At 37.4% G+C, this 57671-nt stretch carries 43 protein-coding genes, 2 tRNA genes and 1 pseudogene (1 of these 46 running past the window's edge); 22 read left to right on the forward strand and 24 right to left on the reverse strand.

Translation table 11 applies throughout. The features are described 5' to 3' along the window. Positions 1 to 321: 321 nt before the first annotated feature. A tRNA-Arg gene (locus tag IE080_RS07660) sits at positions 322 to 398 on the reverse strand. A 310-nt stretch (positions 399 to 708) separates the two neighbouring features. Here IE080_RS07660 and IE080_RS07665 point away from each other — a divergent pair. Continuing rightward, positions 709 to 1461 carry a porin family protein gene (locus tag IE080_RS07665; RefSeq protein WP_189580222.1) on the forward strand — a complete coding sequence of 251 codons (753 nt, stop codon included), beginning with the start codon at positions 709 to 711 and terminating at the stop codon, positions 1459 to 1461. 94 nt (positions 1462 to 1555) lie between these two features. Here the strand turns inward: IE080_RS07665 and IE080_RS07670 are convergent, their stop codons facing one another. Both IE080_RS07670 and rpoN read right to left on the reverse strand, forming a co-directional pair. Next, a complete protein-coding gene (locus tag IE080_RS07670; RefSeq protein WP_189580225.1) occupies positions 1556 to 2173 on the reverse strand; it encodes a PA-phosphatase in 618 nt (205 codons plus the stop codon). Between the two features lies 1 nt (position 2174). Further along, positions 2175 to 3632, reverse strand: coding sequence for an RNA polymerase factor sigma-54 (gene rpoN / locus IE080_RS07675; protein ID WP_189580228.1), 1458 nt, complete (start codon positions 3630 to 3632; stop codon positions 2175 to 2177). 177 nt (positions 3633 to 3809) lie between these two features. Between rpoN and asnS the strand changes: the two genes are divergently transcribed. Further along, complete coding sequence (gene asnS / locus IE080_RS07680; RefSeq protein WP_189580231.1) at positions 3810 to 5261, forward strand: asparagine--tRNA ligase; 1452 nt, start codon at positions 3810 to 3812, stop codon at positions 5259 to 5261. 706 nt (positions 5262 to 5967) lie between these two features. On the opposite strand, the gene IE080_RS19435 is transcribed toward asnS, so the two are convergent. The 12 genes from IE080_RS19435 to IE080_RS07735 form a co-directional block, all read right to left on the reverse strand. Next, positions 5968 to 6663, reverse strand: coding sequence for a hypothetical protein (locus IE080_RS19435; RefSeq protein WP_229800551.1), 696 nt, complete (start codon positions 6661 to 6663; stop codon positions 5968 to 5970). A gap of 204 nt (positions 6664 to 6867) precedes the next feature. After that, positions 6868 to 7329, reverse strand: a complete 462-nt coding sequence (locus IE080_RS19440; protein WP_229800552.1) for a transposase — start codon at positions 7327 to 7329, stop codon at positions 6868 to 6870. A gap of 157 nt (positions 7330 to 7486) precedes the next feature. Continuing rightward, positions 7487 to 8161 carry a hypothetical protein gene (locus tag IE080_RS07690; protein ID WP_189580234.1) on the reverse strand — a complete coding sequence of 225 codons (675 nt, stop codon included), beginning with the start codon at positions 8159 to 8161 and terminating at the stop codon, positions 7487 to 7489. A gap of 9 nt (positions 8162 to 8170) precedes the next feature. After that, a complete protein-coding gene (locus IE080_RS07695) occupies positions 8171 to 9499 on the reverse strand; it encodes a hypothetical protein (protein ID WP_189580237.1) in 1329 nt (442 codons plus the stop codon). A 547-nt stretch (positions 9500 to 10046) separates the two neighbouring features. Next, the gene (locus tag IE080_RS07700) at positions 10047 to 11240 is read right to left on the reverse strand and encodes an MFS transporter (RefSeq protein WP_189580240.1); all 1194 of its coding nucleotides are present in this window, start codon (positions 11238 to 11240) and stop codon (positions 10047 to 10049) included. A 48-nt stretch (positions 11241 to 11288) separates the two neighbouring features. After that, positions 11289 to 12752 carry an NAD(P)H-hydrate dehydratase gene (locus tag IE080_RS07705; protein ID WP_189580243.1) on the reverse strand — a complete coding sequence of 488 codons (1464 nt, stop codon included), beginning with the start codon at positions 12750 to 12752 and terminating at the stop codon, positions 11289 to 11291. Then, positions 12745 to 14073, reverse strand: a complete 1329-nt coding sequence (locus IE080_RS07710) for an MFS transporter (protein WP_189580245.1) — start codon at positions 14071 to 14073, stop codon at positions 12745 to 12747. The genes IE080_RS07705 and IE080_RS07710 overlap by 8 nt, the downstream gene beginning before the upstream one ends. A gap of 60 nt (positions 14074 to 14133) precedes the next feature. Continuing rightward, complete coding sequence (locus tag IE080_RS07715; protein WP_189580248.1) at positions 14134 to 14595, reverse strand: ExbD/TolR family protein; 462 nt, start codon at positions 14593 to 14595, stop codon at positions 14134 to 14136. Position 14596: 1 nt separating this feature from the next. Continuing rightward, positions 14597 to 15238 carry an ExbD/TolR family protein gene (locus IE080_RS07720; RefSeq protein WP_189580251.1) on the reverse strand — a complete coding sequence of 214 codons (642 nt, stop codon included), beginning with the start codon at positions 15236 to 15238 and terminating at the stop codon, positions 14597 to 14599. Next, on the reverse strand, positions 15238 to 15567 hold the full coding sequence (locus IE080_RS07725; protein WP_189580254.1) for a hypothetical protein: 330 nt from the start codon (positions 15565 to 15567) through the stop codon (positions 15238 to 15240). Before IE080_RS07725 ends, IE080_RS07720 begins: the two co-directional genes overlap by 1 nt. A 59-nt stretch (positions 15568 to 15626) precedes the next feature. Next, the gene (locus IE080_RS07730; RefSeq protein WP_189580257.1) at positions 15627 to 16436 is read right to left on the reverse strand and encodes a MotA/TolQ/ExbB proton channel family protein; all 810 of its coding nucleotides are present in this window, start codon (positions 16434 to 16436) and stop codon (positions 15627 to 15629) included. A 264-nt stretch (positions 16437 to 16700) separates the two neighbouring features. Further along, positions 16701 to 16949: a hypothetical protein gene (locus tag IE080_RS07735; protein WP_189580259.1), complete on the reverse strand. Its 249-nt coding sequence runs from the start codon at positions 16947 to 16949 to the stop codon at positions 16701 to 16703. 766 nt (positions 16950 to 17715) lie between these two features. On the opposite strand from IE080_RS07735, the gene IE080_RS07740 reads away from it, so the two are divergent. From IE080_RS07740 to IE080_RS07750, 3 genes are all read left to right on the forward strand, one after another. Continuing rightward, positions 17716 to 20709 (forward strand): SusC/RagA family TonB-linked outer membrane protein, encoded by a 2994-nt coding sequence (locus tag IE080_RS07740; protein ID WP_229800553.1) that lies wholly within the window; start codon positions 17716 to 17718, stop codon positions 20707 to 20709. Between the two features lie 22 nt (positions 20710 to 20731). Then, on the forward strand, positions 20732 to 22255 hold the full coding sequence (locus IE080_RS07745; protein ID WP_189580264.1) for a RagB/SusD family nutrient uptake outer membrane protein: 1524 nt from the start codon (positions 20732 to 20734) through the stop codon (positions 22253 to 22255). Between the two features lie 200 nt (positions 22256 to 22455). After that, on the forward strand, positions 22456 to 26037 hold the full coding sequence (locus tag IE080_RS07750) for a VCBS repeat-containing protein (RefSeq protein WP_189580267.1): 3582 nt from the start codon (positions 22456 to 22458) through the stop codon (positions 26035 to 26037). A 196-nt stretch (positions 26038 to 26233) separates the two neighbouring features. On the opposite strand, the gene IE080_RS07755 is transcribed toward IE080_RS07750, so the two are convergent. Continuing rightward, the gene (locus IE080_RS07755; RefSeq protein WP_189580269.1) at positions 26234 to 27427 is read right to left on the reverse strand and encodes a TlpA family protein disulfide reductase; all 1194 of its coding nucleotides are present in this window, start codon (positions 27425 to 27427) and stop codon (positions 26234 to 26236) included. 128 nt (positions 27428 to 27555) lie between these two features. Between IE080_RS07755 and IE080_RS07760 the strand changes: the two genes are divergently transcribed. Then, on the forward strand, positions 27556 to 28950 hold the full coding sequence (locus tag IE080_RS07760; RefSeq protein WP_189580272.1) for a sensor histidine kinase: 1395 nt from the start codon (positions 27556 to 27558) through the stop codon (positions 28948 to 28950). Continuing rightward, on the forward strand, positions 28947 to 29630 hold the full coding sequence (locus IE080_RS07765) for a response regulator transcription factor (RefSeq protein ID WP_189580275.1): 684 nt from the start codon (positions 28947 to 28949) through the stop codon (positions 29628 to 29630). Before IE080_RS07760 ends, IE080_RS07765 begins: the two co-directional genes overlap by 4 nt. A 278-nt stretch (positions 29631 to 29908) precedes the next feature. On the opposite strand, the gene IE080_RS07770 is transcribed toward IE080_RS07765, so the two are convergent. The 3 genes from IE080_RS07770 to IE080_RS07780 form a co-directional block, all read right to left on the reverse strand. Beyond that, on the reverse strand, positions 29909 to 30136 hold the full coding sequence (locus IE080_RS07770; protein WP_189580278.1) for a hypothetical protein: 228 nt from the start codon (positions 30134 to 30136) through the stop codon (positions 29909 to 29911). 698 nt (positions 30137 to 30834) lie between these two features. Beyond that, positions 30835 to 32208, reverse strand: coding sequence for a hypothetical protein (locus tag IE080_RS07775; RefSeq protein WP_189580281.1), 1374 nt, complete (start codon positions 32206 to 32208; stop codon positions 30835 to 30837). Then, the gene (locus IE080_RS07780) at positions 32195 to 32773 is read right to left on the reverse strand and encodes an RNA polymerase sigma factor (RefSeq protein ID WP_189580284.1); all 579 of its coding nucleotides are present in this window, start codon (positions 32771 to 32773) and stop codon (positions 32195 to 32197) included. The genes IE080_RS07775 and IE080_RS07780 overlap by 14 nt, the downstream gene beginning before the upstream one ends. Before the next feature lie 162 nt (positions 32774 to 32935). Between IE080_RS07780 and IE080_RS07785 the strand changes: the two genes are divergently transcribed. From IE080_RS07785 to IE080_RS07810, 6 genes and pseudogenes are all read left to right on the forward strand, one after another. Further along, the gene (locus IE080_RS07785; RefSeq protein WP_189580286.1) at positions 32936 to 33568 is read left to right on the forward strand and encodes a hypothetical protein; all 633 of its coding nucleotides are present in this window, start codon (positions 32936 to 32938) and stop codon (positions 33566 to 33568) included. A 65-nt stretch (positions 33569 to 33633) separates the two neighbouring features. Further along, positions 33634 to 34116 carry a hypothetical protein gene (locus IE080_RS07790; protein ID WP_189580288.1) on the forward strand — a complete coding sequence of 161 codons (483 nt, stop codon included), beginning with the start codon at positions 33634 to 33636 and terminating at the stop codon, positions 34114 to 34116. Between the two features lie 233 nt (positions 34117 to 34349). Beyond that, positions 34350 to 35209 (forward strand): annotated as a pseudogene (locus IE080_RS07795) (IS1595 family transposase). Positions 35210 to 35480: 271 nt separating this feature from the next. Beyond that, positions 35481 to 35939: a hypothetical protein gene (locus IE080_RS07800; protein WP_189580291.1), complete on the forward strand. Its 459-nt coding sequence runs from the start codon at positions 35481 to 35483 to the stop codon at positions 35937 to 35939. 2 nt (positions 35940 to 35941) lie between these two features. Continuing rightward, on the forward strand, positions 35942 to 36583 hold the full coding sequence (locus IE080_RS07805; protein WP_189580293.1) for a porin family protein: 642 nt from the start codon (positions 35942 to 35944) through the stop codon (positions 36581 to 36583). 187 nt (positions 36584 to 36770) lie between these two features. Next, complete coding sequence (locus IE080_RS07810) at positions 36771 to 45464, forward strand: GH36-type glycosyl hydrolase domain-containing protein (RefSeq protein ID WP_189580296.1); 8694 nt, start codon at positions 36771 to 36773, stop codon at positions 45462 to 45464. Between the two features lie 200 nt (positions 45465 to 45664). On the opposite strand, the gene IE080_RS07815 is transcribed toward IE080_RS07810, so the two are convergent. Beyond that, positions 45665 to 46738: a fatty acid desaturase family protein gene (locus IE080_RS07815; protein WP_189580299.1), complete on the reverse strand. Its 1074-nt coding sequence runs from the start codon at positions 46736 to 46738 to the stop codon at positions 45665 to 45667. Positions 46739 to 46871: 133 nt separating this feature from the next. After that, the gene (locus IE080_RS07820; protein ID WP_189580302.1) at positions 46872 to 47057 is read right to left on the reverse strand and encodes a hypothetical protein; all 186 of its coding nucleotides are present in this window, start codon (positions 47055 to 47057) and stop codon (positions 46872 to 46874) included. 689 nt (positions 47058 to 47746) lie between these two features. On the opposite strand from IE080_RS07820, the gene IE080_RS07825 reads away from it, so the two are divergent. The 9 genes from IE080_RS07825 to IE080_RS07865 all read left to right on the forward strand — a co-directional run bounded on the left by IE080_RS07825 (position 47747) and on the right by IE080_RS07865 (position 56367). Continuing rightward, entirely contained in the window at positions 47747 to 51223 is a 3477-nt protein-coding gene (locus IE080_RS07825; protein WP_189580304.1) for a CheR family methyltransferase, read from the forward strand. Next, entirely contained in the window at positions 51220 to 51672 is a 453-nt protein-coding gene (locus IE080_RS07830) for a response regulator (RefSeq protein WP_189580307.1), read from the forward strand. The genes IE080_RS07825 and IE080_RS07830 overlap by 4 nt, the downstream gene beginning before the upstream one ends. 12 nt (positions 51673 to 51684) lie before the next feature. After that, a complete protein-coding gene (locus IE080_RS07835; RefSeq protein WP_229800554.1) occupies positions 51685 to 52254 on the forward strand; it encodes a helix-turn-helix domain-containing protein in 570 nt (189 codons plus the stop codon). A gap of 553 nt (positions 52255 to 52807) precedes the next feature. Continuing rightward, positions 52808 to 53227: a hypothetical protein gene (locus IE080_RS07840; protein WP_189580310.1), complete on the forward strand. Its 420-nt coding sequence runs from the start codon at positions 52808 to 52810 to the stop codon at positions 53225 to 53227. Between the two features lie 30 nt (positions 53228 to 53257). Beyond that, entirely contained in the window at positions 53258 to 53545 is a 288-nt protein-coding gene (locus IE080_RS07845) for a hypothetical protein (RefSeq protein ID WP_189580313.1), read from the forward strand. A 719-nt stretch (positions 53546 to 54264) separates the two neighbouring features. After that, a complete protein-coding gene (locus tag IE080_RS07850; RefSeq protein ID WP_189580316.1) occupies positions 54265 to 54423 on the forward strand; it encodes a hypothetical protein in 159 nt (52 codons plus the stop codon). 52 nt (positions 54424 to 54475) lie between these two features. Next, positions 54476 to 54922: a manganese catalase family protein gene (locus IE080_RS07855; RefSeq protein WP_189580319.1), complete on the forward strand. Its 447-nt coding sequence runs from the start codon at positions 54476 to 54478 to the stop codon at positions 54920 to 54922. 162 nt (positions 54923 to 55084) lie between these two features. Further along, positions 55085 to 55654: a hypothetical protein gene (locus IE080_RS07860; RefSeq protein ID WP_189580322.1), complete on the forward strand. Its 570-nt coding sequence runs from the start codon at positions 55085 to 55087 to the stop codon at positions 55652 to 55654. Positions 55655 to 55722: 68 nt separating this feature from the next. Beyond that, positions 55723 to 56367 (forward strand): DUF4142 domain-containing protein, encoded by a 645-nt coding sequence (locus IE080_RS07865; protein ID WP_189580325.1) that lies wholly within the window; start codon positions 55723 to 55725, stop codon positions 56365 to 56367. A 186-nt stretch (positions 56368 to 56553) separates the two neighbouring features. Here IE080_RS07865 and IE080_RS07870 read toward each other — a convergent pair whose 3' ends face one another. From IE080_RS07870 to IE080_RS07880, 3 genes are all read right to left on the reverse strand, one after another. Further along, a complete protein-coding gene (locus IE080_RS07870; RefSeq protein ID WP_229800555.1) occupies positions 56554 to 56937 on the reverse strand; it encodes an Arm DNA-binding domain-containing protein in 384 nt (127 codons plus the stop codon). 533 nt (positions 56938 to 57470) lie between these two features. Beyond that, positions 57471 to 57558, reverse strand: a tRNA-Ser gene (locus IE080_RS07875). A 74-nt stretch (positions 57559 to 57632) separates the two neighbouring features. Next, positions 57633 to 57671 carry the 3' end of an asparaginase gene (locus IE080_RS07880; RefSeq protein WP_189580328.1) on the reverse strand. Its footprint extends 1041 nt past the window's final position, so the window shows 39 of its 1080 coding nt (coding positions 1042-1080); its start codon lies beyond the right edge, outside the window — the gene reads right to left on this strand; its stop codon occupies positions 57633 to 57635.

A 57671-nucleotide genomic window follows, 5' to 3' on the forward strand; every position in this document is an offset into this window, starting at 1 on the left:
TATCCCATCAATAACGATGGTTCGAAAGCAGTCTTTACCGCCTTATCTCTTTCTTAAATTTTCACTGTTTTCCCGAACAGGATTGCAAAGGTAAGAAGAATATTTGATTAATCAAGAGTAGTGAATGAATTTTTGTCAACTTTTATTCAAACCCCTGAAAACCTGTGATTTTATTTTCGAACTTCGTTTGTTATCAAAACGACCTTCATATACAGTCTCAATCAGATAAACATTTAGCGTATATCGAGAGGGCTGCCATTTATATTCAACTTTGCAGTCAATATTCAGTAAGAAGAAAAAACCCTGACATTTCAGGGCTTTTGGTGACCTCGTCAGGATTCAAACCTGAAACCTCCTGAGCCGTAATCAGGTGCTCTATTCAGTTGAGCTACGAGGCCAATTGGGACTGCAAAAGTAATGATGGTTTTTATATTTCCAAAAATAATTTCACATGATTTTTCTCAACAGGAAAAAGAATGAATGGCACACTTAAGAATAATTAAGATAAAAGAAACCGAAGTAACGAGATGTTTTTCTAATTTAGGCCCCGAATTAGAATATAACTTTCATTTTATCAGAATTGTCAGGATTATTCATTTCACCAAACAACATTGATTTTCGCATAAACAACGTTTACTCAAGGAGTCCCTAACCTGGTCTTCCAACATCAGCAAGACACTTGAGGATATTAAAAACCAATTAAAACCAATGAAAAAATTACTCTTATTAGTACTTACAATAGGAACCATTTTTACTGCTTACGCACAAGAAGAAGAAATCAAAGAAAGAGCTAGAACCCCCATTGGAGGAAGACCTGATATCAAAGGCGATCTATTCGTAGAGGTAGGATTAAATGTGCTCAACAACCGTCCGTCTGATTTGAATACCCGCATCATGCGTTCACGCACATTCAATGCATATTATCAATTACCTTTCAATGTCTTTGGAGAAGGTTCTGGCTTTACCTTTAACCCAGGTTTTGGTGTAGGTGTAGATAAATTAAATTTCACCAATGGGAGAAATTTATTTAATAACCCGGAAATAGGTCCGAATTCTAGCAGATTAATAGCAGTCAGTTCCATTTACGGAGAGGATATCACTTTACAGAGCAATAATTTAACAGTATCTTATTTTGATGTCCCTCTAGAATTACGTTATCATTTCAATAAGCGTAATTATAATAAGAGTTTTAAAATAGCTATTGGTGCTAAGGTAGGTTATGCATTGAAAGCGCAGACCAAAATTCGTTTCACAGATGCCGATGATCTTACACGCCAAGTGAAGGACAGACAGCCTTTCGGGATTAATCCATTCAGGTATGGAATTTATACACGCATAGGTTCTGGTGGCTTTAATGCTTGGGCACACTATGCTTTGAGTCCTTTGTTTGAAACAGACCGGGGACCTTTCCGTACAGAGGCTACACAATTTAATTTTGGTATTTCGGTAGCTTTATTCTAAGCGGCGTTTATTAAATAAAATCTTATCCTTTAAGTTCAGTCCAATGAAAGACCTTTATCGACAGGTTGATCATTGGACTGATTTTTTTGCCCTATCAAATCAAATAGTAAAGCGGAAAGAAATTGATTACAAAACCCAAGGCAAAACCTGCCATAATTTGGGCAGGAGTATGGGCATTGAGATACAATCTGCTTGTAGCAACAAGCCCATTTAAAATTATTGCTCCAATCAGGTAATAAACCAAGCCTAATTGGGGTGCCTTCATAGCAAAAGCTGCAATCACTCCCATCAGACCCGAAATGGCCACCATATGGGCACTGATTTTCCAGAAGTAGGTGATTGTCGTCAGCAACACCAAGGCTATCGTGATAATCGAAAGCAAAAACACTAAAGGAGGTGCAGCCTGTAGCTTTAAATGAAAAAAATACGTTGCCATCATATACAAAACGGATACAGATACGAAAGGAAAGAATCGATCTTCCTTTTCCGGTAACTGAAAGGAGGGAATTAGTTTGGACCAGCGCATGGCCAATAAAATCAATAAAGGAATGACAAAAGTAGTAGCAGCCACCGCCAGTATCATTTGATTAAAATCATACACTGGTAGCTTTAGCCAATAAGAAGCCTTCGTAGCAACAAACAGAACAATCAAGGTCGGAATGACCAACGGTTGCAGTACGTAGGAAATAAAAATCGCCCCTTTTTTTGCCAACTTATAACTCCTTCCTTAATCTTGCTACAGGTATTTGCAATTGCTCTCGATACTTAGCAACTGTCCTGCGGGCAATATTATAGCCTTTATCGTTCAATAGTTTTACAAGTTTATCATCCGATAGCGGCTTACGCTTATCTTCTTGATCCACCATTTCTTGCAACACGCTTTTCACCTCTTTGTTTGAAACATCCTCACCTGAGTCTGTAGCAATTCCCTCTGAGAAGAAATACTTGAGCGGATAAATCCCAAATTCTGTTTGGATAGATTTGCTGTTGGCTACCCTTGATACTGTAGAAATATCCATTTCGATCTTCTCCGCAATATCTTTAAGGATCATCGGCTTCAATTTGGTCTCATCGCCCTCTAAGAAAAATTCGGCCTGATAATCTAAAATCGCCTGCATGGTACGCAACAGAGTTTGCTGCCGTTGTTTGATGGCATCAATAAACCACTTGGCAGAATCCAATTTTTGCTTAACAAAACTTACGGTCTCCTTCAGCTTTTTATCTTTCTTGTCGCTCTTTTCATAAGCATCAAACATCTCAGAATACGATCGGCTCACGCGCAACTCAGGGGCATTGCGGGAATTCAGGGAAATCTCCAATTTACCGTCAATATTGGTCAGGATAAAATCTGGGATAATGTATTGAGTTTTGACAAGTCCATCGGAGACACCTCCTGGCTTTGGATTCAATCTAGTAATCATACCAACAGCGTCTTTCAGCAGCTCATCATCTAAATCCAGCCTTTTTTGTATTTTATCGTAATGCTTTTTGGTAAACTCCTCAAAGTTATCCGCCACAATTTTAATAGCTGTCTGCACAACAATATCTTCGGGGTGTTCTTTCCTTTCCAATTGAATAAGCAAACACTCCTGTAAGTTACGTGCCGCAATTCCCGCAGGATCGAAGGATTGTATTTTCCTTAAAATCTCTTCAACTTCATCTATATCCGACTCAATATTTTGCCCAAAAGCCAAATCATTGATAATGGCTTCTAAGTCTCTACGGATATATCCATCATTTTCTATACTCCCTATCAACTGAAGCCCAATGAGTTTCTCACGCTCATTCAACTTGAGAAAACCCAATTGAGTCACTAGCTGCTCTTGCAAGGACACGCCACTGGAAAGTGGAATATCCCGATCTTCTTCATCAGGGGAGTAATTGCCATCACCTTGCATTTTGTACCCCCCATAATCATCTCCTAAGTAATCATCCAAATTGATGTCCTTATCCTGTTGCCCTTCGTATGAGTCATCATAATCATCCGAAAAATCTTCCTCTTCTGACTTAGACTCTTCTTCCCTACCCTCTTCCAAAGCCGGATTGATTTCCAATTCTTCCTCTACCCTTGCTTCCAATTCGGCAGTTGGCACCTGCAACAATTTGATAAATTGAATCTGCTGCGGAGAGAGCTTTTGGGAAAGTATCTGACTTAAATGTAATTTCTGCATAGTTGTTACTCGAAGAATTTGGCGCAAGTCCTGATAGGTTTATCCACCTGCGAGAATCCAAATTTAGGAAATAAGAAGTATTTTTTGATAAAAAGCGTATTATATCGTTTTTTTGCATTCCTTACAAAGGCATGGCCTTTGCTAAGCAATCAATTTAAGCTTTTAAAAACCAAGAATATGGCGTTCAACAAACGAGTGAAAATACAGGAACTCTTTACGCAAGATTATGTGGGTAAGGAGATTGTACTGATGGGTTGGGTACGGACCAAAAGAAGCAATAAGAATGTTTCCTTCATTGCGCTCAACGATGGTTCTACAATCAAAAACTACCAAATCGTAGCAGATCCTAACCAAATCGATGAAGAACTCCTTAAAAAAGCGACTACCGGAGCTTGTCTTAAAATCAAAGGAACAGTTGTAGCTTCCCAAGGCGCAGGGCAGTCCACCGAATTGGTAGCATCTCATATAGAGGTATTAGGTGAGGCAGATGCTGAAAAATATCCGCTGCAACCTAAGAAGCATTCCTTGGAGTTTTTGAGAGAAATTGCGCACTTGCGTATGCGCACGAATACCTTTGGTGCCGTTTTCCGCGTGAGACACGCCTTGGCATTTGCGGTGCATAAGTATTTCAATGATAAAGGCTTCTTCTACATTCACACACCAATCATTACTGCCTCTGATGCAGAAGGTGCTGGTGAGACATTTAAAGTGACCACTTTGGATTTGAAAAATCCTCCATTAACTGAGGATGGATCGATCAACTATAAGGAAGATTTCTTCGAGCGTGAAACCAACCTAACGGTATCCGGGCAGTTGGAAGGAGAGTTGGCTGCTATGGGATTGGGCGAAATCTATACCTTTGGACCAACCTTCCGTGCAGAAAACTCCAATACCGCCCGCCACTTAGCGGAGTTTTGGATGATTGAGCCAGAAATGGCATTTTATGATGCAGAAGATAACCAAAATTTGGCGGAAGACTTCCTAAAATATGTCATCAACTACGCCTTGGAAAACTGTCAGGATGATTTGGAATTCTTGGATAAAAGGGCAGCTGAAGAAGAAACGTCCAAAAAAGCCGATCAACGAAGTGAATTAGGACTCTTGGAGCGCTTGAAATTTGTGGTCAATAATGACTTTGAGCGTCTGACCTATACTGAGGCTATAGACATTCTAAAAAACTCCAATCACAATAAGAAAAAGAAATTCCAATACTTAGTTGAGTCTTGGGGAGTGGACCTGCAATCTGAGCATGAGCGCTATTTAGTAGAGAAGCATTTCAAAAAGCCTGTTATCTTAACCGACTATCCTAAAGAAATCAAGGCATTTTACATGCGTCAAAATGATGATGGGAAAACAGTTGCTGCTATGGACATCTTGTTCCCCGGTATCGGAGAAATCGTCGGTGGTTCACAGCGTGAAGAGCGCTTAGAAAAATTGACCCAACGCATGGAAGAAATGCATATCCCTACCGAAGAAATGTGGTGGTACTTGGATACCCGTAGATTTGGAGCAACTCCTCATGCAGGCTTTGGATTAGGTTTTGAGCGCTTGGTGCAGTTTGTGACAGGTATGGGCAATATCCGTGATGTGATTGCCTTCCCAAGAACTCCCGGACACGCGGAGTTTTAAACTGATACCTGACTTAACACGTATAATCATAATATGCCCCCAATGAGAGTGAATCTTTTTGGGGGCATCTTAGTTTAAGGGTAGGGAGACTAGTTCTACTTTAAACCTGTTCCTTCATCAGCTATGCTGAATAGGTTCAAAATAAATCAGATTACCACTCATAATTTCTCTTAAACAAATCAAGTCTTATTTGGTAACTTCCAGGGAAATTTACCAACACCATGAAAATGGCAATAATTAGGCTTGCTTTAAAGAAGTTTTTTACCGTTCCCCTAACCACTTTCGTGTTTATTTTAAGAAGTTTTTTTCCTTGATCATTAGTATCAAAGTAGTAAATTGAAACCAATGGAAATGATCATTACTAGAAAATTTAGTCGACATAAATCGTAATTAAAGAAAATTTACAAACCCATTCCCATGTACCCCATTCGTTTTTCTTAAGGTAAAAAACCGACTCTTCAAAAGGGCTTTCCATGTAAATTAAAGCTTTATTCTCATATATAAATGGGGCCTCTTGGAAAATTCCTTCGGAATTAGGGAGTAGAGCTTAAACTAAGCTCTACTTTCTTTTTTTGGAGACTTTGGACATTAATTTACGGTCAATTTGAGTGCGGAAAATTACAATTTAGTCTTCGGTTTTGGATGCGTCAGCCCAAGATTTGCAGTATGGACACACTGCTCCCATGAAGTTCTTTTTTGGTGATTTTTACGCTGATTGTTGTAGGGGTGGGCTTTCCTTTGCTGCCCTTCTTTTTGCAATCAGAACTGCATTTGCTGACATAATCCCAAAAAATATCATCAGCTTTTCTCTTTTCTCCCCTTTCACCTTGATTTTGCCTAGCCCATAATGGTTTTTGTTTGTTCCAAAAACACCTTCCATTACAGTAGCTCTCTGTCTGGAGATCTCAGAGCTTAGTACTTTTTCGGCTTTGCTTAATTGTTTGGGGCCTTTTTTTGGAAAACAGGTGAATATCTTCTGTTGAGTGCAGAATACACGGTTTTTATTTGTCGCATATATCCTGTCCGCTCCAAGCTGCCTGGCAGGACCGAAAAATCTTTTATGCTTTGCTACTGACAGCTTCAGTCTCGTACATTCATTGAATGCATTAAAATCCAGTTTATCAATAAAAGCAAGACCATCGACCTGTAAGATATGGGCTTTGGCACCAAACTCTACAGGCTTATTCTCCTTCCCTCTCACTATTGGTCGAAGATATGGTTTATGAAGTGACACAATCCTATCCTTGAGTTTGGAAGGAGGATTGTCCAATAGGAACTCCTGTTGCTGACACACCTTTTTTATCACGCCAAACCTTGAAAAGTCTTTCAGGTCAAGGCCTGCTCCTTTGTTTTTGTCCAAAACCTCCTGAAGCTGTTCTATGCCTTTGTTGAGAAGATACACCAATGCTTTTCTTCTTCTGAGTGTTTCCTTAAAACTGTTTTTCCTTTTCTGGAATAAGTCGTTTGGGCAAGTTTCTGCTCCCTGAATTTGGATCTTGGCCTTTTGATACCTAGCTCTGAACAGATCCTGAATAGCTGATGCTCAAAAACCCATTCACAGCACTCCCAAAGAAGCTTTACATCAGTTGGAAAGCGTATGTACGATTCATAGCAGGTGGCATCCCTGCCTGCGGCAGGCAGGCATAAGAAGTACATGGCTGTTATTGATATCATGTTTCCAGTGCAGAATAAGGATCTCCTGAAGCTTCTCCCATTCACAATGGGTTTCAATGTAAGCCCTTATACGGGTCATAATGGTCATGTCTTTAATCTGCTCATTTTCTGCTAATACCTTCCCACAAAAATACTGGAGAGACCAGTCAGTATTGAAGCGTTCCAGAAGATGCCGGTCACTTACATTCAGATATGCTTTTAAAAACATAAGTGCAAACATACCCTTGGAGCCAAACCAACTTGGAGCACCTCTTCCCGAAAGTTCTCTTGGGAGACATGAAACAAGTTCATCCCAAGGGATACTGTCATGAACCTGACCTAACAATGAATTCTTGAAAAAGTGATATTTTGGAGAGTATCCGTCGAAATCTTTGAAAAGAGGGAGCTGTGCCATATCTTGCATTGTATTTTATTCTGCAACCTTAAACTACAAAAAAGAAAACCCCAAAAAAAGCTCAAAACAGCTGATTTCGGGGTTTTTGTGTTATGTTTTTGTTAATTATTTAATTGACTTTCAGTCAATTAAGAATTAAGCAAGAAGCCCTATTTTTTTATAAAATTGAAAAGAAGTAAGCCTTCAATGGAACTCCATTAACAAATGTAAGGTCAAATCTACCAGTAATCTGAGGTTGGCCTTCGGTTTCAGCAAGTGACCATAAGAATACATAATCTATAGTCTTCACCGAATCTCTTTCGGCAATATGCATAGTTTCCTGAACTCCATAGAGATTTCTAAACATATAAGCCCCTGGAAATAACTCTTTAAAAGAATTTAAATCTAAACCCTGTAAGGAAACAGTATCGAGGTCTACAGCTATTTTTTGAATATCTTCAACCTGTATGGAGATTGCTCCACTTTGTTGTTTGATAAAAAACAAGGATTTATCCTCATTAGTATAATTAGGGTTGTTACTATTTCTTCTATTTTCGGAAAGATTCAATTTTTCAATAATGTCATCACTTTTCATCTCTAGGAGATTAAAGCCGTTAATTTTGATCAATTGTTGTTCAATCCCTTCTACCACATCCTCTATAACTAGGTCTGTACCAATCCAAGCAGGAGGATAATCAGCATCTATCCCATACTTATATGCCAGTCTAGGATTATTCAAGCCAATTGAATTATCAAAATCAATCTCAAGAGGAATAATATCGCTTTGCTTTCTCTCAATCCCCCTGCAAGAAGATAGAAGCGAAGCAAAAAGAAAGAGAAATAAATATCTCATAAACTCAAATTACATTTTAAATAGTGAATCAAACCAAGACTCTAATTCTTTAGGTAAATAAATCTCTAGAGCTGTCCTTCCAGGGAAATTAACATCATAAAAATAAATATTAATTTGGTTTTTATCCTCTATATATTTCCTGTCATAACCTCTTTTAACATTGATGTAATTAAACCCGTCTTGATTACCAAAAACATACCCGATATAGTAAGTTTGATTATTAATTTTTAATGCAGCAGTTTGACTTTCATACCAACCCCCAGAAGGTTTATAAGGACCAGGAGGGGCTATTCGAGGCACATTAGTCATAATTTGATTAATTTTAAAATTTAACTCTTTATCAGTGTTAAATTTTAAATGATTCAGAATGTGTAATAATTTTTCAGAATTATTTAAATCTTTGTAATCCTTTACAATAGGATCGGATACCCATTGAAGCTGTGTTAAAGTGGCTAAGACTTCAAGAAAATAGTCTAAACTTTCCCAATAATTTTCTGGTGATGGAATGCAATCAGATGCAAAATTATTAGTATGGTCACAGACTCCGTTAGAGGTACCGGATCCACCTCCCGTTGAGCCAAAAGCTCCAGATCCTGTCCCGCCACCTCCTGAACCTCCGCCACTCGGACCTGATGGGTTGGGATGGGTTGGCCAATTTGCGCCTCCACTACCACCCGATAAGTCTATCGGATTATGACAGCTTATCACAAAAGTTGACTGAGTAGATGCTACTCCACCGCCACTTCCGTAGTATGGATAATCAATCCAGCTTCCTGTACATGTCATTAACATATTTTCAGTGGCCATCCGCTTGCTAGGGTCTTCTGTCTTGTATTCAAGTGTTTTCACAATCAACCCGTCCTCAACTTCAAAGCTTTTTAAATGCACCTCAGAAAAAGTAAACAGATCAATACGTCCCGACCAATCAGAAGGAATCACATGGTAAGTCATTCCATCAGACTTTTTTCCATAACTAAAATACCTAGCAACCCATATCGAATAGCCAATTTCTGAATTGGTGTGTTCGACAAATAAAAGTGCCTCTTCTACAAGTTCCGAACTAGAACTCCCATATTTTTCAAAAAAATCAACTGGAACTATACCGCTTAGATCCTTAATATTCACCTCAAATACCTTACGGCCATCAGGAAAAAAATATTCAGAAAAATTTGACCAGTCAGGTTCTTTGTCAAAAAATGGCAAAATCAAATCTTTACTAAATTCTCTGTACGATGGGTTGGTTTTATAAACTTCCAATACATCTTTATTCGTTTCAAACCATCCTTTTACTTTGGCTATTTCATTAATCTCTACAATGCTTTCAGGTGCTAGTTGCACAGCATCATCAATACACGAACCTAATAAGAAAGTAATAAGAAAATATAATGATAAACACGAGGGTTACAAGTAAGTAAATACTTGACAAAAACCTGATATTAACTTCTTCGGTCCACAAATTAGACTTCTAATTCGAGAGACATCACCTTGTGTGTGTGTGTGTGTGTGTGTAAAGCGCTTTTCCATATTACAATAGTTTAAATAAATATGTACTAAACTTAGTTATTTGAAAGTTAAAAATCAAATCATTAAGCTTTTTTAATCTTAACCCTAAATTGCGAATTTCGAAGTTAAGGTAAATAACTATGCAATCGGTTTATGAACAATAACAGATAAAGCTACCACAACCGAATAAAAATAAATCCAAGGACATTCAAAAAATAAAAACACCTACCTATCGCATCACTTCTTTGTCAGTGAAAGAGGATTGAATTTGTTTCCCATGCATCCCGATAATCCTGAATTTAATGAAAACGAACTAACAATTCACACTTTCGATTTTAGCAGTCTCCTCAAAAATTAAGCGAATAAAATATCTTTGAAAAATCTATTCCCCATCCACCACTTTAATCCTACGAATCAATGGCAGGCAAAGCAAACTCAGGATGATGGCGATGTAGCCAACTTTTTCAAAATTCACTAACTCCCCATTAACACCTTCTGCTAGTATCAATCCTGCCAAGAAAGAGGCTGCACCTGCTGCCAATTGCTGTACAGCAGAATTGAAACTTAAGAAACTCCCTCTATTTTCTGGTCGGGCAGTTCCTGTAATCAAAGCAGCTGCGGGTACCATTCGTCCATTACTGGTAATGAAAAAGAAAGTGGAAACCAATAACACATAAGGAATCGGAGTAACTCCCAAATGGGTAATGACCCCAATCGGAATCACATTCAATGTCATAAAAACGGTAAACACCTCAACTTTCCCATAGCGGTCTGTTAATTTACCTACCCAAGGAGAGGTGAAAATCGTCAATAACCCTCCAAATATGTAGATATACGTCAGTTCCATATCAGTAAAACCCACATTGGCCACCATGTAAGGACTAAGAAAGGGGATAATGGTAAACTGCCCCAACATCATCATGATGGTCAAGGTAATTGCCCGCATTTGATTGGCATTCCCTGTGACCCGCTGTACTACCTGAAGAGGACTTGGCTTAGCTTTACCTGTTTGGAGATGCTCCGTAATATGTGGAATAAAACGGTAAATCAACCCTAAGATAACCACTGCTAAGCCCGCCAAAAAGAAAAAAGGTGCATGCCAATTGGTCAAACTGGCGATGAATAATCCAAAAGGCACCCCAAAAACAGATGCAACCGAAAAGGCAGCCATTACCAAGCCCATGGCTCTACCTCTACGTTCATCAGGAACTACATCCCCTATAATCGCCAAAATCAATGCAGAGGTCAATCCACCAAATAATCCAGAAACAATCCTAGATATCAATAAAATTGGATAATTGGGAGACAAAGCACAAGCCAGCGTACCGAGTAAAAATCCCAAAAATACCCAAAGCAAAATTTTTCTCCGGTCGTATTTATCCAAGAAAAATGCTCCCAGAAAACTACTCAAACCAGCACTGAAGGTATAAGAGGATACTAATAGGCCGAAGGCACTGGGACTGATGTCAAATATGCGCATCAATTGAGGCCCGAGGGGCATCAAAATCATAAAATCTACGATATGCGTAAAATTGATGGCTGCAAGCGTCCAAAGAATCGCTTTTTCCTGTTTCATACATTAATTGGCTGCTTGAACAACTCTAGCTTGTTCACAAAAGTTCTATCAATCGATATCCAATTCAATAAAGGTCTGTGGAATACTCCGAATGATATCCGAAGCTATCAATCCTCTGTTTTTTGACTTAGCTGCAATATCACCTGCTAGGCCATGATGAAAGACTCCCACTAGGGCTGCCTGAACAGGCGCGTACCCTTGACCCAAAAAAGAGGTAATTATACCCGTCAGCACATCTCCTGAGCCTGCGGTAGCCATGTATTTGTTACCTGTGGTATTGAAATACTGATTGCCGTCCGGGGTTGAAATACAGGTATAAGCACCTTTGAGTACAACAATGATCTGATAAGTCGTAGCCAATTCCAAGGCTTTTTTTAGACGTATTGAATGGTTATCACAAGAGCCAACCAATCGCTCAAACTCTTTTAAGTGCGGTGTTAGAATAGAATTTGCTGGGATCTCATGAAGTAGTTTGGGGTACTTTGCCATCAGATTGATAGCATCCGCATCCAATACCATAGGGAAAGCGTATTTTTGGAAGAGTTGGGAAAGTTCCTCTGGATGCAAGGTAGTTCCCCAGCCAGGTCCAACTCCAATCGCATCCAAATCCTCCACTAACTCGGTACTATACATAATCTCCGGAAAAGCCACTTGACATGTCAGACGCTCATCCGCTGGTATATTCGCATAGACTAAACCAGAACCTGCCCTTAATGCTGCCTGTGATGCCAATAATATCGCTCCAACTTTCCCTTTGCTACCCCCTATCAGCATTACTTTACCCATGTCACCCTTATGGATAAAGTCATTTTTTTTAAGGTGGAGCGCTGGAATATCTCCTTGCTCTAGCAAGAACTTTGATCCCTCCAATTGATTTTGGAAATCTACAGATATCCCAATATCAACAAAATTTAGTCTACCTACATATGCTGCATGGTCCGGAAAAAGCAACGAAAGCTTAGGGAATTGAAATGAAACAGTAAAGTCCGCTCGAACCGCTTCTCCTGCAACGACCGTATCAGCTGGCAATCCCGTGGGAATATCTACTGCAATTTTTATAGCTGAAATTTCATTGATCCGCCGAACAATTTCCAGTAATCTCCCTTCTAATGGATAGCTAAGACCAACTCCCAATAAGGCATCAATCACAATAGCACCCACAGGGATTTTCCAATCAAAAGAATCAGATGAAACCACTTGCAGTGAGTCAGGTAACCTTTCACTATTTAACTGATTATCAATGGAAGAATCTTCCTTAGAAGCAGTAGCAATGAGCGTTACAGAAAAACCTATGGTATGCAGTAACCGTGCAATGGCCATCCCATCTCCACCATTATTTCCCTTACCAGCAAAAATAAATACGGGTCGATTTCGCAGGTCAGATTGCTCCATCAACCAATCTACAAAAGCACAAGCAGCTTCTTCCATCAACTCCAAGGAAGAAATACCTTTCGCTTGGATAAATCGTTGATCCAAGGTTTTTATTTGAGAACCTGCTAAAATCTTACGCATGTGGAGGCAGATTAGGAGTAGTAGTTGTCTGCTTAGGAATACGGATTGTCAAGAGAAACCCTAAACCAACCAAGAAAAATAACCCTAAAGCCAAGGAAGAGTTTCGCATACTACCGGAAAGTTGCTCGATAATACCATAAGAAAAGGTACCAAATACAATTGCTAACTTTTCAGTAACATCAAAAAAGCTAAAATAGGATGCATGTAAGGTAGTAGTAGCTGGAATGAGCTTACTGTAAGTTGCCCTAGAGAGAGACTGTATCCCCCCCATGACAGAACCGACCACAAAAGCCAATGAATAAAATTGATACTCATTTTCTACATAATAAGCACCTCCACAAACTAGCATCCAAATCATGACCATAGTGATCAAAGAAACCTTATTCCCATACAACTTGGATAGGTAAGCGAAGAAGTAACTACCCCCTATCGCTACAATCTGAATAATCAAAATGGTTAAAATCAATTTATCTCCTGCCATTCCCAACTCCTTATCACCAAATGAAGCCGCCAAAAAGATGACTGTTTGCACACCCATGCTATAAAAGAAAAAGGCAGCAAGGAATCGCTTTGTAACGACAGTCGCACGAATGGCTTGAAAGATTACACGAATCTCATGATAGCCTATCCAAAACAATTCTTTAGGAATTTTTTTCTTATAAGGATTATCAGGAAGGTAATTGAACGTAATTTGAGAGAAGCCAGCCCACCAAATACCGGTAATCAAAAAGGACCATTTCGATGCTTGAGCAGCATTTTCCAATCCAAAAAGTTCCGGCATCTGAATCATGACAAGATTAAGAACTAATAAGATTACTGAACCAATATACCCCAATGAAAAGCCCTTAGCACTTAAGAAATCGTATTCATGTTCATCGGCAATTTCAGGTAAATACGCATTATAAAATACTAAACTGCCAGCATGACCGATACTTGCGATTACAGCACATAAAATACCGTACTCCAAGTTAGGGCCATCAAAAAAGAATAAGCCCATACAGGCCAAAGAGCCCATGTAGGCAAAAAACTTCATGAAGAATAATTTTTTCCCACTTGCATCCGCGACACCAGAGAGCAAAGGGGAAATAAAAGCTATTACTAAGAAAGAAAAAGAAATGGAATAGGAATACAAGACGGTATTCTCCACTGTAAGCCCGAAGAATTTAACTTTATAATCCCCAGATTCTGATGTGGTGACAGAATTAAAATAAACAGGAAATATGGTAGAGGTGATTACCAAACTGTACACAGAGTTTGCCCAATCATACATGGACCAAGCAAAGTGAACTCTCTTTTTTTCTTTAGATTTGACTACTGCCATGGGTATAAATTAAAAAAGCTACTCCCAAAGGAGTAGCTTTACTAACTGTAAGAAGTTTGATTAATTTTCAATTCGACCTGTGGACGCATACAAGAGTTTTCTTGCATCAGCCTCACGCAATTCGAATTGGATATCAGAGATAGGTCCCATTTTCACTTCTTTATCAACTTTCATTGATACAGTGATTTGATCTCTTTCTGCTTCTGATAATTTATCTTTTTCTTGATTGACCCACAAAAGAATATCTTTTGTACCGATCAAAACATCATTCGCTTGAATTCTTGGCTCTGTACCGTACAACGCAGTGTTCTTTGGTTTACCAACATAGAGATAAGAAATCAACGTCTTTTTCTCTAGTTTTTGTAACTGCGTCATCTGAGGAAGCTTTTGCTCAACGAGAATGTCAGACTCTCTCAATACTGTTGTCACCATGAAGAAGAACAACAACATGAAGATAATATCCGGCAATGCAGAGGTAGGAATACTTTGGGATGTGTTGGTTTTTTTCTTAAACTTTGACATATCAATTTCCTCCTATTTTATCTGGTTCAGCAATTGAAATCGCCATAGGAATACCTTCCTTACCACGATCCATTAATTCTTTCTCAGCAGGTGTTTTACCAGTCAAGGTTCTATACTGCTCAGCAGACAAACCTACTCTTTCACCATAGATTTCGAAATACGCTTTCTTCACTTGGTCAAAAACATCCAAATACACTTCGTAGCTAGTACCACGGTTTGTTTTGATGGAAACTACCGCACCACCTGACATTGGATGATCTGAAGAAGATGATTCTCTTTTAGCTCTATTTCTCAGGGACTGAGGCAAGCTATTGAACAATGCTAGCGCTTCTTCATCAGGATTACCGAAGTTGAGAAGAAAATCCTTCACATCTTCCGAGAGACCAGCTGTATTTTCTCTGTATTCACCTTCGACCAATAGTTGGTCGTTAGCATTTACAAGGATATTGAAGATGTTTCTCTCATTCAATTTAATTTCCGGTGGTGGCACGTTAGGATCCTGCTTTGGAGGCAAGATGTTTAAGATACCTTTATCGGAAGCAATTGTAGTAGTAACCAAGAAGAAGATAAGCAATAGGAACGCGATGTCAGCCATAGAGCCGGCATTCACTTCCTGTGACATTCTACCTTTTTTCCTAGCCATTATTTTATTGCTTTATTAATTTCAGTAATCACAATACCGATGATAGCGATGATAAACAACGCATACGTCGTCAATAATGTACCTCCCACGAATTTGGACATTCCAGGAGTTAAGTTGAATGGGTCTGCAGCATATTTGGCAGCTACTTCATCCCCAGACATCGAGTAAGCGATGAAGAAAATCACCAAAAGGGCAACGACTCCTACGCCTGTTTTCAAGAGACTACCTGGATTATCAAGGGATTTGATCAGTGGAAGAACCACTGCAAATATCACCCCTGCAATCACTAGGATGTCTGCAACATATAAGAAAATATCTATACTATCCATAGTTGAATTTTTTATAAAGTTAACAATAATTTTAGTTTGACCAAATTGCCAACTATAAATTATTTAGTTAATTTATGTCTCACAAGGATATCTACCAAGGAGATGGAAGCATCTTCCATGTCATTTACTAGAGAGTCAATTTTAGCTACGCAGTAGTTGTAGAACAACTGAAGGATAATCGCAACGATCAAACCAGCTACAGTTGTCAAAAGGGCGATTTTAATACCACCCGCTACTAGGGAAGGAGAGATATCACCAGCTGCCTCGATAGCATCGAAGGCACCAATCATACCGATTACTGTACCCATGAAACCAAGCATTGGAGCTAGAGAGATGAATAGGGAGATCCAAACCAATCCTTTTTCCAAACGACCCATTTCAACGGAACCGTAAGCGATGATTGATTTTTCTACCATTTCGATACCTTCTGAGTATCTCATCAAACCTTGAGTAAAGATAGAGGCAACTGGACCTTTGGTGTTTTTAGTAACGTCCTTAGCAGCTTCTACACCACCTTGTTCCAAAGCTTCTTCTACTTTAGCTAACAATTTTTTGGTGTTTGTAGTAGAAAGGTTCAATGTAATGATTCTTTCCAATGCAATGGCAAGACCTAAAATCAAACAGATCAATACCGGAGACATGAAAGTTGGATCACCTTCAATGAACTTTTCTTTAATGATTTGGTGGAAGCCTTTCTCCTCGTCAAGGATTTCGTCATCTACCACAGTTGGAGCCACAGGCTCAGGGGTAGTAGACTCTTCCACAACTTCAGTAGTTTCTTCTGCAGCTTCTTCTGCATCTTGAGCTTTAGTAATTACCGGAGAGAACAAGAATCCGGCAAGCATGAACAAAGCGATGAACTTTTTCATAATGATGAATTTAAATAGGATTTAAATAAAGGTTAAACGGTTTCTAACTTAATTGTTGAGATTTTAAAGTTATGATTTTTTCGATTCAAAATGCAAAGGAAATATTTATAATTTTTTTCGAACCAATCAAAAAACACTCCTGTTTCTTTGAGTTTGCAAACTAAACATTGTCTATTTCAATCGTTTGTGCAATTACATAAGTGGGAATTGTTTTGTATCAAAGGACATCATATCCCATGAAATAAAAAAATAAAAATATTGGCTTTAAGTCTTGGAAACAGATTTTTTTATGACAGCGATCTCTTTTTCCAAAGCTTCTATCTTCTCTCCTAGCTTGGATGTTTCGGAGGCATCCTTCAAAATTGATAACCCGATATTGACCAACCGGTCTTCCAAAATCTCCCAATTAGGCTTAATAAACTTTTGATATTTTTTGTACAGCTTTAAATTCCAATATAAGGAGATTAACAAAGTAAAGGCTAATATGAGAATTATTATAATCGAAGTGTTCATATAGTATTATGTGATTATCCATATCAATTGGTCATTGGTCAATGACCTTTGAAACTATTGCCTGTGACTGCAAGGTATCTTTACACTGTACAACGTTGACATTGGTCGATTATTCTCAATAGTACCTAGGTTATTTAGCTATGGTATAATTGCAAATAATGATATAGAAAAAAATACGTATAGGTTTAATAAGTGCAGTTTTTCAAAATAGAGGTTATTTGATTAAAATTTATGGTAAATGTCTTAAATAACTGACTTTTTTTTAACCGCAATGTAGGAAAAAGCATAAAAATCAATATCGTTATAACATACTCATCAAAAATTAATTTTTTTAATAAAATAAGACCAATAACAGTGTCAATTTAATCATTTTTTTATGCTTCCTAAGCGAAATTTTTATCGAAAACATGCATTCGGTCACTTAACCTAAATCAATATGATTTAGTAAATTTATTAAGTTTCAAGCCAGTTATTCGGTTAACATGAATATCCCGATAAAATTAAAAGACTATCAAAAGGCAAAATTAATAGTATAAGTATGTACTCACTCCTAAAATAACATTGAAACAGTTTCATGATTATACCCACTTAAATTTTCTTGTATATGTTTCACCGCTAATAATAGTAATGGAAAAAAACCAAAAATAATACCTATTAAATAACTATTAAAATAAACCTCAAACCCAAAAACTCTATGTCAAAATCAATGTACCCAAAACAACTAATCAAATGGAGCAAAAGCTTATATCTTATAAGCTTATTTACCATGTGTATACTCCTAATTTCTCAACAAACCAGAGCCCAAAGCGGATCTATTCAAGTATCCGGCACAGTTACAGGTTCAGATACGGGTGAATCACTTCCAGGAGTAAATATTTTAATTAAAGGCACAACTAGTGGTACAGCTACAGACTTGGATGGAAATTTTACATTAAATGTCCCATCTTCAGAAGCTGTTTTGATCTTTTCATTCATTGGATATTCAAGCATTGAGAGGAAAGTTGGAAATACGACTACCTTTACTATCACGTTGTCTCCAGATCAATCATCACTATCGGAAGTAATTGTAGTAGGTTATGGCACCCAAGAAAGAGCAACAGTAACTAGTGCCATTTCATCTGTTTCCTCAGAACAGATACGTCAATTACCTGTACCTAACGTTGCTTCTGCTATACAGGGACGTGCAGCAGGTGTATCGGTAACAAATTCAGGTGCACCGGGAACCAATCCAATAGTTAGGGTAAGGGGTATCGGAACAGTCGGAAATAACGATCCTTTATATGTAATTGATGGTGTACCTGCAGGAGGGTTAAATGAAATCAATACTGCCGATATTGAATCTGTAGAAGTATTAAAAGATGCATCTGCCGCTGCTATTTATGGATCTAGAGCAGCGAATGGTGTTATTCTCATTACCACAAAAAAAGGAAAAACAGGTAAACCAAAAGTAAGTGTAGATTCCTATGTAGGCACGCAAAGTGCTTGGAGAAAACTGGACTTACTTGGTAGAGAAGATTATCTAGCTTTTGGTAGAGAGCTACTGGCTAATGCGGGTGATCCTGCACCAGCACGATTCGACAATCTTGGAGAATTGGCAAATGTCGAGACAGACTGGCAAGGAGAGATGTTCAGACCCGCTACCATCCAAGACCATAATATAGGAATCTCAGGTGGCTCGGAGTCTGTCAACTATTACTTCTCAGTTGGCTATTTTGGCCAAGAAGGTATCATGAGAGGCACTGATTTTGAACGTTTCTCTTTTAGAAGTAATACTGAATTTAAAGTCAATAAAAGAGTTACTGTTGGACAGACTTTAACAGTCGCTTATTCAAGTAGAAATAATGAGCCGTTTACCAGTGGAAGAACTCAATTGGAGCACATGGTTAAATCCGTTCCGTATATACCTGTGAGGGATCCAAGTAGACTGGGAGGCTTCAGGTCTCCAGATAGAATTGATGGGTCAGATCCTGAAAACCCTGTCTTGAATGCAGAGTTATTGACTAATAGAACACAGGAATACAAGATATTAGGAACTGCTTATTTAAATGTTGAAATTCTTGAAGGTTTGAATTACAAATTTCTAGTAGGTACTGATCTTGCTTTAGGAACTACAAATGAGTTTTCACCAAGATTTCGATCAGGTGACTTTCATGAACAGCCTTTTGCAAATATTGGACAAAGTAGATTCACCTTCTTCTCTCCTTTGATTTCCAATCAACTATCTTATTCGAAATCCATAGGAAAGCACAATTTTGATGCCTTAGGAGTGATTGAACAACAAACATTTCTAAGTACAAATCTCGGTGGATCTGGACAAAACTTCTTGACCAACGAAATTCGAGAACTACAAGGTGTTCAAAACCAGACCATCAATAGCTCTAAGTTTGAATATGCTTTGATCTCATATTTAGGTAGGATAAATTACAATTTTGATCAAAAATACTTGTTTAGCGCATCCATCAGACGTGATGGTGGTTCAAGGTTTGGCCCAAATAGCAAATGGGGAACTTTCCCATCCATTTCTGCTGGCTGGAGAGTCAGTGAAGAATCATTCATGAAAAATATTTCTAGTATTAGTGATCTTAAACTACGAGCAAGTTATGGTGAAACTGGAAATGATCAAATAGGAAATTATGTTTATCAAGCCACAATAAACAGTAACTTTTTCTATCCATTTGGCGGCTCTTTGAATGCAGGAAGCACTATATCAGCCTTGGCAAACCCTGATCTTCGCTGGGAAACTACTATTATGAAAAATATAGGGTTTGACTTAGGTTTATTCAATGACAGATTAAATGTTTCCTTTGAATGGTTTGACAATACGACCGAAGGAATGATCCTAGGTGTGCCAATACCTCCATCATTGGGATATGATGGCGCTCCCGTTTCGAATGTAGGCACTGTAATGAACAGAGGTATAGAGCTCGAATTAGGTTATCGGAAATACACAGGGGATTTCCAGTTTTCAATTGACGGAAATATAGGCTTTGTTAGAAATGAGCTTCTTTCTTTAGGAACAGGTAATACAATCTTCGGTCCAGAATTCCAAGGTGACCCATTAACATTTACCGAAGCAGGCAGGCCAATTGCTTACTTCTTTGGTTGGCAAACAGATGGAATTTTCCAGATTGGAGATGAAACGAGTCAGCAACTAAACGCTTCTGCTGGCGATATTCGGTTTGTAGATATTAACGAAGATGGTATTATCGATGCTAATGACAGAACCTTCTTAGGGCATTACCTTCCTGATTTTACATATGGGTTGAATCTCTCCGCCAACTACAAAAATTTTGATTTTTCCTTGTTTGCGCAAGGGGTCCATGGAAATCAAATATTTAATTTGTTAAGGTTCCATACGGAGGGTATGACGAGATTATTTAATGCGAGCACAGTAGTACTCGATAGATGGACTCCCACAAATACGGTTACTGATGTACCAAGAGCCGTTAATGGTGACCCAAATAGAAATGCAAGGGCTAGTTCACGATGGATAGAAGATGGCTCATTTATGAGAATTAAGAATGTTAGTATCGGCTACAATGTTCCCGAATCTTACCTCAAAAATATTAGCAAGGGGTCAATCTCACGTGTGAGAGTTTACGTATCAGCGCAAAATCTACTTACATTCACCAATTATACAGGTTTTGATCCTGAGATTGGTGCAAGAACAGATTTGAATTCCACCTTAGGTCAGGGTATTGACTTTGGGCAATTCCCGGCACCAAGAACATTTATAGGAGGTTTACAACTTTCTTTCTAAACCAACATTAAACATTAAAGCAATGAAAATAAGAATATTTATCACAGCATGTTTGCTAATGGTAGGGGTTGCTTCATGTAATGAAGACATTTTAAATCCAATCAACCCCAATGAATTATCAGTTGGAACATTCTTTGTTTCAGGTCCGCAATTGTTGGCGGGAGTAAATGCAGCGTATGCAGGAGCCCAAGGTTTGGATTTATATATCCGCGAATATTTCTTTCTACATGATATGTTATCGGATGATGTGGAGTCAGGAGGAGGACAATTGGAAGGTCATAGAAACCAATTGTTGACTGGATCAATTGACCCATCAAATCCGATAATCATCTCTAATTGGAGAGGCTTCTACCGCATCATTCACAGAGCTAATATTGTTTTAGATAATGCTGAAGGTCTAACAGAAGAAATCACAGAATCCTTAAGATCACGTATCATTGGTGAAGCTTTGTTTTTGCGTGCTTGGGGATATTTTGAGTTGGTCTCCCTATGGGGCGGGGTACCTCTGATGACAACGATGGCTACATCCATTGAAAGTGCTTCTCCTAGGGCTACCGAAGAAGAGGTTTACCAACAAATAATTACGGACCTCACTGAGGCAATTGACCGTCTACCTGCAAAAGGAGCTTATGGAACAGCTGACATTGGAAGAGCTACTAATGCTGCAGCAAGAGCATTACTTGCAAAAGTTCATATGTTCAGAGGAGAGTATGCTTTAGCCAAACCTCATTTAGAAAACATCATCAACTCGGGAGAATACAGTCTAGTCCCTAGATACTTAGATAATTTTGAAGAGGAAAATGAGCATAACCAAGAATCCATCTTTGAAATCATTATGACCAGAAGTTTTGGAGATGCTGATGTATGGGGAGGTGACGGTTCAGGTATTTCTTTCTCCACGTTCAGAGGTCAAGAGTATAGTCCAGTGGCATGGAGGAATCTAGTCCCAAGTAGATCTTTGGTTCAGGAATTTGAAAAAGAGGAAAATGGAGCTGAAAAAGATGACCCTAGATTCTCCTATAATTTCTATCAGATTGGGGATACATACAACAATGGTAATAATGTGTTGACTCCTGATGCAGTGCAAGGAGACAATGAAAGACCAAGCTGGAGAAAATACACCATGATTTACAAGCAGCCCGCTGAAAATATGGCTTCTGGCATCAACTTCCGTGTCATCCGATATGCAGATGTTTTACTAATGATGGCGGAAGTTGAAAATGAACTTGGAAATACCGCTGCTGCCTTACCATTTTTAAATGCAACTAGACAACGAGCAGATGTTGCTATGCCTCTTTATCCTACTAGCCAATATCCAGTAGGAAATCAAGAAGAAATGAGAAGAGCAATTCAACATGAAAGAAGAGTTGAATTCCCCGGAGAACAAATCAGAAACCGAGATATCAGAAGATGGAGGAGAATGAACGTACTTACAAATGCAACACTTCCTCATTTTAGACCACACCATGATTTGATGCCATTACCATTTGCTGAAATTGATAACAATTCAGCATTGACTAACGACGATCAAAATCCAGGTTACTAAAAAGATACCCGTTTTATGTAAATAGTTAGGAAGTCATAAAGGCCCGAAGAAATTTTCTTCAGGCCTTTTATACCTCAATACACTTCAATAAAGCTCTTTAAGTCTATACTTTTTCTTGTCCTAACCAATCATGTGTTATCTTAGTAATTATTCTTATTTCAAATTCGTCATACTTTAACGTTTATAAATTAATAGAGCTTGTGAACATACCAACTAATCCGTTAACTCTCAACAAGAGATATGGAGTGTACCTTCAACTAGCTTTTGCATGTATTTTCATCTCTTTAATAGGATGCAATCCAGAATCTTCTAAATCAAATTTATTTCAGCTACTCCCACCTTCCAAAACAGGAATTAATTTCAATAATGAGATTAAACTTGATGAAAATTTTAATATTCTTGATTTTGACTACATCTACAATGGTGCAGGAGTTGCTGTAGGTGATTTTAACAATGACGGACTTCCCGATTTATTTTTCACAGGAAATCAAGTTTCCAGTCGACTATTCCTCAATCAAGGTAAGCTCCAATTCAAAGATGTAAGCGAAAAATCCAATATTTCAACCAAGACCTGGGCAGAGGGTGTAACATTGGTAGACATCAACCATGATGGGCTTTTGGATATATACATTAGCGTTTCCAATCGAGACGAACGAAATACAGACCCAAATTTACTTTTTATCAATCAAGGCCTGGACAAGGATGGGGTTCCATATTTTGAAGAAATGGCTTCTGCTTATGGTGTCGATGATAGAGGATATAATACACAGGCTGCATTTTTTGATTACGATGGAGATGGTTTTTTGGATTTGTATATTCTTTCCAATGCCATGGAATCCTTTCAGCGCAACACATCCAGACCAAGGGAAAAATCAGGACGTGGAAAAAGCAATGATAAGCTTTACAAAAACAATGGCGATGGAACTTTTACAAACGTTTCGAAAGAAGCTGGAATTCTAATCGAAGGCTATGGACTTGGTTTGGCAATCAGCGATATTAATCAGGATGGCTTCCCGGATATTTATGTGGCAAATGATTTTTTAACTAATGATATCTTGTACATCAATAATGGTGATGGCACGTTTTCAAATCAAATAGATCAAAAGCTCAAACACCAAAGTTTCAATGCGATGGGCGTGGATATAGCTGATTTCAATAATGACGGCCTCGTGGATATTATGGTCGTGGATATGTTCCCTCCAGATAATCTACGCCAAAAGACCATGTTTGCCCCTACAGCAAACTATGATTTATTCATGAGCAACCTTTCCATAGGGTATGAACCCCAGTATGTAAGAAATACTCTTCAACTAAACCAAGGAAATGGGCTTTTTAGCGAGATTGGTTTTCTTTCTGGAGTCGCACAAACAGACTGGAGTTGGTCTCCTTTATTTGCTGACTTTGACAATGATGGGTACAAAGATTTATTCATCAGTAATGGCTATGGTAAAGACATCACAGATATGGACTTTATCAACTTTAATCAAACACTGGGTCCATTCACCACTCCTGAACAAAGGCGTATGCATTTATTGGAAGGATTAAGTAAACTTCCAGAAGTAAATCTGGCTAATTTTCTTTTTAAAAATAATTATGACCTAACATTCACTGACAAAAGTAAGGATTGGGGCATGATACATGCCTCCATATCAAACGGTGCTGCCTATGCCGATTTGGACAATGACGGGGATCTCGAACTGATCATTAACAACTTAAATGAAAACGCCTATCTATACCAGAACTTAAGCAGAGAAAAGCACCCAAAAACATCTTCTTTTATTAAGTTTGATATCAAAGGGCCTCCACAAAACACGATGGGGCTAGGTACCAAGCTGGTTTTAGAGTATTATGCCAATGAAAAAAAACACGTGCAGTATTATGAACATTATCCTACGCGAGGATATAAATCATTTGTTGAACCAAAAGCTCATTTTGGATTAGGTGAAAAGACAGATAACCTAAAACTCACCGTCACATGGCCCGATGGTAAGCGACAAATTATCAACAATCTTACTCCCGACACAACTGTAACGCTAGACTATCAACTTGCAGAAAACACTGAGGCTGCAGAAAAGAAACCATTACTACCTGATTTCGAAGAGGTCTCAGCAAAGTTGGGACTATTACATACCCATCAACATAGAGTCTTTAATGATTTTAATCGACAGGTTCTCCTTCCTCATAAGCACTCGGAAAATGGGCCTGGCATGGCAGTAGGTGATGTCAATGGTGATGGTTTGGATGACCTCTTTATTGGAGGGTCTGCGGGATTCCCAAGATACCTTTTTATCCAAAATCAGGACGGGGAGTTTTCACAAAAAGAAATATTTATAGATGCTTATGCTGACGATATGGGATGCCTCCTGATAGATATAGATAATGATGGAGACCTAGACCTTTATGTAGTGAGTGGCGGAAGTAGACATACAAATAGCAGTGATTTCTACTATGATCGACTTTACCTGAATGATGGGAATGGACACTTTGAACAATTTTCCGACAAAATCCCCTCCACCAATTTTAGCGGCTCCGTGGTTACTGCTGCCGATATAGATGGTGATGGTAATTTTGAACTATTTATTGGGGGGAGAGTAAGTCCTGGAAGGTATCCTGAAATTCCTCCATCGGTGCTGTTGACATTTGAAGAAGGCAAATTTATTGACGTAACAGACGCAATCATTCCTGAAATAAAAAACTATGGAATGATAACTTCTGCTGTTTGGACAGACTTTGACCAAGATGGATTAATTGATCTGATTGTAGTGGGTGAGTGGATGCCGATTACTTTTTTTAAGCAGTATAAAGAGAATGGTTCCATCACACTTGAAAATGTAAGCTCAGCCATTGGACCCAAAAACTCGGAAGGTTGGTGGAATAGCATCTACAGTATTGGTACAGATAAAAATGGGAACCCTCAGTACATTCTAGGCAATGCTGGAAGAAATACCCGATGGGCCATAAGTGAAGAGAAACCTTTAACCTTAATAGCTAATGACTTTGATAAAAACGGAAGCATGGATCCCATTATTTTTTCTTTCCTTCAGGATGGATTTTTCCCTATAGCTAGTAGGGACAAGTTAGTCAATCAGGTCCCTTCTTGGAAAAATCGCTTCCTTAGATACTCAGATTTTGCAAATTATAATTTGGATAATTTTTTCACGAAACCTGAAAAAACCAATGCTATTCATCTTCAAGCAAAGTATTTTAAAAGTGCTACCATGCATTTAGGTGAATCTGGCACATTTGTTCTTACTCCCCTTCCCATAGATACCCAATTCTCTCCTACTTTCGGTATCCACCATGACTATATTCATAAGGAACTGTTTTTGACCGGAAACTTTTATGGCAATGAAACGGTGACGGGTCGTTACGATGCTTCCATTGGCAATATTATCGGATTAGACAAGCTTCATAATTATTCCATCAACAAAAAGCACTCAGGTTTCCTTGTGGATGGAGAGGGGCGCTCGATGGTGACTATAAATCATTTTAATGGCGAATCACTCATTGCTGCAAAACAACATCAAGGTCCTTTAAAAGTGTTCAGAAACACCCAAAACAGGGATCGTCTCAATCAAATTCAATTAGAACCTGATGATTTTAAAGTGGTTTTTGAACTTGATGCAAATGGACACATACAAGTAGAGTTTCCTTATGGCCAAGGCTACCTTTCTCAATCCTCTAGAAATATCCCCATACCAACTAATTGTAAGGCAATCAGCATTAGTAAATTTAATGGAGATACTCGGGTAATTATACACTCATCAGAGGAAATAGAATAGTAAACAAGCGTTAGTTAAATCCATAGTTATTTATTCAAGTAATTAACAGTGAGAATTACACTATTTAAACAAGCAATAAACCTATGCTATTCTGAAAATCATAAGTTATAAATGAGTGTTGTTTGACAAAAGAGTAAACCATGGGCATAAAAAAAACCAACTCTATTACTAAAGTTGGCTTATTTTGCAGACAGGCCTAATCCAAAACACTGATTTTAATAAAGTCTACTCCGCGTCTTTCCTTTTTGAGATTTAGTCCAATATTTCTCAAGCTTTCCCAAAAACTATCTGGATTTTCGGGTTCAAATTGAAAATCAATTTCAAAGAATACATCCTCCTGAAAATCACTTACTACGATAGCACCAATAACACCAAATTGTTCCAAATAGCCTGCAAAATCAGCTAAAGAAGCTCCCTTTGACTTGAAATAATCACCTGAAGCTTGATAGGGTGACGACTGGTTTGATTTTTCAGGAAGTCTATTTTCATCTTCAATGTATAATAAAACGATCTCACTTTCAACATGGATAGTATCTATTTCTAAACCAAATTGTTCTTTTAAATTCATCATCAAAGTGGCTTTCAATTCTTGTTCATTTGGATTTTCAATAACCAAATCAACCGAATAAATATCATCCTCAAGCATACGGGTATCTTTATCCATTATCTGAAATCTCCTCCATCCTTTATTATAAACATATTGATACATTCCACGAATACTTTGATTGATAAAAGACACTCTTCTATTTTGGTATTCTCCAACGGAAGCACCTTTCTGAAAAGAGGGAAGACCTTCAAACTCTCCCAAAACTATAAATGATTGAATTACATTGGAAGGCAACTCAAACAAATCATCCTTTACAAGATCAAATTCCACACGGTCTTTCTTGGTCGAAAGTTGAATTTTTTCTCCATTCAAATAGTTGGAAATCAACTCAGTTGTAACATGCTTGGGATCGGTAATTGCCAAAACCTCCCCATATTGATCAATAAGTACAGCATGCGGGATTATCCTAAAGGGAAACAGTGAGCGCAACTCATTTTCCGGATCAATCGAAAATTTAAGATTATAAGTCTTTTTAGCTATGAATTTATTTACTCTTTCCACATCTTCTACAGAAACAGGGATAATGAAAAGATCTTCTTTAAATTCTTCTTGTAGTAACTCAAGATGAGGCATGCTTGCAACGCATGGAGCGCACCAAGTTGCCCAAAAATCAATAAGTATTAATTTCCCGGAATCAGGCCTAACTTCATATAATTGATTATTCCTAACATCCAACAATGAAATATTATTCATCAATTGGTCTCCTGTAAAGAGTTCCTGAGACTTGGATTGAAAGATAATTAGCGCGTAAAAGCAGACAATAAGGCAAAAGGTTTTTTTCATGACTCTTTAAATTTTGACAAGAGCAAATCTAAATTAGCCTAGGTTACCCTTTGTAAAACTGAGTGTAAACAAATGTAAATTATTGTAAATATGATTCTCAATTGGTGTAGTACATTCTATCTTTATGCATGAAATTTAAAAATCAGCTCTTACAAAAAGGTACAGCAGGCTTGGTTGTAGCACTTTTTATTCTGCAAGGGTTTTTATTATTCCAAAACCATCAAGCTACCAAAGAACAAGTTTTCCTTGAATTAGAGGTCTTAACTAAATCAACAATAGCAGAGTTGGATACTATTCGTGTAGAACAGATCAACTCCAAATTTGAAAATGATATAATAAATTTAGGCGTTGTAAAACTTGACTCCGTCATTACTGAAACTGGAAGAAAGTTGATAGTAAGGGATGCTAAAGAAAACTATAATTTAGTGGAGGTTCATTTTCCAAAAAACCCTAAAACCGATGAAAAAACAAATCTAGAGCTGCTTTTAATGAAAAATAAAGAAATGCTTTTGGAAGGTTCTATCATGTATTGGCAAGAAACCTTAGGGGAGAAGATGAATGAATACATGAAAGAACCATGGAACTTACAAGAAGTTGATTCGGCATTGGTAACCAAATTAACGGGACGATTTTCCAAGTTGAGTGTGGGTTTGGTGGAAAATGACACTAATAGAGTTTGGGGAAAAACGATGGACCAAATAATCAATAAAAGATTTCGATTGAATCAAAGTCTAACAGTTGGAGTAAATGGACTCGCATTAGAAGCATTTTCACGGATGAAGTTCTTTGTATTTATGTCTTTATTGGTATTTGTATTGCTCATTTTGAGTTTCTATTTGATTATTAGATCATGGTCCAATGAACTACAAGTCATCAAGCTAAAAGAAGAGCAATTAGATCATTTAGCCCATGAAATATTGACACCATTAAGTATCATTAGTATCGCGCTTGACAGGATTAAGGTCAAATCTGAGGGCCAAATTGATTTAAATAAGTACCTAAGAATTGCAAAATCAGAAATTAAGAGAATGGATATTTTAAGCCGAAATATTCTTTTCAAAGGCTTAGGAGGACAAGCTATAACAATAAATCTTTTAGAGTTTTTAAATCAATACAAAGACCTACAATGGGAAGGACTTGAAATCAAAAGTGATTTCCTCCTACAATCTAACTATTTCATAAAAATGAACAAAGATAGTTTGGAACTTGTGATTTATTCTCTTTTAGACAACGCAGTCAAATATGCTGAAAAGATCCCAGTTACTGTTGAATTCAAAATTCGGGAGACTCCTGAGCACATTTTTCTAACAATACATGATAATGGCGTAGGAATAAAAGATGAAGATAAATCTAAGGTATTTCAAAAATACTACAGATCAGAAAGAGCCAAGTTAAATGGTAAAAGGGGTTTTGGATTAGGTTTATACCATGTATCAAGAATATTAAAAGAAACTAATGCTGAAATTTCAATGAAAAATGTTCCTGTAGGAGCAGCTTTTGAAATAAAATTCAATAGGGCATGAGAAAAATTGACATTCTATTGGTTGAAGATGAAAAAGCGTTGGCTTTCTTGGTTAAAGAAAGTCTAGAAGAAAAGGGATTTGAGGTTTTACATGCACATGATGGACAAGAAGCACTAGATTTATTTTATCAGCATGAATTTTATTTAATCCTATTAGATATAGCCATGCCAAAAGTAAATGGGTTGAAAGTCCTATCAATCATCAGGTCAACCCATCCCGAAATACCAATTTTAATGCTCACTGCAAGAGTTAAATCTGAAGATGCTGTTAAAGCATTAACCTTAGGTGCCAATGACTATATACGAAAACCATTCAACTTTGAAGAGCTCCTCGCCCGGATCAACAGAAACCTAAAAACCCACCGTCAAACAAATGAAACTTCAAATAAACTTACATTTTCTTCATTCACATTGGATAAAACTAATTTTACGCTTATCCATAAAAGTGGTGTACAAAAATTAACCTACAAAGAGGTGGAACTATTAGCGTTCTTTATCATCAATATCAACAACGTGATAGAGAAAGAGATGTTCTTTTATCAAGTATGGGGAAATGATGAACTTTTTGTTTCTAGGACTTTAGATGTATTTGTTTCAAGACTCCGAAAATACTTAAAAGTTGAACCCTCAATCGAAATACAGAATATCAGAGGGATTGGGTATAGGATGGTGGTTAATTAAAAGATCAGAAGAGATAGCTTGTGCCCGCCAAACATGCTGCACAACCTCTCATGTTGGCCTGTCTATTCTTTATTGTTGTTTATTTATCAAGATGATGATAAAGAACCCCGCTTCATCTGTGATCGCCATCGATACTGCAAATCTCCTTTGAGAAGATTTTCGATTAGGTTGGTGAATATGTCATCCCTTCATCTTATCCGGAGCCTGCCTTGTTTCAAAAAAATCTGTAATGTACACGAAGTCAAGGCTTTCAAAAGATTGGTGAGTATAAATTACTCTCATAGACCCAATCTCTTATCCAGCCTTTTCTCGAATTCTTCCCTTGTATAAACCCTACCTGATAAAATATCCTCTTCAGCTTTTAAAGCTCTTAAGGTGAGTTTTTCTTTAAGTATCGGATCCAAACTGGACTTAACTAGCAAGGTCTTAATTGCCTCTAAAATATGAAGGTCTTTTTCCTTCTCTATCAGCATCCTTAATTCCTGTTTTATGTCTGTTGCTTTCATAGTAATCATAAAGATAAACATTTTTTCATTTAAAAAGACTCACCGAGGACTCACCTCAATTTTGGGAAAAATTGAAGACTTTGGCTAAAAGTCAAAAAGACCTGCATTCGCTGAGTGCAGGTCTTTTTGATTGATATTCTGTAAACTTAATAAGAAAAACCGCTTTTAAATGATCTAGAAGGCTTTTTCACTTGTAGAACATTTTTGACAACGGTTTCAAAAACTTAATTTTGACGGTTTTTGAAACCGTTGTTTTTCTACTTGGCAGAGAGGAAGGGAAAAGAACACCTACCCATAACCTCTCATTATCAATATTTTACAATTTTTATCAGTTTGAAACTCACCGAATCACTCACCTCGTAAAACACACCATATTTTACAGATACCTAAAACTACTTGGAATTTCAAACCATCTTTCAAAAATCTATTTCCGATATTAACTTACCAAAAAACAGACGCCCTTAATCCAAGCAAACGGGGAATAAAAACAGGAACAGGTTTGAAAATACTACCCTTCAAATAAACATATCTGTTTAGGGTGGAGATTTTTTAAACTGCCGAAGGGTATTCTTGTTTTGACTTTAGGGTTGCTTGTGGGTAATTTGCTTAACTTTGCGATATGTTTGATGGGGCCTAAAACAGATTGCCTCTTTAAAACATTAAAGTGTCATAGTACTATTTCTTAATACTTATCCCTGCTACTTCCCAAAGAAATAATTCAACCCAACACCTATTTCCATGCCATGGACTCTATTTTGTAAAAGGCCTGTACCAGATGTAGGAAGCCAATAATGTGACCGTAGATACATGCCCATCCGCTGAGAGAGTAAATAGTTAGTACCTATTCCAATCTTGAGATGACTAATTCCAAATTGATTTTTTTGAAGAGTTTCGAACTGATCATCAATCCCTAAACGTTCCTCAAATTCATATTGAAATTCCTGTTTGCGAAGCAAATTGCCGACCACCGCAATACTACTTTCAAAACTAAATCCACTGTAGTATAAGCTCCTCCAACGCAACTCAAGAGGGAAAAACCATTGATGATTAGTGACATAAATTTCATCTATAATGGAAATATCTGAAGGCCTGCCAGGCAATTGAGCCAAAATAGCTTGGGGATAGCTAGGAATGTCATCATCATCAATTTCTCCCTTCATAGAGTTTCGAATTGCTCCTGCATAGATCCCCCAACCACTCTCCCATTCCAACCCCAATTGAATGCTTTGGGTACTTGATACATAATAGTCAATATTTCTACTCACAGGCACTAGTAAAGACAAACCTGCTTCTACATTAAAAAAAGGTTTTTGCTTAGATTCATCATAACTATTGGTAAGATTACTGGTATCTCCTATGACCAATTCTTTTTCCAGCTTCATGACAAAGTTTTCTTCGGGAGCAACAGAGGGAGCAGCAAGGATAGTTGAAGACCTTACATTTGGGTAACCATTTTGAATAACAGCAGTCGAATCTTTGGAAATTATACTCGAAGAACTTCCCTTTTCACCAGCAACTTCATTAACTTTCACATCCTTACTATCTGCTTCATTGGTTAAGGACTTCTGACTGGAAACTGTTGGTATTCTAGTAGGTAGAGTTGAATCGCTACTTTTTAAAGAATCGTAATCCAAATCTTTTTGAACTGACTCTTTAGCTTCTTGAACTTGAATAGTTGCTAATGCACTAGTTAGGTTATCGCTAGCTTCTTCCTGCAGGACTACTTGCCGAGATTCTTGGCTGACAACAACGGTCCTGTAAACATATAAGGTATCGATGATGTAAACAGTATTGCGCAGAACTACTGTGTCTATTTTGTTTTCACTCAAAAGGATAGAATCATTGGAATAGTTAGAATCACTCTGCTTTTTGGTAGGAAACAACAACCAGGCTAGCATAAAAAGTAATGTGCTGTAGGCATAAGGCATAAACCAACGTCTCCACCATGGAACTGTTGGCACTGTTGCGTCAAGCATCGGTGCAAAAGCAGCCCAGGCATCTTCTGTATACGGGGTATGGACTTCCTCAAGCTTTTGCTTGATTTTTTTTTCAAAGTTGTTATCTCTGTCCATGTTGATTCGTGTTTTTCTGTGATAATCCAGCCAGAGCCTGCTGTAGCTTTGCTCGGGCCTTTGCGTAATTTGATTTAGATGTTCCTTCAGAAATACCTAATTGTTCTGCAATTTCCTTGTGTGTATATTCTTCTACTGCGTACAAAGAGAACACTATCCGGTAAGCTGGAGGCAGCTGCTGGACCAAGCGCAGTAATTCTTCAACACTCAACTCATCAATTACATTAGTTTGATAAGCATCTGTAAATTCTCTCCCGTCAATATCCTGAAAACGCTGTTCATAAGCTTTAACTTTTCGGAAATGGTCAATAGCAGTGTTGACCATAACTCTACGCACCCAGCCTCCAAAACTGAATTCAGGATTATAGGTGTGTAATTGTTGAAAAACCTTCAACATTCCTTCATTGACCAAAGACTTGGCTTCTTCCAAATTAGATGCATAGCGACGACTCACATTCATCGCCAATGAATAGCAGGTAGAAAAAAGTTTCTGTTGCGCTTTCCTATCATGGGAAAGGCACTGTCGGATGACTTCTTGAAGTTCAGAGGAATTTGGAAGATTCATTGCGACAGTATGACGAAGTGAGTATTGAACATGGTTGCCTTGAATTACTATTTTTTTCTAAAGAGGCATAATAAAAAAAATTACTTTTTTTCATTTTCACAGGCAACCATTTTCAAAGTTGAGAGCGTAATCCCATCAAATTAAACCAAAACTTTCACAACGATGAAAAAATTACTGCTATCATTTGCCTTCATATTTCCAGTTACATTCCTAGGTTTTGCGCAGGACAAACAAGAAACCCTCTTCAATTCTACCGTTGGTATTTCAAATATTGGCCTTATGGTCGAGCCTGGATTCCAAGTTACTCAACTTGCGGGAGAAACTGCTGGATTCTTTCAATTTAGAGGAGGAATTGTTCTGAATGATAAATTCACATTCGGTGGGTTTTATGGGCAATTATTGAATGACGTAAGGCCTGCCTCTTTTGGTACAACCTTACCTCCTAGAGCACATCTAGATTCTTGGAATGCCGGTGGTTTTGTGGAATACACCCTATACTCGAACAAATTAGTGCATTTTTCTTTTCCTTTAGCTGTAGGAATAAAAGAAGTAGAAATTGACAATGAAGGCCGTGGATTTGACTTTGACGAAACCAAGACACTATTTTTCGAACCACGTGCATTACTTGAGATTAACCTGCACCGATTTGCCCGCTTAAACGCTGGTATTGGCTACAGAATCATGGGTAGTACCATTGAAAATGCAGTAGGCGTACCAGATGTTGGTAATGCACTTACCTTTCAAATAGGATTAAAAATGGGTGTTTTTTCTTTTAGTCAGCTGAAAAAGAACTAACTATAAATACATACCAGAATCTTTAAAAACATTTAATCAATTAATATAACTAAACCAATTTACTCATGAAACGAATCACAATTTTTTATCTCATGACATTGCTTTTGTCGGCATGCTCACTTACAGAGGACAACAATCCGCAGACTCTCAAAGAAACCAATCCACAGCTGAACGAAAACAGCAATGATCAAAATCCTAATAACTCCAATCCTCCAGCCAATAACAGTGATGATCTTAGAAGTATCTTGACTAACGCTTCTAATGTGAGAATTATCAGCTTCATTGAAGACAGTAAAGATAAAACAGCTCAGTTTTCCAGCTATCGTTTTTCTTTCAATACTGATGGAACTGTTGTAGCAAGTCTAAATGATTATAGAGTGAATGGGACTTTTCGGGTTTTTAGAGATGATGGAAGAATTGAGCTAGAAATGAACTTTCCTGCTAATTCTGCGCTGCAAGAATTGGACGATGATTGGTACTTTATCTCCCGCACATCCAATACACTTACATTTGAAGATAGTGGAGATAGAATTGTCTTTGAATTTTAAATAATCTGATTAATCGCATTTATTCCAGTAGCTACACAAGTGATCATATTCAATAGATTTACAAGCATCTGTTGATTGTAAATCGTTGACTGTGGTCGATTATCCTCAATGGCATCAGTCGCCAAATAAATATATAATGACAGTTTCCCTAAATTCTCCGGGAGAAGATGTAACAATTGCTATTTGTGACCATTCAATGTATCAAAATTAGGTCAAAATAAACAGTTTTGACCATGAATTTTGTAAACTTCATCAATCACTTTCCAGAAGAATCGTCTTGTATTGAATTCATTAAGAATCAAAGGCTTCAGCAAGGAGTAATCTGTAAAAGGTGTACCTGTAACAAGCATTATTGGCTTGAAAACAAGAAATCTTTCCAGTGCTCTGCCTGTAGTTTCCGAAGAGCTATCAAGAGCGGAACTGTGATGGAGAACAGCAATCTCCCAATTCACAAATGAATGCTTGCTATAACCTTCATCTCAGCCTCCAAGAAGGATTCAGTGCAGCAGAGCTACAGAGCCAACTTGGTTTAAAGCGATATGAACCTGTCTTTAGGATGTACCATAAAATCAGGGTAGTAATGGAAAAAGGGGATAATATTTACAGACTTGAAGATATGGTTGAGTATGATGAAGCCATTGGTTGATAGGCGATCTATAATAGAACCAAGGCCAAACTTAAACGAGAAAGGGGAAGCCAGAAACGGTCAAAAGTGGCTGTTATGGCTGAATAAACTGTGCTAGAGGATCCCTACTCGGGTAAACTTGACAAGAGCTATAGATATTTTAAGATGAAGAAGATAAAGAACTTGGAGGCTAAAACATCATAATTTTTAATCGAGGAATTCATTGATGATAATACTGTACTTCAAACAGATTAGAGTTCCACCTTCTCAGATTTGAGTGATTGTATTGATGTTCATGTCAGAGAAATCTCTGGAGGCAATGAAGGCAATTTCAACCATAAAAGGGTTCATATTGCTATCAGTAGCTTATGTAAATACTTACAAACATACCAAATGATATTAGAAAGGATGATACGGAACTATCTTGATGAAACCGGTTGGAAGCTCAATAGAAGACATTTCGATTAAAAACCATTTGACAGGCTAATCATTGCTGCTATTTATCCATACTGGCATGATTGCGGTTATTTATAGAATTAGATTTTGATCCAAAAAAACAACAGCCATCTCATTTGCGGAGCGACAAAAGCTTTAAAAGATATGTAGTCAACTGAGAAAAAGGCTTTCAAATACAAATAATTATGAAATTTTTAGACATAATCTTGTAATAGATCAAAAGGAGTCAATGATGACCTTTGTGAAATCAGTAATAATTTTTACTGCACGAAAATAAAAGGTTATGAATAAGATTGTAATTCAAAAGTTGTCCTTATGGTTTTCTATTGCACTATTGACCGTAAGTTGCTCAGGCACGGTTCAAACCAATGAACAAGATAAAGAAAAGCTGAAGCAAGATGAAATAGATACAAGAGTCGCACAAATTATTGAAAAAAGGGATTTTTTAACCGATTTTAAAAGTTTCACCGAACAAACTCAGCTAAAGGTAGAGAAAAACAATCAATCCATAACTGAGCTGAGACAAGTTATAATTGAAGAGAGAAAATCATCCAATGGAGAATTTGCTACAAAAATCAGGCAACTTGATTTCCGAAATAAAGCATTGCAAAAAAAAATCGCTGCTTTTGACCAATCCCACCTTAGTGAATGGAGAAATTTTAAATCTGAAGTAAATCGGGACTTTGATGAATTAGAAAGCGCAATCAATAATTTATTTACAATATCTAAAAGCTACCAGTAATTATGAAAAAATCATTTCTAGTACTCATAGTATTCACAACTTGTTTGGCACTGGAGTCAGTAGCACAATCTTCTAATTTTGACTCTAGGGAAAGGATTACGGCAGGATTGAAAGTTGGCCTGAATCGTTCTAATGTATGGGATGAACAAGGTCAGGATTTTAGGGCAGAACCAAAGTTTGGGTTTGCAGGAGGTGTTTTTGTAGGAATTCCAATAAGTAAATATTTTGGATTCCAGCCAGAATTGCTCATTTCTCAAAAGGGATTTAAGGGAGAGGGTACTTTATTAGGGACTGAGTATTCCTTTTCTAGGACCTCAACGTTTATTGATCTTCCGCTTCAACTACAAATAAAGCCAGTCCAACATGTCACATTGTTAATTGGCCCCCAATTTTCACACTTATTCAAAGAGAATAATAAGTATACTTTTGGTTCTAACAGTACCGAACAAGAAGAGGAATTCGGGAAAATTGATCCTAGAAAAAATATTCTCGGGTTTGTCGGCGGCTTGGATGTGAGCATTAACCGTTTTGTTGTCTCAGGTCGATTTGGATATGATTTTTTAAATAATCATAGAGATGGGTCAACAACGGTACCGAGATATAAAAATCAATGGCTTCAATTAACTTTTGGATTAAAAATTTAAGGTGAAACTTTTTTTAAATTAATGTAATCCAAATTTTTTTTTAATTGGCCTGCACCTAAAACATGCAGGCCATAATTTATAGTTTTCTAGCTCCAGAAGTCCAAAGAGGGCTTTGGTAGGGTCGATTTCTAACAATACTATTTTTCAAGCTAAACAATAAATCTAAAATACTGACTAGAGATTGGCTATGAAAAAACAGATTGAAGTATCCTATAACTCATTAGTTCTTAGGGAGAGCGCTATCAGCTTGGCCAAAATACATAAAACAACAAGAGGCACAAGTAAGCTGAGGCAATTAAAGCCCATTCTAGCAAAATCCAAGGAAGTCCTGACTGAAACCTACAGGACACTTTCCTATATTGTTAAATCAGAAAAAGAAATCTCCTCTGCCTCTGAATGGCTCTTAGATAATTTTTATATCATTCAAGAGCAAATGATTCAAATCGGCATAGACTTCCCTCAAAACTATCATAAAAGCATCCCATTAATTTTAAGAGGAGAGCACATTGGCTTACCTAGGGTATATGAAATCGTACTTAATCTACTAACCCATACAGATAATGTTTTAGATAAAGAAGTTTTAACTATTTACATCAAGAATTATCAGGATGAAGAACCCCTTCAAACAGGAGAGATATGGGCAATTCCAATTATGATTCGTTTATTTCTTATTCAGATTTTATCGGAAAAGGCAGCAACTATTTTAGAGCAAAAAAAACTAAGAATAGAAGTTGATAAATTTGTTTCAAGCGTTCAAAAAGAGAATCTAGAGGAGCCTGGAATGTATACACAGGCTCTTTCTGCTTGGTTTAAAAATAATGCTAAAAGTTCGGGTCTTGCAACACTTATTGAGCTATTTAACAATCTTCAATCACATGGACTTCTTTTTGAAGAACAAAAGCGTTGGTTTAACTATCAGATCAACCATTATGAAATCACGCTGGAGGATGCCATCCGGCAAGAAGCACAAAAGGAATCAAGGCTGGAAGTAAACGTTCAAAATGCAGTTTTATCCTTAAGACAGATTTTGGAAGTGGACTGGTCTGATTTTGTGGAAGACTGCTCTCTAGTTAATGATATTCTCAAAAATGATCCATCGGGAGATTATGACTTCATGGATTTTCCAACTAGAGATAGCTATAGAAAAGTTATTGAAAAGGTAAGCAGGCGTTCTAGTTTTTCTGAAATACAGGTTGCACAACAAGCATTGGAGTTAGCTCAAGAGCAGGAGGCACTTGTCTCGAGCGATGGTGATGATTACATATTTGGTAAAACTTGTATCAAAAGACATATTGGTTTTTTTCTTCTAGGTGAGGGTTACAAGGAACTCATCCAAAGGACTGACTATTCAGTCCCTCTCAGAGAGCGGAGTATTCGTGCACTTGAGAAACACTTTTCACTGTATTTGTTTTTAATTGCTTCTTTTTCCCTTATATTTTTAAGTATTCTTTGGTTGGCTTCTGGCACTCTCAGCCATGGTATTGGGATCACAATTGCCGTAATTTTGGTAGCTAGTTTTCCGGCTTTTGACTTAGCTGTTTCTGTTGTCAATCGTTTTTTTGCCTTTTTTTTACCACCACGGCTGCTTCCGAAAATGAATGACAAAACGGATGTTACGGATGCTGCAAGAACGATGGTTGTCATGCCTACCATGTTGGTGTCTGTGCAAGATGCCTTACGGCAAATTGAAAATTTAGAGGTGCACTTTTTAGGAAACCCGGATCCCGGACTTCAGTTTGTACTACTTTCGGATTTTACGGATGCACAAGAAAAGGATACCAAAGGCGATGCCGATATTATTGAGGCGGCAACCAATGCAATCCATCAACTGAATAAAAAGTATGCCTCGCGATTTGGGGAACGCTTTTTTATGTTGCATCGGGAGCGACTTTGGAATCCATCCGAAAATGTCTGGATGGGTTGGGAAAGAAAACGAGGGAAACTCGAGGAGTTTAATCAACTCCTGTACAATCCATCCTCACCAACTTCTTATACGGTGGTGGTAGGATATTTTTTGGCAACAACAGCCATTTGTCCAGTTCAATTTGTAATCACCTTGGATGCCGATACCAAATTACCCCCAGGCACGGCAAAAAAATTAGTCAATACCATCGCGCATCCACTCAACAGAGCTTGGTATGACAAAGAAAAAGGCCGGATTACCAAAGGGTATACCATCATTCAGCCACGGATTTCATTTTCTCCCGAGTCTGAAAAAAACACCCGATTTTCAAAAATATTTTCTGGTAATGTAGGATTGGATCCCTACTCAGCAGCGGTTTCAGATATTTATCAAGATCTTACAGGAGAAGCAAGCTTTACCGGAAAAGGTATCTACGATGTCAAGGCGTTTCATGAGGTCATGATGCATCAGTTTCCCGAAAATCGAATTCTCTCACACGACCTTATTGAAAGTGCCTACGTACGGACAGGCCTTGCTACTGACATCGAACTGTATGACGATTACCCCAGTACCTACAGTGCCTTTACAAAAAGAAATCATCGTTGGACAAGAGGTGACTGGCAAATAGCTGCATGGTTACTTTCACGTGTTCCAAGTGAGTCGGGTATTGTAAAGAATCCAATCAACTTATTATCGAAATGGAAGATTTTTGACAACCTTCGGAGATCACTCAACTTTTTTTTTCTGTTAATTTTTTTCCTTGCAGGTATCTTTTGGCTTCCAGGAGCCAATTGGATATGGGTAGTGGCTGCTTTTGGCATAGTTGCCTTTCCTACGTATATCACATTATCCAGTGACTTGCTCAATCGGCCTACTCGGGTGCGATGGAAACTTCACATGATTAAAGTTTGGGGCAACTTACGCATGCACCGTATTCAGGCCATGTCCACCATCATCATTGCACCTCATCAGGCTTTTGTACAGTTGGATGCGATTATTCGGACCTTGTACCGTTTAAGTTTTTCAAAAAAGTTACTTCTGGAATGGTCCACAGCTTCTCAAGTAGAACATATGCGGAAGCAGTCCTTGGTAGACTACATGCGGTGGATGATTTTACCCATGCTTTTAGGGGTCTTAATCGTACTTATGGCTTTAGTAACCAATCCTGCTCACCTATGGGTAGTTATTCCCTTTTTTGTTTTGTGGTTTGGTTCACCTTTTTATGCTTGGTATATCAGTTTGCCGTTACCAAAGCCACTAGTGGTGCTTTCGGATGATGATCGCTCCAAATTGCGATTGTATGCAAGGCGTACTTGGGCCTATTTTGAGCGCTTCGTAAATGAAAAGCATGGTTGGCTTCCTCCTGACAACTATCAGGAAAATCCTCAGCTGTCCGAAACATCCAGAACATCCCCCACCAATATTGGACTGGCGCTCGTCTCTACGACTACAGCATATCATTTGGGCTATATGACCTTAGGGACATTTTTGCAAAGACAAGAAGATTCTATGCGAGCAATTGTAAGGCTTGAAAAATACCGAGGTCACCTCTTTAATTGGTATGCTACTGGATCGGGTCGGATTCTTCAACCTTCCTATATATCCACCGTAGATTCAGGAAATCTAGCTGCCAGTCTCATCACTGTGAAAGAGGCTATCAAAGAGATCATGGCTTCTCCTGGAATGTATAAAAACTTTCACAGGGGGTTAAGGGATACCTTGAGTTCTATTGATTCCATACTCTTGGATTTGCACAACGTTCAGGGACTTAAGCTTCATGCTTTTGAAAAAATCCAAGTGCTTTTGCATGAGATGGTTGGTCAGTTGGATCAAGAAATTGAGGAGGGGGCTTCAATTAGTTTGGAGTTTTTGGAGAAAATAAAAATAGATGCTGAAAAGCTTGCTGCCAATGATATATTGTCAGCTGTCACGTTGATAGATGATCTGATGATTGAGCATGTGCTTTTTTGGCTCAAAAGACCCCTGATCCACATAAATGATGCTTTGACGGAGTTAAGCGTATTGAGACAAGAAAAACAACTGTCTTTTCATGTGGATTCGTGCGATGAATGGAGGAGGCAGTGGAGTGAAACTTCACCTGAAAGTGGTCCAAATGTTCTTATAAACCATTGGCAGGAGCAAGCGGGAGCAATTATTCTCATGGCAGAAGATTTGATTGACTCCATGGATTTTTCTTTTCTCTACCAAAAGGAAAGAGGCTTGTTTAGTATTGGGTATAATTTGGATATTGCCCAATTTGACAAAAGCACCTATGATTTATTGGCTAGTGAGGCACGCATTGCTTCCTATATTGCTATTGCCAAGGGAGATATTCCAGTAGAGCATTGGTTTAGATTAAGCAGGAGACTTACCCGTATCCATGAAGATGAAATGTTACTTTCATGGGGAGGAACCATGTTTGAGTACTTAATGCCACTTCTCTTTTTCAAATCATTTGAGGATACTATGATGGATAGTACCTGCCGGAATGTCATCCGATGGCAAAAAAAATATGGACATAGCCGAGGGTTCCCTTGGGGCTCTTCTGAAAGTGCTTACTATTTTCTCAATATTGACTTACATTATCAATACCGCACGTTTGGTGTGCCTGGGCTTGGATTAAAACGCGGGCTTGCAGATGAGTATGTCGTTGCTCCCTATGCCAGCTTGCTTTCCTTAATGGTTGAGATTTCCGATCCTCTCAAAAACCTACAAGAAGTCGAAGTGGCTGGAGGCTTGGGGATGTTTGGGTTTTATGATGCCATTGACTATACCACATCGCACCTTACAGAAGGGACAGCATATAAAGTCGTCAAAACTTACATGGTTCACCATCATGGCATGAGCCTTATGGCATTGGAAAATGTGCTTAATGAATCGTCTATAAGAAAAAGCTTTCATGCAGATCCTCGTATCAAAAGTTGCGAGTTATTGCTGCAAGAGCGCATTCCAAAAGGGACCCCAATCAAAGAACCGCACCCTATCGATGCCGAACTTGAACCAAGCACCAAATCTTCCGATCAGTATGTGGCAGAACATGCCGGAATTAACGAATTGGATCTCAGCCCTCCTCGCTTGCATACCTTATCGAACGGTAGCTTTTCAACAGTGATTACACATGCTGGAACAGGCTTTGCTAAGACACACGGAATAATACTAAATAGCTGGAAAACAGACCCAACCGTAGACCCATTAGGCATGTTTTTTTATGTGAAAGATATAAAAAGTGGGGAGTTTTGGTCTGCAATGCATCAACCTGTCAAATGTAAACCTGATCGCTACGATACTTGGTTTCATAATGGTAAGGTTATTTGTTCACGGGTGGATAATTGGATTGAAACTACTTCAGAAATATGTGTTTCCCCAGATCATCCAATTGAACTTAGAAAACTTACCTTAACCAACTATTCCGATCGAAAACGCGTGCTGGAAATCACCAGTTATGCAGAAGTGATGCTTAATGGATTGACACATCATAATACCCATCCTGCTTTTTCGAAGTTATTTATAGAAACAGAATATTTGGAAGATAATCATGCAATCATAGCCAAAAGAAGATCCAGAAGTAAGGAAGAATCTCCCATGTATCTTATTCATACGTTCGCATGCAGCAATCAAATTCATGTCGTAAAGCCAGTGGGCTTTGAAACCGAAAGGTCAAATTTTATTGGAAGAGGTAGGTCGTTGAGTAATCCATTAGCACTTTCTGATGGTTATTTGCTCCAAAGAACACAAGGTAATGTATCTGACCCTATAGTTAGTTTGAGAAAGCAGATCATACTTCAACCAGGAGAAAAAGCACATCTGAGTTTCGGACTAGGGTTTGCTACTTCCCGTGAAGCAGCCTTACAAATTGCAGCAATTTATGATAGCCAGTTAGCCGTAAATAGAGCCTTTGACCTAGCCACTATTTATGGCTTGGTAGAGCTCAATCACATGGGGCTCCGGACAAGTCAGGCGCATTTTTTCCATAAACTCTCTTCTTATCTCTTATTTGGCGTGCCTGCTTTCAGAACCGATGCACATATATTGCTTTCTAATCGCAAAATACAAGCGGACCTTTGGCCTTTTGGTATTTCTGGCGATTTTCCTTTGATCATTTTCCGAATCAATGAAGCTAATCAACTTAAGCAAGTTAAACTCATCCTTAAAGCGCATACTTTCTGGCGCAAGCGGGGAATTGAATCAGAATTGCTCATCATCAATGATCATGCTCCAGGATATATAGACGAAATTCAAGAGGCGATTCAGATAGCAATAGAATCCTCTCTAGAACGCGAAGTATTCAATAAAAGAGGGGGAATATTCATTTATCAAGCAGATAAAATACAGCCGGAAGCTTTTAAACTTTTACTGAGTGTTGCGCACGTGATATGGAATAAGCAACTTCCTAATCTGGCAAAGCTACTTCAAAAAAGTGAAACAGAATCTTGGTTTTCTAATTATGCAAACATCAAATACCGCCCTTTTCGGGAATGGGAAATTGTAGACGAAAATATCCTTGAAAAGTGGCAAAGCGAGGTAAGATTCTTTAATGGGTTTGGAGGTTTTTCACTGGATGGCACAGCCTACCATATCTTTATCTCAACAGATCCTTTTACAGGTGTCCCACTTTTGCCACCTGCTCCATGGATCAATGTTATTGCCAATCCTACTTTTGGATTTACTGTTTCGGAGCGTGGTGCAGGATACACATGGAGCGAAAACAGCCGGGAAAATAAACTAACCTCCTGGTCCAACGACCCCATAATGGACAGTCATTCAGAGGCTTTTTATATACGGGATGAGGAGCGGATGCATTACTGGTCACCTTGTCCAGGACCTGTTGCAGCAGGCACTTACCAGGTGATACATGGTTTTGGATTTACAAGCTTCTATGTGGATGTAAACGGATTACAGCAACGTTTACGTCAGTTTGTTCATTTAAACCAAGGATTGAAGGTTTCTACATTAACCTTAAAAAACACAAAATCAACACTACAGAAACTCTCTGTTTTTAGATATCTAGACAGGGTATTAGGTGTGGATCCATCCCTTTCTTCCCGATTTGTAAGTCAGGAAGTCGATGACCTTGGCTCGATGCTTTTTGCTTGTAACAATTACAATAATGAGTTTGCTGGACGTATTGTCTTTTCCGCACTAATCAATCCATTGGATGGGGCAATAAGGAGATTTACAACCGATCGTGAAGGATTCATTGGTCGAAATCGCTCTTTGGACAAACCCCTCGCCTTGGAGTCGGAAAGATGGCTTGACAACAAGAATCCTATAGGTGGAGACTCTTGCGCTGCCTTACAAACGTATTTTGAGCTTGCTCCTAACGAAAGCGTCACCCTTATTTTCTTGGAAGGAGAAGGACGCGACCATGAAGCAGCAAAAGAAATGATCAGACAGTTTTCTACACTCAGCCAAGTGGAGGCAGCACTTGAAGATATTCATAGATTTTGGAAGGATACATGTGGAAAGGTAAGAATTTCCACACCTGATCAATCGTTGAATATTCTTGTCAATGGCTGGCTTACGTACCAGAATTTATCTTGTAGAATATGGGGGCGTACAGGCTTTTATCAATCAGGAGGAGCATATGGCTTCAGAGATCAATTACAAGATTCGATGGCAGCACGATATGCGGACACTCGTATTTGTAGAAATCAGCTATTGCTTCATGCCAAGCAGCAATTTTTAGAAGGGGATGTTCTCCATTGGTGGCATCCACCAACAGGGAGAGGAATTCGGTCAAAAATAACAGATGACAGGCTTTGGCTTCCTTTCGTGCTCGATTTTTACATCAGCTCAACGGGAGATCATTCCATTTTGAAAGAAAACGTAAGCTATATAAACGCACGATCATTAGAAGCCACCGAACATGAAGTCTATCTGTATCCTGATACTCTGGAACAAGACGGTAGCATGTATGAACATTGCTGCAAGGCTATTGATGTTTCATTGAAATTTGGGGTCAATGGTCTGCCACTCATCGGTGGAGGGGACTGGAATGACGGCATGAATCGGGTTGGAGAGCTAGGACAGGGAGAAAGCGTATGGCTAGGATTCTTTTTGTACGATATTCTTATAAAGTTTAAAAAATATTGTCACAACATGGATGATCCTTCGAGAGGAAACAAGTACGCACTGATTGCCAATCAATTGAAAAAAAATCTGAATAACAAAGGGTGGGATGGTTCTTGGTATTTAAGGGCATTTTACGATGACGGAAGTACCATTGGGTCATCTCTAAATGAAGAATGCAAAATAGATGCGATCTCTCAGGCTTGGTCCATCATTTCAGGAGCTGCCTCTCAGGAGAGAGGGGAAAAAAGTCTCAAGTCTTTGGAGCACCACCTGGTTTCAGAACAGAAAAAGATTATAAGACTGTTAACCCCTCCATTTGATAAAACTGGTAAAGACCCTGGTTACATCAAAGGATACATACCAGGTGTACGGGAAAATGGGGGACAATATACGCATGGAGCTCTTTGGGCAATCAAAGCATTTGCTACCTTAGGAATGGGAGAAAAGGCAGTTCATTACCTCAAAATGATCAATCCTATCAACCATGCACTTGGCAAAGATGCGGTAGATACCTACAAAGTAGAGCCCTATGTGGTAGCTGCGGATGTCTACGGAGAAGGTCATATAAGTGGACAGGGGGGCTGGACTTGGTATACTGGCTCTGCAGCATGGATGTACCGGGTTGCATTAGAATCTGTTTTAGGGATACAGGTCACGGGCAATTCATTTCTTCTAAATCCTTCCATATCAGAAAAATGGGACGGGTATACGGTTGACTTTCGCTTAGACGATAATATTACTCAATATCACATACAGATTTTGAATCCCCACAAACTACAAAGTGGACTCCTTTCAGGAACAGTCGATGGAGAGGAGGTGCGATTTGATTCGGCACCGGCAGAAATTGAACTTAAAAAAGACAAAAAACAGCATCATATTCGATTAAATATCATTCACGTTTTATAATTTGGAATCAAGTTGCAGTGCTTAGAGTAAACGGTTCTGATTTAGGAATTTGATAAATACTAATTGTTAATCTTGCTTGTAATTATCCCATCTCCTCTCCACTTGCTTGCTATTGTATAAAAGGTGTTGAATGTCTATGACACTTGTTTTTATAGTTGACATTATAAACGGGTTAATCTTGAAATATGCTTCTCACCTTTTTAGTTCCCCATTTTCTTTAGAAAACCTGCATGCGATTTTAAGGCCGAAATGAAGGTCTTATTTTCAATGTAAGGTATTTTAAACTCTTCTGCAGTTTCTTTCACTATTGATGAAATTGCTGGATAATGTACGTGGCAGATATTTGGAAAAAGATGGTGCTCAATCTGAAAATTTAAGCCGCCAAATAAAAATCCAGTAAGCCAACTTTCTCGAGCAAAATTAGCAGTTGTACGCATTTGGTGTACTGCCCATGAGTCGTGAATTTCCGTTTCATTTTCAGGTTTGGGCATATGGGTTTCTTTGACCAAATGAGCTAATTGAAACACATTCCCAATCAAAGTCCCTTCCGCAAGGTGCATAACCAGGAGCAGTAATAGTACCTGAAACCACGGGAGATTAATCACAATAAGAGGAATAACAAGGAAAAACATGTAATAAATCAATTTGAATGCAAAGAGGTTAATATACTCAATGCGAGGAGGTTTTTCATCTCCAATTCTTAGAGACGCATCAAAAAACTTCATATAATCTTTTCTGTAAAACCATGAAATAGAGGCAAAAGAATATAGAAAAAAAGCATAAATATGTTGGTACTTATGGATCCATTTTTTGGGCTCATCCTTGTGGATTCGAATCATTCCTGGAGCTACTTGAAGATCTGCATCATGTCCAATAATGTTGGTATAAGTATGATGTATTTTGTTGTGGGTCATTTTCCATACATATACATTTGCCCCTATCAGGTTAAAGAGAATTCCCAATGATTTATTAATTTGGGGAGATTTGGAATAAGCGCCATGAAGGGCATCATGGCCAATATTAAAGCCAATCAATCCCATAGTTAATCCCAAGCCTATCGCAATCATCATATGATACCATAGATTTACTTCTGCAAATAATAATGCAAAATAAAGACCAACCCAAAGAGTCAAAATCCCTATTGTTTTGGCTACCATTCTCCCATCAGCTTTTTTTGAAATCTTCTTCTGTTCAAAATAAGCGTTTGTCCTTTCTCGTACTGTCTCTAGAAACATTGAGCTTGTTTGGGTTCCAAATTTTATTGATTTACTCATGATTTATAGGTGCACAATGGCTTTAAATGAATGCTTTAAAAAATTAACATTATAGTTTTTTGTCCCGTTTACAATACCACACTTTATTATAGTGCTCATTTACAGGCAAAAGAGCACAAAAGTAAAGGCTAAATCAATACAGTTGGAGTTCTGCCAACAATGAATCCATAGCCTTTCTACTAATTTTCAATTTGGCTGCAAGTTTTTGGAACATTGTTTCTTGTTCTCCCTCTTTAAATTCAAAGTCCGCATCATTCAAATAAGGAAACCTCCACTTTAACATGACTTTTTGTTCTCTCCAGCTTCTGACAATATTCATATACTTTTTTTTAAATAAATTAACCAAGAATTGATTTGTATATCTCAGAACACCAGTTTAAATATGTCAAGGATATAAAAAAGTGCTAGGCTAGTTTTTTGAACAATGCTAAGAGCAATATTTATAGCCTAATAGAAGAACATAATTTTCTAAATTTAAATTCAATACCAATGGGCAATAGCCAATAAACCTCCCTTAATCAGAGAAAGTCTCTTTTTTGTTTATCTGATCCACTACAATAACTTTCTTACCTTTCAATTTGCGGTAAAACTAAAATCCCTTTAATTATTTGATTATCAATGATCCTAAAGTCAGAATTTCCCTTTTCAAACTTTGTTCGCTTCCTTAAAACCCTCCAATCACCTCTATTTTCTTTTGGTTTGGGATTGCTACAAAACTGTAATAAGATTTCGAAACATATACCTTTGGCACTAATTCAAAGATTGGCATTTATTTCACTGAGGAGGTAGCCTCTTGCAAAAGAGTAACAAAAAATTACAAAATTCACACATTTACCCATCATGGCTTAATTTTTGTTAATAGAAAAATAAAATCTTTTATTAGTTAAATACAAACTTACCGAATTCGGAAAGCAGGCTTTTATATCGTAACTTCACTGAATAATTTTAGCAACATCACCTTTTTTTACTGATGTGCTATTGGCTATCCTTTCTAATTCAATAAACAGCATGGGGAAAAAAAGTAAAACAGAAATTACAGAGGAGCCTGGGAAAGAAGTGTTTCCGATAGTCGCTATTGGCGCATCTGCCGGTGGATTGGAAGCTATTTCTGAACTGCTGAAACATTTGGATCCAAATACAGGGATGGCGTTTATTTTTGTCCAACATCTCAGCCCTGACCATAAGAGTATGCTTACTCCATTATTGGCTAAAATCACCTCCATGGATGTCAAAGAAGTGGAAAACAAGGTACTGATCAAGCCTAATAATTTCTACATCATTCCCCCTGACAAGGAAATATCAGTTGAAAAAGGCCATATCAAACTATCACCAAGGCCAGAAAGCCCAAAGGTAAGTTTGCCAATAGATATCCTTTTTTCATCACTTGCCAAAACACATAAGGTTAATGTAATCGGAATCATTCTTAGCGGTAGTGCAACTGACGGTTCGATTGGCCTGAAGTCAATTAAGCAAGAAGGAGGCTTAACCTTTGCACAGGACCGATCGGCTAAATTTATTAGTATGCCTGAATCTGCCATATCTACGGGTATAGTAGACTTTATTCTATCTCCAAAAGAAATTGCTTTTGAATTGAATAGAATAAGTAAGCTTCCTAAGGTGAGCGTTTCAGATCCATTAAATGGAGAGGAAGATGGTATTGAAGACGACAACCCCGATTTCATAGCTATCCTTCTTAGTCTTCAAAAATTTGCAGGTGTTGATTTTTCGGTTTACAAACCAAGAACGATCAAGCGGAGGATTATGAGAAGAATGATGCTTTGTAAAGCACAAGATCTTAAAACATACAGACAGCTAATTGGGGAGAGCAATGAAGAAATAAAAATTCTCTATCAGGACCTCTTGATCAATGTAACCAGTTTTTTCAGAGATCCTGACACCTATAAGTATTTGAAAGAATCCCTCCTTCCCAAGCTCTTTCAGTCAAAAAAAGAAAAGGATAAACTAAGAGTCTGGGTGCCTGCTTGTTCCTCCGGTGAAGAGGCGCTGTCTATTGCTATGTTGATCATGGAAGTACAGGAGAATACAGGAGATCATATACCTATACAGATATTTGCAACGGACCTGAGCGAGAAAGAAATCAGAAAAGCAAGAATTGGCCTTTATACGCAAAATGAACTGCAATCTGTTTCCCCAAAACGCCTTCACCGTTTTTTCACCAAAAGTAACAGCAACTACAGGATATCCAAAACTATCAGGGATATCTGTGTCTTTGCTCCTCATAATCTACTTAAAGATCCGCCTTTTTCAAGAATTGATTTCATTAGCTGTAGAAATTTACTGATCTATCTCGGTAATACAGCCCAAAAAAAGGTGTTGGCTACCTTTCATTATGCTTTGAACGAGAATGGCTTTTTGATGCTGGGCAAAGCAGAAACCATAAGTTCTTCCACTGATCTATTTTCAGAGGTAAATAAAAAACATAAAATCTATTCCAGAAAAAGTAGGACCACTTCTATTTTTTTACAACAACCAACGTTAAAAGTGCCAAAAGATTTCAGCCACAGGATTCAGCAGGAAGATGCACCCGATTCTAAATCCGGAATTTCAAAACCACCTATTGTATTTACAAAAGGGAACTTAGATCAAATAGTTGATGCCGTTCTTCTTGCAGATTATTTGCCTGCATGTGTGGTTATCAATCATCAGATGGAAATTCTCCAATTTAGGGGCAATACAGATTTATACTTTAGCCATGTTTCCGGAAAAGCTTCCTTGAATATCCTGAAAATGGTGAGAAAGGAAATAGCATTTGGCTTAAGGAGTTTGATATCCAAATCCATCAAGTCCAAGAAGAGTTTTCGAAAAACAGGTATAGAAATAAATTTTCATAATAAAGTTTATGTCTTAGCCATTGAAGTTGCCCCACTTCATGTAGAATTAGAAGAAGAATTAATAATAGTTGTTTTTACCCAACATGATCAGTCATCAAGTCTTCATCAGTTAAAAGCAACAGATGATATTCGTGATACTCAATCAAAGTTAAAGGAAGACAGAATAAAAGAGCTCGAAGAAGAATTGGCATCGTCTCAGGAAGATGCGCTTGAACTTACCCAAGAGCAGGAGAGATATATTGCAGAACTGCAAAGCGCTAATGAAGAAGTGGTGTCGAGTAATGAAGAACTGCAGACTGTAAATGAAGAATTGGAAACATCTAAGGAAGAACTAGAATCTTCTAACGAGGAACTAATTACAACTAATCAAGAACTGCAGACCAGAAATGAACTGCTCAATGAATCTTACGAGTATTCTAGTGCTATCATTTCTACATTACATGAGCCCATGATTGTCCTGGATAGATTTTTCCGAATCAGGACATTCAACCAATCCTTTTTGAGAATTTTCCAACTCAATAAACATCAGATAGAAGGTAAGCATTTGTTTGATCTTGAAAACGGTCATTGGAATATTCCAAGTCTTAGAGAGTTGCTCGAACAGATAATCCCCAAGAATCCATCTTTTAGCAATTTCAAAATTACGCATTCTTTTCCACGGATAGGCGAAAGGGAGTTTTTTTTAAATGCGAGTAGTATTATTCAAAAAAGTCACGGGGAAGAACTAATTCTGCTTTCATTTAATGATGTAACAGATGCTGAGAGGATCCAGAAAGATAGACTGGAAGGATTTGCGAAGGATATTGAAGAAAGTAGAAACTATAATCTAAAGCTTGAAAAAGCTGTAAAGGAGAGAACCAATCAGCTAAATCAATCCAATAAAATCCTTGCCGAGAAAAATATTGAACTTGAAAAAATGAACAAGGAACTTGAGGCCTTTGCCTATGTTTCCAGTCATGACTTAAAAGAACCGCTCCGAAAAATTCAAACTTTTGCCGACAGGATTCTGGAAAGTGAAATAGAAAATTTATCACCAAAGGGACAAATATATTTTCTCCATATACAGAAATCTTCGAATAGGATGCAAATGCTTATTGAAGATTTGTTGAGTTTTACCAGTCTCAACTCCGCAGAAAGAAAATTTGAAGCAACCAATTTGGAAAAAATTATCCAGGATGTTCAGATAGAAATGAAAGAAGATCTTGATAAGAATCAAGCTCAATTAAAGCTTCATGATTTGTGTGAAGTCAATGTTATCCCCTTTCAGTTCCGGCAGTTGATACATAATATGATCAGCAATTCCTTAAAATTTGCAAAGCCAACAATTCCTTTGGAAATCAACGTCTTCTGCAAGCTTGAAACCCATGATAAAATTAGAATTACGGAAAAATTACAACATAAATTATATCATCACATTAGATTTTCGGATAATGGGATAGGCTTTGATCAGGAATACAGTAAAAGGATTTTTGAAGTTTTTGAAAAGCTCCACAGTAAAGATGAATATCCTGGCACAGGAATAGGTTTAGCCATTGTGAAAAAGATTGTTGAAAATCACCATGGTTTTATCAAAGCAACGAGCGAGTCAAATAAAGGAACTATCTTTGATATATACCTACCGGCAAAAAAATGAAAAGCAATCCTTTAAAAATCTTACTTGCAGATGATGATGAAGCGGATAGGCTTTTATTTATCGAGGCTTTTGATGAATTGAACGCTGAAACCTCCGTTCAGACCGTAAATGATGGTGTCGAGCTAATGGCACTTTTACGGCAAACAGTTATTGAATACCTACCAGATATATTGTTCTTGGATATCAATATGCCTAAAAAGAATGGTTTGGATTGTTTAAAAGAAATCCGTGCAGATAAAAAATTCAAGGAAGTTTCTATAGCCATATTTACAACTTCTTCTTCCCAAGGTGATATGGAAAACACCTTTCTTCTAGGAGCAAATGTCTACATCAACAAGCCCAATAATTTTCAAAATTTAAAAAAAATTCTTGAAAAGTCCTTATCTTATGCAAGCGTGTATCAGGATCCACCTTTCAATATAGATAATTTTATCTTAAACGTAGAGTAATTGTCTGAAATTATGGAAAAACATAAAATTCACATCAAATACATGGTTAGTCTCCGATGTATTATAGTGGTCAAAGAAGAACTAACTAATTTAGGAATTAAATTTCTTAATGTCAGTTTAGGGGAGGTTGAAATTCTAGGAAAAATTACCAAACAGCAAAAAGACGATTTAGATATTAATTTAAACAAGATAGGTCTTGAACTCCTTGATGATAAAAAAAGCATTTTAATAGATAGAATCAAAAATGAGATCATCATCATGATTCATCATTCAACATCATTGCCTAAAATTAATTTTTCTGACTTTCTCAGTGAAAAGCTTGGGTATGATTATACTTACCTTTCCAATATCTTTACAGAGGTACAGGGAATAACCATACAGCAGTTCATTATTTACAATAAAATTGAAAAGGTGAAAGAACTGTTGCTTTATGATGAGCTAAACCTGACGGAAATTTCCTACCAAATGGATTACAGTAGTATTGCTCATCTTTCCAGTCAGTTCAAAAAAGTTACAGGTCTAACACCTTCATTTTTTAAATATATTAAAAAAAAGCGACTTAATTATTTAAAAAACAATTGATTTATACAACTTTTTTGCAAAAACATATAATATTTTTCATAATAAAATAGCTGATCTTTATAAAATCAAAACAGGGAATTTCTTATTTGGATCTTTCCTGAATGATTTGCCGAAATCAATTGATTCAATTTTTTGGCTAAGTACAGTTTGAACTTAAATATTTCCGCATGACATATTACAGGGTGAATTTTGTCATGCGGGACTTTTTTTTAATACCTTTCAAAAATCTACCGATTTTATACAAGGCAATTTTTTATATCAACAATATCATGTTGTGGGATTTTTTAAAATACTTGTCAAAAAGAACCAAATTAATTTTCTTTTGATCTCTTACAGGTTTAATTCTACCTTAAACCATGCTATTTCTATGAACCAAACCTCTAATAATCATCTACTAGTTCAGTTAAATATATTAATTTATAAGTTTTTTATGTAAAATAAAGTATTTTTTTTAATGTTAAATTTGTATAAATATAAAAAACATGAAAAAAACTATGATTGGATTACTCGTANGTATTTTTTTTAATGTTAAATTTGTATAAATATAAAAAACATGAAAAAAACTATGATTGGATTACTCGTAGCCACAGCTTTTGCTTTTCAAAGCTGTGATAATTATCCAGATGGCCCTTTAGTAAGTCTTAAATCAAAAACAGAAAGAGTGGCCAATGACTGGAAAGTAGGAGAAGCATTAGATGAAGGTACCAATATTACTTCTGATTTTGAAAAATACGAATTGAGTCTAACAAAAGATGGGGAGGCTATTCTAATAGCAAACTACAATTTCCTTGGAATCAATTATGAATTCACTACCTCAGGAACATGGGAGTTTTTAAGCAATGCAACAAAAATATCTTTTGACTTTGAAAATGATGACGCAGATGGCATTTATAAAATTTTGCGATTAAAAGAAAATGAGATGTGGTTGAAAGAAGATGCAGGAACAATTGAGTTACACTTCATGCCCAGATAAATCTTATCAATTAGACATTAATAAAGAATCATGAAAACTAAAAAATTGTATACATCTGGTCAAGTAGTAAGCGCTATTTTGATGGTTATAGGAGCAGGGGCAATGGTAGGCTTTTTTGCAACTAAAAGAAATAGAATAAAAACCCAGAAGAAAGCCAAAGAAATTGGCGGCTTCATAGTAGACAAGGTAAATGCCGAAAAGAAAAGACTGGGAAACAAAGTAATGGAATTGATGCAGAAACCAATAGGAATAGGTTTTGACTTGAAGGAATCAATGTCTAAGTATGACAAAAAAAACAAAGAAGATAAGATCAAATGAACAGTCTCAAAAAAATAAAGGCAAGTTCGATAAAATCTTGTTCAACTTGCGTATTATCGAGCGCTGTATAAGTTGAATAAAAGAATTCTTAAAATCTTGGCTAGTGTCAATAATCATCCAAACCATGATTCAAAAACCTGTTATGGATCAAGACTGACACTAGTCAGGAAATAAGATTGAACTCCGAAAAGCTGTATTGGCCATTTTTATGATTCAAACGGGAATATCATTTGAAATATGGTCCCTTTTTTGAATTAAAGTAGCTTCCGTGACTGAAATGAAAAAGGTCCACGCATGGCACGTATGCCAGCCATAGGCAGGAATTTCACGAAGCTGTTCTTCTATACAAATAAATCTAAACTCTTAATTCTAAAATCATAAGTAAAAAAGTCCACAGATAGCACAGATTTCACAGAAGGAGATAAAATATCCTGTAAGGAATAGCTAACTCGCTTTTTAACGATTGATTTTTAATTTCCTCGCATAGCTCAGCGGACTGTCACTAATCTAAATTCTACCTTCTAATAACTGATTGCGTGGAATAAGAATTGCTAGGGATGAAACTTTCTCTAAGTTTTTAAAATAATCATAACTATTTATTAATCAGGAAAATATATCTGTAATTTTTACAATTTATTAAAAATATGATGTAATTATTTGGAAGTATAAATGCTGAATTTTGTATCAGTTAATTCTTCATACAATAAAAAAACTAAATCATGAAAAAAATCCAAAAGAAAAATCCGAAGCACACTCAAAGTGTATTGTCCCGGTTAAATGACAATCCAGATCAAAGCGAGAAAGCAAAAAAAGGACTTCCTGACAAGAAAAAGGGAATCCTTTCAAAAATAAATGATGATCCTGATCAAAAGAAGTAAATATTTCATCACGTAAAAGAATTACAATATAACGCTAGGGTTTCAAAACCTGATGAAGTTCACTGATGATGTTTATGTCAAAGAAACATTGCGTTTTTTAATGACCAGAGAAGTAGCTCATTATCAGATGTTTCAAGCTGCTTTAGATACTATTGAACCAAACTTTCCGCCTGGAATTTTAGCAAGTGATCCCAAATTCAGCAACAAGTATTTCAACATGTCCAAAGGGGAAGATTACAGAGGACCTTGGAATGAGGGGAAAAGCCCTTTGATGGGAGAAGAGTGGCACAGTGTAGAGGATCCAATTCAGCATGTCAGAGATTCCAATGGCTTGCTTGATGAAAAAGCAGTTAGTACAGACCGAACTGAAAAGTCCGTCCAATCTACTAATAAAGCACTAAGCATCAAAAGGAAAGAGAAAATAGACAAAGCCACAGCCCCTATCAATGGATTTCTGAGTTGGTCAGTCTATGAGGATAAAGAAAAGTCAAGAGATTAAGAAAGGTCAATTGTCTTATGATATTTTGATTTTAAAGAAAACAATAAAATAATCTAAACCAAATAACTACAACACAAATGGAAAATAAGAGAAACACTTTCCAACAATCAACCTCAGGTTCTAAGAGGTCCGGAAATGACAAAAAAACTAACTAATTGAAAAATGGAAAATTTACGAAAAAAGAATCAAGTTCTTGATAAAGATAAAGGGGCTTCTGAAAAAAGAATTTTAACAGGTATGTTCAGAGACCGGGAAAGCACAGAAAGGGCTTATAATACCCTTAACGAAAAAGGATATTCAAAAGAGGAAATCAATTTGATTATGTCTAAGGAAACCCGTAAAAAAGACTATAGTGATACATCAACGGAAGAGACTGAAATAGGTACTAAGGCAGCAGAACACGCTGGTAAGGGATCTGCCATAGGAGGTACAGTTGGAGCAATTGTCGGAGTAATAGCTGCCATTGGCACAAGTGTGGTGATTCCTGGACTGGGATTCATAATAGCCGGCCCATTAGCTGCTGGCTTTGTTGGAGCAGGAGCCGGTGGTATCGCTGGTGGCGTTATCGGTGCTTTGGTAGGCTCAGGAATCCCTGAAGCCAGAGCGAAATTATATGAATCAGGGGTCAAAGAAGGCAATGTCGTCATTACCGTAACACCAAAAAATGAAGAAGATGCCAAATACCTAGAAAATAACTGGAAAACTAACCAAGGTGAAGAAGTTCACTGGTAAAACTACCATATGCAAGGGGGATTTAAGCTACCCTTGCATGTATTATGAAAACTAAACCAATTTATATCATGAAAAATCTAATGAATTTTAAATCAGTCTTATTGTCTACTTTAGTAGTGGGGGGCGTATTCTTTACTGCAACTTCCTGCGCTGAAAATAAAGTAAATGATTCAAGGGATGTCGCTGAAAAAGAAAACAGGGCCAATCAAGCAACAGATTACAGATCAGGGAATAACACAACTGTAGAAAACAGACCTGTCCTGGTTATCAATAATGATGACGACGCCCAGTTTTTGATGGATGCGGCAGAAATGCAACATGAAAACATTAGTTTAAGCAAACTAGCCCAACAAAAAGGTAATTCTGAACATGTCAGAGCGCTAGGCAAGATGATGGTAGAAGAGAATTCTAAATCTCTTTCTGAGCTTAACTCATTGGCCCAGGCAAAATCAATTGCCATTCCAAGCTCAGCTACAGAAGACTCAAATGATTTCTATAAAAAACTTAATGAAAAAAATGGAGGCGATTTTAGTAAAACTTACAGCAAAAGAATGGTAGATCAACATAAAGACGCCATTGATTTATATGAAAAAGCAATAAAAGCTACAGAAGATTCTCAAATCAAAGCTTTTGCAACAAGTAAACTTGTAACTCTAAGAACTCAACTCAAAAAAGCTGAAGATTGTAGAGAAAAAAGCAATAATGAAAAGTAATAATTTGATGATTACTTACTACTGTCATGGGACTACTTTAAGATTTTCTCCATAACTGACCAAACTTTGCATCTTAGCGGGGTGGGGGGGATAAATCCCCCCACCTTGCTCTATATTAAACATATTGAGTTATACTATTACAAAATCCTTATCCGACAATAATAATTTTATGGTTTCAGAAAATCACTATGAAACATTTTTAGTTTCCATCTTTTGATTATGCTCAGCAAATATTTCCAAGATCATTCTATTCTGTTCAGATTTACCTTGAAGAACATTTTTGATGTTTTCGAGAGAAATCTCTTTATCGTTATCCAATAAATATTTTCTTACTTGATGAACTTTTAACTGCAATGTCTCCAAATAGGAATTTATCATACGGGCTTCCTCAGTTTTGCCTTTCACCCTATTGGCAGAGGCTAGCCATTTATCAGGATGACATTTGTATTTGGTTGACATTTCAAACCGTTGATAATCAACCGTTATTCTCATGTAAATAGATTTCAAACCATTTCTATCATTCTTGGAAGGTTTGAGATAATACAGCAGGGAAAATGTTTTTTCAATCATGTTTACTCACGTTAAAGGTTTAAGGTACGATTTGGTGAGTCTTTTGGCAAGATATTCAGCTATGGAACATGTTGATTTTCAGCTTCTTAAACCCCTCCTAGGTGAGTCTTTTTTCCATCTAAAAAGACTCACCTAGGACTCACCTCAATTTTGGGAAAAATTGAAGATTTTGGCTAAAAAAACAAAAAGACCTGCATTCGCGGAGTGCAGGTCTTTTTAGCTGATAATTTGTAAAATTTTGAAGAAAAACCGTTTAAAAACGATTTAAACGGGGTTTTTCACTTGTAGAATAACTTAAATAAGGACTTCAAAAACTTAATTTTGATGGCTTTTGAAGCCTTTGTTATTCTACCTGGCAGAGAGGAAGGGATTACTCGTACCCACTAGGCATGCCGCATCACCCCTCGTGAATCTCCCTTCGGTCGATTTCGAACCCATTGTATGTTAACCGAGGGTTCTCATCCCTTCCGATTTGGAACACTAAAACCATGGGCATAAAAAAAACCAACTCTATTTCTAAAGTTGGCTTACTGCAGAGAGGAAGGGATTCGAACCCTCGATACCCTTTAGGGGTATACACGCTTTCCAGGCGTGCTCCTTCAACCACTCGGACACCTCTCTCTGTGGTCGATTTCTCAATCGGAGTGCAAAGAAATGAATTAATCACAGCCTTTGCAACTATTGTACGAAAAAAATCAGTTTAAGCCCATCAAAGACATCTCACCTGCCAATGG

The sequence above is a fragment of the Mongoliitalea lutea genome (assembly GCF_014652135.1).
GTDB lineage: Bacteria > Bacteroidota > Bacteroidia > Cytophagales > Cyclobacteriaceae > Mongoliitalea > Mongoliitalea lutea.

What these genes read in the sequence shown, in the direction of transcription:
- IE080_RS07835 (WP_229800554.1), top strand. Translation starts at nt 51,685, where the DNA reads ATGGAAAAACATAAAATTCACATCAAATACATGGTTAGTCTCCGATGT.
- IE080_RS07820 (WP_189580302.1), bottom strand. Translation starts at nt 47,057, where the DNA reads ATGAATATTGTCAGAAGCTGGAGAGAACAAAAAGTCATGTTAAAGTGG.
- IE080_RS07815 (WP_189580299.1), bottom strand. Translation starts at nt 46,738, where the DNA reads ATGAGTAAATCAATAAAATTTGGAACCCAAACAAGCTCAATGTTTCTA.
- IE080_RS07870 (WP_229800555.1), bottom strand. Translation starts at nt 56,937, where the DNA reads ATGATTGAAAAAACATTTTCCCTGCTGTATTATCTCAAACCTTCCAAG.
- IE080_RS07705 (WP_189580243.1), bottom strand. Translation starts at nt 12,752, where the DNA reads ATGCGTAAGATTTTAGCAGGTTCTCAAATAAAAACCTTGGATCAACGA.
- IE080_RS07760 (WP_189580272.1), top strand. Translation starts at nt 27,556, where the DNA reads ATGAAATTTAAAAATCAGCTCTTACAAAAAGGTACAGCAGGCTTGGTT.
- IE080_RS07805 (WP_189580293.1), top strand. Translation starts at nt 35,942, where the DNA reads ATGAAAAAATCATTTCTAGTACTCATAGTATTCACAACTTGTTTGGCA.
- IE080_RS07735 (WP_189580259.1), bottom strand. Translation starts at nt 16,949, where the DNA reads ATGAACACTTCGATTATAATAATTCTCATATTAGCCTTTACTTTGTTA.
- IE080_RS07840 (WP_189580310.1), top strand. Translation starts at nt 52,808, where the DNA reads ATGAAAAAAACTATGATTGGATTACTCGTAGCCACAGCTTTTGCTTTT.
- IE080_RS07860 (WP_189580322.1), top strand. Translation starts at nt 55,085, where the DNA reads ATGGAAAATTTACGAAAAAAGAATCAAGTTCTTGATAAAGATAAAGGG.
- rpoN (WP_189580228.1), bottom strand. Translation starts at nt 3,632, where the DNA reads ATGCAGAAATTACATTTAAGTCAGATACTTTCCCAAAAGCTCTCTCCG.
- IE080_RS07850 (WP_189580316.1), top strand. Translation starts at nt 54,265, where the DNA reads ATGAAAAAAATCCAAAAGAAAAATCCGAAGCACACTCAAAGTGTATTG.
- IE080_RS07865 (WP_189580325.1), top strand. Translation starts at nt 55,723, where the DNA reads ATGAAAAATCTAATGAATTTTAAATCAGTCTTATTGTCTACTTTAGTA.
- IE080_RS07775 (WP_189580281.1), bottom strand. Translation starts at nt 32,208, where the DNA reads ATGGACAGAGATAACAACTTTGAAAAAAAAATCAAGCAAAAGCTTGAG.
- IE080_RS07700 (WP_189580240.1), bottom strand. Translation starts at nt 11,240, where the DNA reads ATGAAACAGGAAAAAGCGATTCTTTGGACGCTTGCAGCCATCAATTTT.
- IE080_RS07720 (WP_189580251.1), bottom strand. Translation starts at nt 15,238, where the DNA reads ATGGCTAGGAAAAAAGGTAGAATGTCACAGGAAGTGAATGCCGGCTCT.
- IE080_RS07770 (WP_189580278.1), bottom strand. Translation starts at nt 30,136, where the DNA reads ATGAAAGCAACAGACATAAAACAGGAATTAAGGATGCTGATAGAGAAG.
- IE080_RS07785 (WP_189580286.1), top strand. Translation starts at nt 32,936, where the DNA reads ATGAAAAAATTACTGCTATCATTTGCCTTCATATTTCCAGTTACATTC.
- IE080_RS07740 (WP_229800553.1), top strand. Translation starts at nt 17,716, where the DNA reads ATGTGTATACTCCTAATTTCTCAACAAACCAGAGCCCAAAGCGGATCT.
- IE080_RS07855 (WP_189580319.1), top strand. Translation starts at nt 54,476, where the DNA reads ATGAAGTTCACTGATGATGTTTATGTCAAAGAAACATTGCGTTTTTTA.
- asnS (WP_189580231.1), top strand. Translation starts at nt 3,810, where the DNA reads ATGGCGTTCAACAAACGAGTGAAAATACAGGAACTCTTTACGCAAGAT.
- IE080_RS07745 (WP_189580264.1), top strand. Translation starts at nt 20,732, where the DNA reads ATGAAAATAAGAATATTTATCACAGCATGTTTGCTAATGGTAGGGGTT.
- IE080_RS07830 (WP_189580307.1), top strand. Translation starts at nt 51,220, where the DNA reads ATGAAAAGCAATCCTTTAAAAATCTTACTTGCAGATGATGATGAAGCG.
- IE080_RS07710 (WP_189580245.1), bottom strand. Translation starts at nt 14,073, where the DNA reads ATGGCAGTAGTCAAATCTAAAGAAAAAAAGAGAGTTCACTTTGCTTGG.
- IE080_RS07725 (WP_189580254.1), bottom strand. Translation starts at nt 15,567, where the DNA reads ATGGATAGTATAGATATTTTCTTATATGTTGCAGACATCCTAGTGATT.
- IE080_RS07810 (WP_189580296.1), top strand. Translation starts at nt 36,771, where the DNA reads ATGAAAAAACAGATTGAAGTATCCTATAACTCATTAGTTCTTAGGGAG.
- IE080_RS07730 (WP_189580257.1), bottom strand. Translation starts at nt 16,436, where the DNA reads ATGAAAAAGTTCATCGCTTTGTTCATGCTTGCCGGATTCTTGTTCTCT.
- IE080_RS07690 (WP_189580234.1), bottom strand. Translation starts at nt 8,161, where the DNA reads ATGAGATATTTATTTCTCTTTCTTTTTGCTTCGCTTCTATCTTCTTGC.
- IE080_RS07845 (WP_189580313.1), top strand. Translation starts at nt 53,258, where the DNA reads ATGAAAACTAAAAAATTGTATACATCTGGTCAAGTAGTAAGCGCTATT.
- IE080_RS07755 (WP_189580269.1), bottom strand. Translation starts at nt 27,427, where the DNA reads ATGAAAAAAACCTTTTGCCTTATTGTCTGCTTTTACGCGCTAATTATC.
- IE080_RS07715 (WP_189580248.1), bottom strand. Translation starts at nt 14,595, where the DNA reads ATGTCAAAGTTTAAGAAAAAAACCAACACATCCCAAAGTATTCCTACC.
- IE080_RS07800 (WP_189580291.1), top strand. Translation starts at nt 35,481, where the DNA reads ATGAATAAGATTGTAATTCAAAAGTTGTCCTTATGGTTTTCTATTGCA.
- IE080_RS07665 (WP_189580222.1), top strand. Translation starts at nt 709, where the DNA reads ATGAAAAAATTACTCTTATTAGTACTTACAATAGGAACCATTTTTACT.
- IE080_RS19440 (WP_229800552.1), bottom strand. Translation starts at nt 7,329, where the DNA reads ATGGCACAGCTCCCTCTTTTCAAAGATTTCGACGGATACTCTCCAAAA.
- IE080_RS07765 (WP_189580275.1), top strand. Translation starts at nt 28,947, where the DNA reads ATGAGAAAAATTGACATTCTATTGGTTGAAGATGAAAAAGCGTTGGCT.
- IE080_RS07790 (WP_189580288.1), top strand. Translation starts at nt 33,634, where the DNA reads ATGAAACGAATCACAATTTTTTATCTCATGACATTGCTTTTGTCGGCA.
- IE080_RS07780 (WP_189580284.1), bottom strand. Translation starts at nt 32,773, where the DNA reads ATGAATCTTCCAAATTCCTCTGAACTTCAAGAAGTCATCCGACAGTGC.
- IE080_RS07825 (WP_189580304.1), top strand. Translation starts at nt 47,747, where the DNA reads ATGGGGAAAAAAAGTAAAACAGAAATTACAGAGGAGCCTGGGAAAGAA.